The sequence below is a fragment of the Domibacillus robiginosus genome (assembly GCF_000966195.1).
Taxonomy (GTDB): Bacteria; Bacillota; Bacilli; order Bacillales; family Domibacillaceae; genus Domibacillus; species Domibacillus robiginosus.
On record NZ_LAHL01000003.1, the window covers coordinates 57,672 to 115,342 of the forward strand.

The window sequence follows — 57,671 nt, forward strand, 5'->3', positions numbered from 1 at the left end:
TGAGTCTGTTACACTAGCTGACTTTAATACAGAATTCGGCACGTCTTTAACAGAACAGCAGTTTACATACATAGAATCTGATGGAATGGCAAACGGTTCCGAACGAAATGTATCTGTTGCAGACACAGCAGGAAATGTTTTAACGACTGCTGCATACACACCGGATCAAGTAGATGTAAATAAAGGAATTCAGTTTAAGCCGAATGAAGACGGAAAGACGATGGAAGTGCTGACTTTCTCTGAGGCTGCAACACCCGGTACGCTTATAGAAGGACAAAAGCCGGAAGCGCCGTCCACAGTTGATACGGTAAAGCCGGTTATTACCCATACGCCGGTGGAATCGATTGAAGCCGGTCAAGATATCGTAATCCGTGCTTCTGTCACAGATGAAACAAAACTGGACAGTGTAAAAGTGTTATACCAGCCTTTAAAGGGCGGTGACTGGACAGAAGAAGTAATGACAGCGGAGGAAGATGGATCATATAAAGCGGTTATTGACGCATCTAAGCTGTTATCGGGTGAGCTGACATACCGAATCGAAGCGTTTGACGGGCAAAATACGGCTCAAACAGATGACATTTCGTTAAACATCTCAGGACTTGAGTACGATCCGCAGGCGGTTCCGGATTTGCTTGTTACAGAAATCGTTCCTGATTCAGCCAATGTCGGCGGACTCGATGGATATGAATTTATTGAGGTGTATAACAACACCGATAAAACAGTTAACTTGAAAGACTATACGCTTCGCTACCGATACCCTGCCGAAGGATCAGAAGGAGATTTACTCTGGCGGGCGGAAAAAGAAGATTTACTGCTGCCGGCTGGAGAAACCATGACCTATTGGATTAAAAACGCCAAAAACCAGGATAAAACAGTTGCTGATTTTAATGCTCATTACGGAACGAACTTAGAGGAAAATGTAAATATCGTTAATGTTCACTCGGATGGTATGGCAAACAGCAGCGCGCGGGTTATTGCTGTGGCGACCAATACAGGCATTGATATTTCCACCGCTGCTTATTTTGATCAAACAGGGATAGATGACACGGCTGCGGATAAAGGGATTTTTTATTCGTTCCCGCGTGAAGCTGGAAGTAAGGAAATGCACAAATACAGCGCTGGAAAAGAAGCAGCCACGCCGGGAACAGTCGAAGCTGTCCAGGTGCCGGCTGTGAAAAAAACAACAGCAGTAGATGAAGAGGAGCCAGCTGTAACGGATTTAACAGAAACAGCGCCGATTTCGGCCCGTCAAAATGTGACGCTGTCGTTTGATGCGGAAGATAATCAATCGCTCAAAACGCTGCGCTTATTTTATAAGACGCGGGAAGCTGATGAATATCAATCAGTTGATTTAACGGAAAATTTTGATACAGGCTTGTTTTCTCACACGGTTTATTCACCTGATTTACTCGGCAAAGATGGTCTGCAGTATTACGTGAAAGCATCAGACGGAACGAATGAAGTTCAAACAGATGTCAAAACGATTTCCATTGAAAATGATCCGGGCGGAAAAACAGGGTTAAATGTGGAAGATGGCTCGCTGTTAAGCAAAACGGCGGTGATCAAGTCATTTGGAAAAGAATCCATTTTATCTGTAGATGGACAAAATGTAACGGACAAAACCGAGCCTTCTCTGCCTTCCCACGCTTATTTTGCCTTTGATGCGAAAAAAGTGAATTTGTATTTTAAAAACGGTGTAACCATTGGCGATGAAACGTTGCATATTTTTGATGATACGATCAACACGTATGAAACCATTACTGTTCCGGTTGATCCTTCTCAATTCAAACAGGGAGAAGGCACGACACTATCCATCCGGGCGGGCACAAAGGTATCACCATTTGATACAAATTCAGAAGAAAACCGTGATGATTTTTACGTGAAGAACGTGCGGCTCGTGCTTGAAGACGGCACAACTCTTTATGACCCGGGTTATAACGATGCGGCAAAAGAAATAACCGTTGGCGACGGGGCAAGCGCTGATCCAGTCGTTGATTTTACTTTTCATGTGCCGGATGAAGCATTCACCGCTAAAGCTTATCAGTGGGATACAACAGAAGTGGAAGACGGGCAGTATGTGATTGAATCCGGCTCTTCTCGTGCAAATGTTCAAGTGGACAACAGTGCACCAGTCATTATTCCTTCGGTAAAAGAAAACGAGGAATACAAAGGAGAATTTGAGATTAACGCAGAAGTCGAGGATGCTTCAGACGTTGAAACGCTGACGGCTCACCTTGACGGTAAAGAAATTTCTCTTCCGCTTCAGACGTCATCAGCGAAGCTGGAACCAGGAGAGCATACCATCCAATTCAAAGCGGTTGACCGGGCCGGTAATGAAGCGGAAAAATCAGTTGCGTTCCATGTAGTGGAAGAGCAGCCATATGCACCGGAAGCTGTGTCTCCTAAAGAGGGGGAAACAAACGTCAATGCAAACAATGCCAGCCTGCAGGTAAAGGTAAGTGATCCAACAAATGATACGCTCGATGTAGAATTTTACCGAGGGTATGAGTATGCTGCCAATGATCAGGGAGTGCGCGTATTTGAAAACAATGCTGACCAGGAGCCGCCAAAAGAGCTCGCACCCGCGGGAGAATCCGCCGTTTCAGACAGGGATAAAATGGCCGAGGCTGATGGCAGCTATATAGAAACAAAATCTGTTGAAAAATTCCCGTATCACCGTTTTGAAGTAGCGCTGGACCAAAATGTAGATGAAACAGACGATATTGCGCTGCATTGGGAAGGGAAATCACTGATTGGCCGAAAAGTCTCGATGTATGTGTGGAACTATGCGGAATCCAAGTGGGAGCTTGAAGAGTGGAAGGTAGCACAGGATGACCAAAACTTTGAACTGACTGGTCATGTAAAAGGGCTCGACTACGTGAAAGACGGCAAGGTACAGGTGATGGTGCAGGATGAGATTGCTTCTACGCCGGAATTTGACTATTCATTTGTATGGATGTCAGATACCCAATACTATTCGGAAAGCTATCCTCATATTTTTGACCGTATGACCAAGTGGGTCGCAGAGCAAAAAGAAGCGCTGAACTTAAAGTATGTGTTCCATACAGGAGATCTTGTGGATGAAGCAGACCAGCCGTACCAATGGGAGCATGCAGATACCTATATGAAAACGCTCGATGAAGCCAAAGTTCCATATGGCGTTCTGGCGGGCAATCATGATGTGGGCCACAAAACAGGCGACTATAATGAGTACAGCAAGTATTTTGGAGAAGCACGATTTGCGGATGAAAATTATTACGGTGAATCCTATAAAGATAATCGAGGGCATTATGATTTAATCAGCTCAAACGGAAACGATTTTATTATGCTTTATATGGGCTGGGGTGTAAACGCGGAGGATATTGCCTGGATGAACAAGGTATTGGCGGAGCACCCCGATCGAAAAGCGATTTTAAGCTTTCATGAATATTTACTTGTATCCGGCAACAGAAGTCCAATCGGCGACCAGGTTTTTGAAGAGGTCGTAAAGCCGAACGAAAATGTTATCGCTGTCCTGTCTGGCCATTATCATGACAGTGAAACGCTTGTAGATCAAATTGACGACGATGGCGATGGAACCCCGGATCGAAGCGTGTATCAGATGCTGGCTGACTATCAGGGCGGACCAGAAGGCGGACAGGGCTTTCTTCGCCTGATGAAGGTAAACCCGGTTGAAAACAAGATATATTTGCAGACGTATTCTCCTTATCTCAACCAGTACAATTATTACAGCCCTGTCGATTACCCAGGAAAAGATGAATTCGCCATTGATGTAGATTTAACACCAAAAGAAAAAGTCGTCGCAACCGATTCATTTAAAGCAGAAGTGCATACAGATGACAAAATTGGTTCACAGTCTGGCTTAAAGAATGGTGAAACAGCGAAAGCATCCTGGAGAAATCTTGAACGTTCAACTGAGCATGGCTGGTATGTAAAAGTAAAAGATTCATTTGGCGGAGAAGCTCAGTCTGATATCTGGTCGTTTACAACCGGTTCTCAGGGAAGCGGCAACGGGAATGGAAACGGAGGCAGCAGTCCATCTCCAGCTCCAACACCGCCGCCGGTAACACCACCGACTGACAACCTTCCTACTGTAGATGTAACAGATTCGATGATTCAAAAAGGGGAAGACATATGGACACTGGCTGCCGGGCAGGAAAGCATCGAATGGCGGCTGCCTGAATCGCTCGTTGATTCGGCTGTCGAGTCAGCAAAGCCACTTGAAATGAAGACAGCTGACGGAAACAGTGTGCTTCTTCCGGCAGAAGTGCTCGTTCAAATGCAAAAAGCCGGACAGGATTATGTATCGGTTCAGCTGAATGTGTTAGATCAAAAAGAAGCATCACTGCCGCCGGGGCAGGTTCATAGTGCGGTCATGGATGTTACAATCAAAGCTGGAGAGGAAGAAATCACTCAACTGGATGCGCCGCTGGAGCTGCGCTTTGCTTTAGAAAAAAATACGGACCAGGACCGTACAACAGGTGCTTTCTATAATGAAGCGACAAAGAAATGGGAATATGCAGGCGGTTACGAGAAGGATGGCTATTGGATCATGCCAATTTCACACCTGTCGATCTTTACGGTATTGTCCGCGAAAGCGAATTTTATAGATACAAATGGCCACTGGGCGAAAAAAGAAATTGAAGCACTGGCTTCCAGGCTGATTACAAGCGGGAAAACGGACGACACCTTCGCGCCCGAGCAAAAACTTACCCGGGCTGAATTTGCGGTGCTGCTCGTTCGTGCGCTGCAAATTCCTTTGGAAGAGTACAAAGGAACCTTTGCGGATGTTCCATCATCCAAGGAATGGGCAGCAAGACAAATCGAAGCAGCAAACCGCGCTGGTATTGTTTTCGGAAAGGATAACGGAAAGTTTGATCCAGATGCAGACATTACACGCGAGCAAATAGCGGCCATGATGATCCGCTCTCTGCAATCGACAAATCCTGATATACTGGAGGGCTTAAAGGAAACAAAAACATTTAAAGATAACAAACGAATCAACGATTATGCAAAAAAAGCAGTAGCACAGGCGGCAGAACTTGAGCTTATTTACGGGCGGTCAAATGGAACATTCGATCCGAAAAAACAAACGACACGAGCTGAAACAGCTGTTATGCTGTATCGCCTGATGAATAAAATGCAGTGAGTAAAAAAGAAAACGCCGGAGCTTTTGCTCCGGCGTTTTGGGTTAGCGCGGACGGTATACTTTTGCCGCTCTGCGCTTGTCCAGGTATTTTTTGATAATCGGGTAAATGATCGGGCCGTATTTCATGCCCATTTTAATTAATTTTGAAACGCCGCCTGATGAACGAGCCATATTATTTTTCACCTTCCCGTTTCGATTTAGTACTACAAGTGTACCCGAACCCTGGATTATTAAACATTCAGACGGGAAAGCTGATATAATGAGAAGCAATGAGAATTTTGGAAAGGACGTGCGTGAATGGCTCTCGAAGCTGGAACAATCGTAACACTGCGTGTAAAAAACAAACAAGAATATGGCTGGTTTCTTGAAAATGAGGAAGAAGAAGCGGTACTGCTTCATAATAGTGAAATAACAGACGGCTTTGACCCGAACGAACCTATTGAGGTATTTCTGTATCAGGACCATAGCGGCCGGCTTGCTTCGACAATGAAGCGCCCGCTTATTACACTTGGAGAATACGGCTGGGTATCGGTTGTTGGGGAAGAAGTTAGCAGGCTTGGTGTATTCGTTGATATCGGTATTTCAAAGGATGCGCTCGTATCAGAGGATGACCTGCCGTATAAATTTGAAGTGCGCCCGATTGAAGGCGACAAGCTGTATTGCACATTAAAGCTTGATAAAAATGGTCGGATGTTTGCGAAGCCGGCAACAGAAGAGAAAATTTGGGATATCGCCAAGCGGGCAAATAAAACGGATTTAAACAAAGACTTTACCGGCAGAGTGTACCGGACTGGAAAAGCAGGTACGTGGATCATTACAGATGACCTGTACCGGGCATTCCTGCACCCGACTGAACGGGAGGACGAGCCGCGCGTCGGACAGGAGGTTAAAGGCCGGATCATTGCTGTACATGATGACGGCTCAGTAAATGTCTCGCTTCTGGGCCGGCGTGTAGAGCGGCAAAAAGACGACGCAGACAATGTATATGACTATTTAATGAGCCGTGGCGGCAAAATGCCATATTGGGATAAAAGCCTGCCGGAAGAAATTGAAAAACGGTTTGGCATCAGCAAAGGGGCTTTTAAGCGAGCACTCGGCAAGCTGATGAAAGAAGGAAGAGCGTATCAAGAAAGCGGCTGGACATACGCCGGTACAAAACAAAAAAGTGAATAAAAAAGACGCTGCCTGATGTGGCAGCGTCTTTTTGGATTAATCGTTATCGTTTGATAAATTTAATTTTTTAATCAAGGCAAAAAATAAGCTTAAAATAATCGCGACAACTGTTGCTAGCGCCATTCCTTTTAATTGTAGGTAGCCCCATGTGAATGTAGCGCCCGATAAACCGATCACAAGCACAATCGTTGTTAAAATCATGTTCGTTGTTTTCGAGTAATCGACCCGCGAATCAACCAGCATGCGAAGTCCGCTTGCGGCAATAATACCGAATAAAAGCAGGGAAATACCGCCCATAACCGGACCTGGAATGGTTGAGATAAGCGCTGCAAGCTTGCCGAAGAATGACAACACAATGGCCATAACGGCTGCACCGCCGATTACCCAGACGGAATACACTTTTGACAGAGCCAAAACCCCAATGTTTTCACCGTACGTAGTATTAGGAGTAGAGCCGACAAAACCAGAGATCACAGTGGAAATTCCGTTTCCGAATAAAGAAACACCGAGACCTGGTTTTTTCATTAAATCACGATCGACAATATTTTGCGTAACCACGAGGTGTCCGATATGCTCGGCGATGACTACAAGGGCAGCAGGCGCAATGATGGCAATGCTCGACCAATGAAAATCAGGCTGGTAAAATTGCGGGAGCGCGAACATTTTTGCTTCGCGAACCGGCGTGAAATCCACCATTCCAAACATCGCTGCAATCACGTAGCCGGCGATGATCCCGATCAGAATCGGAATAATTTTTAAAAATCCGCGGAACATTACGTTGCCGACGACTGTAATGCCAAGCGTCAGCATCGAAACAATAATCGTATTGCGGTCAGGTGACCAATCGGCTGAGCCATCGGAGATGATTCCGGCCATTTGTGCAGCTGTCGGCACAAGTTCAAGTCCGATAACGGCTACAATGGCACCCATCGCTGCTGGCGGAAAAACAACATCAATCCAGCCGGTGCCGGCCACTTTAATAATTCCTGAAACAAGAATGAAGAGGAGACCGACGATAATAAAACCGCCTAATGCCTGCTCGTAACTGCCGCCTTCCAGGACTAAAAAAACAGGAGATAAAAACGCAAAACTGGAACCGAGATAAGCTGGAATCTGGCCTTTACAAAGAAAAATATACAACAATGTACCGATGCCATTCATTAATAAAATGGTCGCCGGATTAACCCCAAATAAAACAGGAACGAGAACCGTTGATCCAAACATGGCGAATAAATGCTGCAAGCTAAGCGGGATCAAAGCCGGAATCGGCGGCCGCTCATCAACTTGATAAGTACGCAAATAATCTTCCTCCTAAATACACAAATTGTAGTCATTATACTTCAAAAATCGTCATCTGACTACAAAAAAAGAACCTGAACTCAGGTTCTTTTTGCTTAATTCTGAAAAACAAAGAGGTCAAGCGGAAATTCGTTTTTTCAAAAAACCTTATATGGCGTGTTTCTTTTTTAGCTTGCCCGAAAGACTCTCTTTTGAAAAACAGCGTCAGAGGGCTGCGGACTGCCGGCGTAGACTCCTAAGGGACGAGCTCACCGCCTGTCCCTTGGAAAGCGGAGCCCCCCGAATGCCGCCTATTCTATGCTTCGGCCAAGAACGCTCAATAAACATGTAGATTTTTAGAATGATGTAGCCCGACAACATCATATTTTAACAGAATGAAAAAAAGAACATGAAATCAGGTTCTTTTTGGCAAAACCTATTATGAAGCAGCAGGAAGTTATTTCTGGTTCAGCTCATCAATAATGGTATTATAGCCGGCACTTCTTTGCTGTTTTGCATGCTGCACAAAACAAACGAACTAATCCCTAAAGTTCCAGTTGTTTTCTATTATATAATAAATAGGAAGGCGGAAATGAGCTTTCGAAAAGTAAATAGAGAGGGAAAGTCCAACGTTGTAAGAGCGTTTCTTTTTTGTCGAACCGTCTCATTTTATAACATAATTCCCCTTTCTATGGTGAACTGTTTTTCCTGTCAATTCACTATTTCAAAGAGAGCGGTATTTTTATAAGTATTAATAGTCAATAGGTGATCGCTGTTCTAAAAAGTAGTTTCTTGTATAAAAACGAATGAATGTAAGAAAATTTAACAAAATGTTCGTAAATAAAAAGCGTATTGTTGATAGGCTTTGTAAGCGTTAACAAATGAAAATTCGCTCGAAAACAAAAGGAAAGAGCCCTTGATTCATACAGAATGTTATTTTATAATTCGGGTATTGATAAAGCAAAAATTTTCAGACTATCGAAAATAACACGAATGAAGGAGTAGTATGATGACACGAGTTTATAATTTCTCAGCAGGTCCTTCCATGTTGCCTCTTGAGGTACTTCAAAAAGCACAAGCCGAACTGACAAATTTTGCGGGTTCCGGCATGGCAGTGATGGAGCTGAGCCATCGTTCAAAATGGTTTACAGAAATCATTGAAACAGCGGAATCTGTTCTGCGCAAGCTGATGAACATTCCAGACAACTACAAAGTGTTATTCCTTCAAGGGGGCGCTTCCCAGCAGTTCGCCATGGTGCCGATGAACTTGTTTGTCGGCAGTAAAAAAGCGGATTTTGTGAATACTGGCTCCTGGTCAAAAAAAGCAATTAAAGAAGCGAAAAAATACGGGGAAGTACGTGTTATTGCATCTTCTGAAGATAAAAATTTCAGTTATATCCCGGCTGTGACTGCGGATATGATTGATCCAGAAGCGGATTTCGTTCATATTACAACAAACAATACAATAGAAGGAACCGTTTTCGAACAAATTCCAGACACAGGCAATGTGCCGCTTGTGGCCGATATGTCTTCTAATATCTTATCCACGGAAATTGACGTATCCAAATTTGGCCTTATTTACGCGGGCGCACAGAAAAACATTGGCCCGGCTGGCCTGACGCTTGTCATTATCCGTGAAGATTTAATCGGAAAAGCAGATGAGTCTGTTCCAACGATGCTGGACTATAAAACGCACGTAGACAGCGATTCGCTTTACAACACACCGCCAACATTTGCAATCTATATGGCGAAGCTTGTATTTGAATGGTTAGAAGAGCTTGGCGGTATCCAGGCGATGGAGAGCATAAACCGGGAAAAAGCAGCTATTTTATATGACTATCTTGATCAGTCAGCTGTGTTCAGCTCACCTATTTCAAAAGAATCTCGTTCATTGATGAACATTCCGTTTGTATCACCAAGCGAAGAATTAGATGCACTGTTTGTAAAAGAAGCAAAAGCAAAAGGGCTTGAAACCTTAAAAGGACACCGCTCAGTCGGTGGTATGCGTGCAAGTATTTACAATGCGATGCCGGTCGAAGGTGTCAAAGCACTTGTCGCTTTTATGGAAGAATTCGAACAGACTCATTCAGCGGAAGGGAAGTAACGAAACGTGTATACTATTAAATCTATGAACAACATTGCCGACATCGGCTTAAATGTATTTCACACTGCAGACGATTTTCAAGTAAACGACGATACAAACACACCAGACGGCATTATCCTGCGCAGCGCAAACCTGCATGATACAGAGTTTAACAGCAATGTTAAAGCCATTGCCCGTGCCGGTGCCGGCGTAAATAACATTCCGGTTCAAGCATGCACAGAGCGAGGCATCGTTGTGTTTAACACGCCGGGTGCAAACGCAAATGCGGTAAAAGAATTGATTTTAACAACGATTATGGCTGTTTCCCGTAATTTATTTGACGGCGTAAGCTGGACAAATGAATTAAAAGGGCAGGGGGATGCGATTCCAAAGCTGGTTGAAGCAGGCAAAAAGCAGTTTGTCGGCCGTGAAGTGAAAGGGAAAACACTTGGCGTTATCGGTCTGGGCCACATTGGTGCCCTGGTTGCGAACAATGCGCTTGACCTTGATATGGATGTAATCGGCTTTGACCCGTTTATTTCTGTTGATACAGCCTGGAACCTGTCCCGCAATGTACAGCGCGCTTTAACCATCGAGCAGCTTTTTGCAGCGAGCGATTATATTACCGTTCACGTACCATTAACAGACAATACACGCGGTATGTTCAATAAAGAAGCGTTTTCTGTTATGAAAAACGGTGCTGTTGTACTTAACTTCTCGCGTGGTGAGCTTGTGAACGAAGAAGATATGCGGGCGGCGCTTGAAAGCGGCAAAGTTGGCAAGTATGTTACAGACTTCCCGAACGAAAATGTGATCGGCATGAAAAATGTTGTTCCGATTCCTCACCTTGGCGCGTCTACAACGGAATCAGAAGAAAACTGTGCGATTATGGCAGCACGCCAGATGAAAGATTACCTGGAAACAGGAAATATCAAAAACTCTGTGAATTTTGGGAATGTAGAAATTCCGTTTACAGGTAAACGCCGCGTTACAGTGGCTCATAAAAATGTACCAAACATGGTTGGCCAGATTACAGGTGCCCTGTCTGAGTACGATTTGAATATCGCAGACATGGTAAACCGCAGTAAAGGTGACTATGCTTACACGTTGATCGATATCGACAACCAGGTAAACGGGGAAGTCATTCCTGGCTTAACCGAAAAACTATATGGTATTTCAGGCGTGATCATGGCACGTATTATTTAAATAAAACGAAGAGATTTTGGATTTCCATCCAAAATCTCTTTTTTTGTTTTATACAAGCTGAATAAATGATTCTAACTACTACTTTTCGGAAAAAGCGTATGTGAACAGGGCTTAGTACGGGTAATAGAATAGGGGTATTCACAGGGCTGTGTGTTCCATAAGGCAGCCGCCAGCCCATTGTGCTGTTGAATCCTTCCGTTATAATCAACGGCCTTCATTTAACTTATACAGTTAAAAAATAAATTTCACATAATTGAAGAAATTTGAAACTTTTTACTTCTTTTTCCTGTATGATGAAGAGAAGAAAAAGTGAATGGGGGATCTATTTTGAAGAAATGGCAACAAATTATGGCGGCAGCCCTTAGTGCGTCACTTCTTATGCCAGGAGCCGCCTGGGCAGAAGTACCGTCATCTGAAAAGGAAGCAGCATACAAAGCAGCTCAAGCGGACAAGCAGGTTACAGATTCACAAACACTCGTAATCAAGTATTCAAAGGCGCTTCCGCAAAGTGTACATAAAAAAGCAGGTGTGACTCTCCTAAAGCGCCTGTCCGGCTTAAAATATGACGTAGTACGTGTGCCAAAGTCAAAGAAGCTGAGCGACGTGATTCGGGTATACAAAGAACGCTCCGAAGTCGTAGCTGTCACACCGAGTATTCAATACAAGGCATTTGCCGATAAACCGGATCCGAAAGCAGTGAAGATGGATCATTTAGCAATGCTTAATATGGGCAAAGCCCTTTCCTATGCCGGAAAACATAATGTTACGATCGCCGTTGTAGATGGCGGGATTGACTATAAGCATCCCGATTTAAAAGCAAACTTACTGAAGCCGTATAATGTAGCCAACCCGGCACGCAATCCGGTTCGTGACCTGCATGGAACACATGTAGCCGGCATTATTGCATCTGAGAAAAATAACGGTCTCGGCGGTTATGGTGTGTTCCCCAATGCGAAAATTTTGCCGGTCGATGTGTTTAACGGCTCAATGGGAGCCAATGACTTTACGATTGCCGAAGGGATTACCTATTCTGTTGATCAGGGAGCAGACGTCATCAACTTGAGTCTGGGCGGTTTTATGCCTTCTCCTGTTGTAGAAGAAGCGATTCAGTACGCGATCGATTCAGGGGTTGTGGTCGTTGCTGCAGCCGGTAATGAAGCGACAGATCAATATTCTTACCCGGCTGCTTATCCGGGTGTGATCAGCGTCGGTAATATAAACGGATCAAAAACGTTATCGGAGAGCTCTAACTATGGCTCTTCGGTTGATGTGGTAGCACCAGGTGAAAACATTTATAGCACCTCTTATGATTCAGAATCTGGGTCGAAGTTTGAGCGGTTAACAGGTACTTCCATGGCATCACCAATGGTAGCAGCGGCAGCAGGACTGCTTAAGTCCAAGTATCCTAACTTAACTGCGTTTGAGATTGAATATATTTTAGAGCAGACTGCCACGGATCTCGGGGAAAAGGGCTATGATTTAACGTATGGAAATGGGTTAATTAATCCGCTTAACGCGCTTAAATTTGATCCGAAAAAGCTGCCGAAGCGTCCGGACGGATCCGGTGAGGCCATTTTAAAAACGGCGAAAGAAATCAAGTCAGGGAAGCAGTCGTTTACAGGTACTTTCAAATCACCGGAAACGATGCACTGGTTTAAAGCAAGCGTGGCAGAAGGCCAGCATATCCAAATGGTGCTTGATGGCAGTAAAGGGTACGATTATGCAATGGAATTGTACTTTGTGCCGGAAGAAGGGGATCCCGAGTACCTTCGTGATGTAGATCACACAAGAGCCAGCGGACAAGAGGGCTACTTGTATACAGCGGCCCAAGACGGAACACTTGTGATTGGTGTAAAAGATACAAATGGGAATTATAGCGCAGCCGGTAAATCTACTTTTACGCTGCAGGCAGAAAAAAGAGGCGCTCTTACGCCGGATCAAGCGACATACGAAGAGCCTGTTGCAATTGGATCCCTTCCCTATACAAAAAATGATTTTACCCTTTACAGCGGTGAAGAAGATATGCCGGATTCAGACTTTTTTACCCTATCTGTAGAAGAAAAAAAGCTGGTTTCGCTTTCGGTTTCAGCACTTCCGGGAGTTAATTCAGCGATCAACGTTTACGTAGGTGAGGGAGAGGAAGAATACAGCATTGTGGATGGAGATACACAGCCGATGAATAAAGGCGAAACCATCTCATTCCAGGCAATGCCGGATACTGAATATCGTATTGAAGTCACAAACAGTACGTTTGGTGAAGACATTCTTTTAAATTCTATTATAGATTTGCTGGGATTAACTGTAACGACGATGAGTGAGCTGGTTGTTGGAGAATCGGCTGTGCCATACACATTCAAAGTGGAAGAACGGACGATTCCAGCCGATGAAGATGGTCTGCCGGAAGAAGAAACACTCGAAGAAGAATTTTCGGATGGTAATCTGACCATTGAAGAATATGGAGAAATGAAAGAGGACGAGCTGATTGACGGCGAGAAAGAAGCAGACAGCAGCAGCATTCTCCAAAAGGCGCTTTCGTACACACCTGGCAGCAGTAAAAAAGGGTACTTCCAATTTGGATATGATGAAGATTACTACCGTTTTATTCCAACAGAAAATGGCATTTATTCGTTTAAAGCCAGCCAGGAAAATGAAGGAAATGCTTCGGTTGTGCTAATGGAATTGGATCAGGAAACAGGTGAATTAATTCCTATTTCAGAAAGCAGCGGAGAAATGGATATGCTTGCGGCCCTTCTTGGCGGTCCGGTGGGATCAGGCGGAATGAATGTGGCGCTGACGAAAAATAAAACATATGTCGTATCCGTTTATAATAATTTAGAAAACGCATCAGCCGACCCTTATAAGCTGACATCGAAACGTGTTGCCAATATGCCTCCTGAGAAAGACAATGACCAGAATGCAGCTGAGGAAGGCTTGAATATAAAAGCCGGAAAAGCGGTTCAAAACTACTTTGTTCATACAGGGGATACGGATTATTACTACTTTATGAATGAAGGAAAGCCGCGTGTGTATACACTGGATATTGTCGAAAGTGCTTTGACGGCCGCACAAAAAGCGAGCATCCCACGCGAGCTACGGCCGGGCCATATATTTACTGGCGCTATGTATGAAGATACAAATGGCGATAAAGTGCTTGATGAAGAGGAGCTAAACCGGGTGACACCGTTTGGCCCAGATCCATTTACAATGATGATTACAGAAACAAATATACACACATCGTTTGCAGCAAAAGAGGACACAGGTTACTTTATTGAAGTGTCACCGCTTATGTCAACAGGACCGAATCTGCAGCCGTATGAAGTAAAAGCAGGCGCAACGTACAATGAACTGGCAGACGGTGATGCTAAAGTGGTCAACCATGTTCCAACAAGACCGCTGCCGCTCAAAACAGTGGACGGCAAATATGGAGCACGCGGCTATTTTAATGCCGGCGTATCTTTCGGAGATGTGGATCACTTTGTTTTAAATTTGGCCAAGCAGGGAACGGTTTCACTCACATTCTCAGCTGGAAAAAACCTGGATGGTGTAATGGAAGTATACAATGCAAAAGGCGCGCTTGTGGCTTCTTTTGACCGCTATGGCAAAAATGATGAGGAACTAGCTTCATTGAATCTGCCAAAAGGAAAATACTTTATTGAACTGAGCGAAGCAAACGGAACAGCTTCAACAGCGCCATATGAATTAATCGTGAAAAAATAAAAAAAGCAGAGGGCTAGGAGCCCTCTGCTTTATTGTGTTTGATTCGCCAGCATAAGGCCGACGGAGTTGTTTTGCTTCCAAATGCTTGAGAAGTAAATAAGCGGGACGGGACGGTTGCCGACATAAGGAGATATCTCGATTGTCAGGCCTGGCTTTTGTTCATTTTGAATAAACCAGTCGGTATAGCCGCCCCCGCTTGGATTGGACTGTGGTGCTACCAGGCTGTAGCCGGTTTTCTGGCTTACTCGCTTTGCCAGGGCAAGGTCGCGTGATTTACGGGCGCCCGACTGATGAAAATGCCAGTAAATAATTTGTCCAGAGCTATGATAAGCGGCGCTCGCTTTAAAGGAGTGCTTGAGTGTAAAGTCATACATGGCTTTTGCTTCCGGTTCACTGAGCGGGGCTGGGCCTTTATAATTTTGCGAGGAAGGCTTGCCAGGATCACAGCAAATGCTGCGCCAATTCGCTGGATACTGCCGGTTCAAATCTACACCGCGTACATTTGCTTTCCAGGCAGCAAAGTTCGCGCTGCCGCCATTCAACTTTAAAATAGCTGCTTTGTTTTTAGCACTGTCTGCTCCAAGCTGTACGAGGGAGACGCCATCCGGATTAACCATCGGCACAAAGTAAATGGATGTTTTTTGCAAAAGAGACCGTACAGAATAGCCGTTCATAAATCCATTTGTTTGAAACAAGTGAGCGTATTGATCGGCCATTTCCATCACGACATTGGTTGTCATATGCTCACGTGCATGGTGTGATGCATTGATCAGCACTTCCTCCTTGCCAGTACCCAGCTTTAGCGCATATAAATCTCGGCCATCCACCGATTTGCCTATTACTTCAAGAGAAGCAATATCCGGATGCCAAAGGACAAGCTCTTTTAAATCCTGTACCATTTGTTTATAGGTAATGGTTTTAAAAGGATCTACATAATTGCCGCTGTACAAAATCATATCTGTTTTGCGGATATAAGCTGTCCGGCCACCGATATCGACAATGTAATAGTCACGGTAAGCAGCACGCGTGTAAAGAGCAGTGCCTGCTTGAAGGCGGCCGAGTGACGTCAGCTGGCCGTTTTTGGAATAAAGGAGGTCAACCGTTTTCCGAGTTCTTGCCTGGTTTTTAAACGCATAACCGGGCTGTACGCCGCCGGCGAGAGAAGCCTTTGATAAGTATGTGACAGCGGCTTCTGACACGTAAGCAGTAGTACCGCCAAACTCAAACGACACGTACCCGTTTTCAGCCCCGGTTTTTTTGAATATTTCACCTGTTAAAAGGCGCCCCGTTTTCACGTAAGCTCCGTTTTGCTTTTTGAACATCTCTGCATCTGTTTCGATTCGAATATAAGGACTGGCTGAGTCTGTCTGCTCATGATTTTCTATTAATAAGTCATCTTTTGCGATAAACCCATTGATGCCTTGCCAGGAAACCCTTATTCTCGTTTCCTGTTCTTCTATTACCTTCACATTGGTATGGGCGGGAATAGGTGTCAGCACCGCCTGCTGGTCAGGAGAAGAAGGCGGCGTGTAAATGGTTGTATCCACTCGTGTGAGCAAATACGAAGCGGCCTGTGCAGCCACGGGTGGTACAAGAGTGCTTAACAGCAGGCAAATAAGAAAAATAGGCAGCCGTTTTTTCATTGTATCCTCCAATATATAGGTTATTTACCTCTATTTTAACAGGTTTACAGAATGAAAGAATCCTAATTTGCAAATAAAAAAAAGACGCTTTTGCAAGCGTCTCAGGCTGTTGACAAACGCTCACTTTCAGCGTCACTTGCCGGCTGTGAATGCTCATGACCCCAAAAAGGTCACTCCGCTCCCCAGCCGGCAGCGTTCCTTGAAAGCCAAACGTTTTCAATCAGCCTGCTTTCTAACTTTGTCTCCAATCTCAGATGCTTTCAAAAGCGTTCTTTTTAAGATAAAAAGCCCATAAGCGCGTATTTCATTTTTTCTGTACGGGACAGCTCATTCCATGGCTTCTTTTTGATGTGGTCCGTGTCAATAGGTGTAATAAAAGGCCCGCGTTTCATAATCAAGCTGTACGGATCAATTACAATGGCTTCACCGGCTTCTACACCCTTTGTTACCTGGTATACGCCATCTACGTGAAGCCCGGTTTCAATACGTCGGCGTTCAAGAAGACCTTCCCGATTCATGATCACTGCATATGATTTCTTGTTTTTCTTTAAAATGGCTGTGTTCGGAATCGTGACAGCATCCGGCTGTTGCTCCGTGATCACTTTCACATTGGCTTTTAAGCCGGGATACAGGTCACTTGATTCCGCGCCCGTGAGCTGAGCGGAATATGGATACAAGCTTTTTCGCTTTACCGATGGCTCTTCTTCTGGGTAGGTGCTTACAGATCCGAGAGAGCCGTTAAACTGCTCGAGCGTTGTATCGACGGTGACTTCAACTGTCTGACCGGTCTGGGCGAGAGCTACTTGTTTTTCATCAAACACACCCTGCACAGCGGGAACAGATGAATTGATGATCATCACCGGGTTGTTTAAGCTCGTATCAATTTTCTTTACGTAGCCTTCATTCGTGCTTTTAACAGTCAAATCGCTTTTTTTCGATTCCTGGGCCGCAATCAGTGTATCGTACTTTTTCACTTCTTCCTGCAGCTTTTGTTTTTCTGTTTCCTGCTGCAGAATGCTTTCTTCTACACTCGTACTGGCGTCGCCGCTCTGGATAATCGTTGTATTGCTGTCGCTGTTTAAAGAATTGTTTGTATCGGTTGACTCGTTTTCTTCATTTTCCGCCTGGGAAAGCAGAAGACGCAGCTGGCTTAATTGATTATCAATTAAAGAGATTTGCTGCTGAGTCTGGTCTTTTTCTGCTGTTAAGCGGGCGATCTCTTCATCTACTACATCAGAAGAGTACGTAAATAAATCCGTACCGGGCTGAATCGCATCGCCTTCTTTTACAAGCACCTGCTCAAGAGATCCTTTGCTTTCATCGAAGTAAATCGGATATTCATCGGAAGGAACCACAACGCCTTCTGCGGAAAATGCTTCAACGACGTCCCCTGTTTCGGAGCGGTCCCAATCTGTCAGCCATTCGGTCCGGTCTGCTTTGCTGTCTTCTTTGAAAATTAAGTATAAATTACCGGCGATTACAACAGCACTCGCCGCAAGCCATACTTGCTTTTTTATTTTTTTCATTGTAGTCACTCACCTCTTTTCTTTAAAACAGATTTTCCACCTGGATTGATGTAAACAATGTCGCTAAAATCCAAAACGCGATACCCGACAAGAGAACCATAAGAAAAACGAAAAGAGGTTTTCTTGCTTCAGACGCGCGTAAAAAGCGGTATTGAATCACTAGAATCCAAATCTGAAAAATCGTAATAAAGCTGAAAAAACGAATGGCAATGGCACTATCTGTTGCGTACTGAGCGACAACACCAAGTGAGAAAGGTGATGAGTCGCGCGGAATAGAAAAAAACACATTCCAGATAATCAAAAGGGCAAATTCAAGCAGGTAGATTGAAAAAGCCACACATTGCAAGGCAACAAGCTTTTTAAACTCTAATTCTAAAAACGTCCAAAATAAAAGAGCCGGCACAAAGATGTAGAAAAGGGGAAGCAATAAGCCGGCAAGGCCAGCGCCTCCTGTAAATAGTAGTTTCAGCCATTCATATGTATACATATCGGATTCGGCCATATAAGCAGATATGCCTTCGCTTTGTATACCTAGTGCACCGGCAAGCAGAGACAAAAGCACACTGACGAGTACTAAGAGTGAAAACTTTATCCATAAACCGCGAATTTTTTCGGCCTGTGACAGCTGCGCGAGTTCATGGGAGGTGCGAAACAGCCCTTTTAAAAGCTGAAGCCGATAAGCCATTTTAAAATCTCCCATCAAAATAGAATAAATAAAGATCAATTTTCATTATATACAACTATTGATATATGAACCAATAATATTCTAACATTATTGGTCTATTTTTAATTTTTCAGAATTATTAAACGATTGAAATGTGAATGTAATATAACGAACATCCTAGTGTAATAGTCTTGAAATAGAATCATGTTACAATCAATCTCGTGTTACAAAACTAGGGGGTAATGATACGTGAAAAAAATGGCCATGTCTTTTCTTGCTGCAATGATGATTTTCTCAGCTTCTGCGGCACAAGCAGCCGCCGCAACTCACACTGTTCAAAAAGGGGACACGCTTTACAACATTTCAAAACGTTACAGTACGTCAGTGGATCAAGTGAAGAAGTGGAACAACCTTTCCTCTAATACCATTAAAGTTGGACAAAAGCTTTCTATTGGCAGCACGGCAGCCGCAAGCTCAAAACCGGCGCCATCATCAAATACGAGCAATGTGAAAAAAGAAATTACCGTTAAGTCAACGGCTTATACAGCTTACTGCAGTGGATGCTCTGGCGTTACTGCAACAGGCATTAACTTAAAGAAAAACCCAAATGCAAAAGTGATTGCTGTGGATCCGAAAGTGATTCCGCTTGGTACGAAGGTATATGTTGAAGGCTACGGAGAAGCAGTTGCCGGCGATACAGGCGGCGCAATTAAAGGAAATAAAATTGATGTGCATATGTCAACGAAGCAAAAAGCAAAAAACTGGGGCGTGCGCACTGTAAAAGTGAAAATTTTAAAATAGTCGAAAAGGGAGCTGGTGGAAACCAGTTCCCTTTTTTGTTTTTAACTGGGTGCTTTATGTCAGAGTTATTACGAATTCGAAGTAATGGCTTTCTTGTAACATTTACGTCACATTCCAACATAGAAGCGTAACGTCCTTTTAAAAACATTACATTGCTTGGCGTGTTACAATGAATCTCGTTAGGCCGGAGAGTACCGGCTGGTCAAGAGGAACCGAATCCTCAATCAAGCGTTTATGGCGCTTTTATATAAATTAGCTGTTGTCCCTACAGTCACGGAGAAACAAAGCGTTAAAAACTCTTGCGTACGTGTGCTTTGTCACACCGGCAGGAACATTCCAGGAGGTTTTTTTATTATGAAAAAGCATATCATGGCACTAGCAGCAACAACAGTAATTGGCGGAGGCGCATTCGGCACCGCTGCATCAGCTAGCACATATACAATACAACAAGGCGATACATTATGGAGCATTTCCCAAAAAACGGGTACAACTGTTGAACAATTAAAAGCAGCCAACGGTCTTTCATCTAATATGATTTACGCGGGCTCCACTCTTCAAACATCCGGCTCAGCGTCAGGCGGCGGTACAGCACAGGCTTCTTCGAACGGTACATACACGGTTAAAGCGGGCGACACGCTGTTTAAAATCGCTACAGCACATGGGATTTCAGTGAGCTCACTAAAATCAATTAACGGTCTTTCATCAAACATGATTTACCCTGGTGATCGGTTGTCAACAAACGGTTCTGCGGCACCGGCAAAGGCAGCGCCAGCACAGCAGGCAACAACTCAAGCAGCTGCTGAGCCAGCACAAGCAGCACCACAGAGCGGCAAAACGTTAACGGTGACAGCTACAGCATACACTGCACAGTGCGCGGGCTGCTCAGGCGTAACAGCAACGGGTATTGACCTTAACAATAATCCAAACAAAAAAGTAATTGCGGTTGACCCGAACGTGATTCCGCTTGGTTCGCGCGTATACGTTGAAGGCTACGGCGAAGCGATTGCCGGTGACACGGGCGGCGCAATCAAAGGAAATAAAATTGATCTTCACGTACCAAACAACGATGCAGCATACAGCTGGGGCGTGCGTACAGTTAACGTAACCATTCTCGATTAATCATTATATACCCTGTTTGAAAAAAACCGGCCGTAATAAAGGCCGGTTTTTTTCATTTCGTTGAAATAGGATGTTGTCCGACTGCATCATCCTCAAAATTTACATGTGTAGTGACCGTTCTTAGGCGAAGTATAGAAAGAGCAGCATTTGCGGGGCTCCGCTTTCCAGGGAGCAGGCGTTGAGCTAGTCTTTCAGGAGTCTCCGCCTCGCGCCTGCCGCTCTTGTAGGATGAAAGGAATTCAGTGAAGTCTTGTATGATTCCCTTTCTTTTCTGGAAAGAATAGAAAAAACCCTTTTAACCTCTCTGTTTTTGAAAAGGGGAGGCTTTCGGGCAAGCTAAAAAAGAAACACGCCCTATATACTTTTTGAAAAACGAATTTCCTTTTGACCTCTTTGTTTTTCTTTATCAGATTTAAAGCGAGGCGGCAGGGCGCTGCGTTTTTGGGCCTACAGGATGTAGGATACAAAGGCGTTGTGACGGTCTGGACGACCTAGTCGGGCGAATGCCACAGGACGTGGCAGGTTTGAAGCGCGACAGCAGGACGCTGCGCTTTTAGCCTTTAAACCTTTTCTTTTGTGCAAATGAATCGTTTTTGGGGGCCTGCCCGTATATAATAGAAGAAAGAAGAAATGAGGAGTGAGCATGAAACGGTATAAGCATTTGGCAGAGGGTGTCCGGTTTAAGCGGCATGGCGGTCATTGGAGGCCAGTTATTGCCTGTCAAGGGGAGTTAACGTTTGCAGGAGAAGGCAGAAGTGCAGTCGTATTTCGTATCGAAGGAACTGATCGGGCATTAAAGGTGTTTTATCCGGATAAAGTGCATATTGCAAAAGAAGAAGCAGATATTTACCGACTTCTTTCAGGAATTCCCCATTTTCCTCATTTGCATGAAGCCGGCGGCACGTATATCGTGATTGACTGGGTAGAAGGGAAAACCTTTTTCCAGTGTCTCGAGGGAGGAGTAGAAATTTCCGCCCGCCACATTCATGAAGCGGATCAGGCGCTCGAGGCAGCACGAAAACGAGGGTTAAACCCATCTGATGTTCATCTGCGCAACATCATGATTACAACAGAAGGCAGCACCATGATTATTGATGTAGCCCGTTTCCGCCAGACAAAGGATTGTATGAACTGGGAAGACATTAAAACGGCTCATTCTGCTTTTTACATGAAGCCCTTTTTCCCGAAGCGCTGGCCGAAACCGCTGCTTAATGTGATTGGTATTTTGTATAAAATGAGACTGATTCCCGTTTCGCGAACAGCACACGCAAAAAATCCGCAGTGACCTCTGTCTACTGCGGATTTTGCTTATTCTTTGCTTTTTAGCGCATGCCTTACGCTTGCAGCCAGTGCTTCAGCGCCAATTTTAATAATGCGCCTGTCAAATGTCATATTTGGATGGTGAAGGCCGGGTGTAAGACCTGCACCAAGCCCCATCATACACGCTTTAATATGGGGTCGTTTAATTGTGTAAAAGTGGAAGTCGTCACTGCCGGATGTGATGAGCGGCTCTGCTAATGCTTGTTCGCCGCATACCTCAATAATGCCTTTTCGCAAAAATGCTTCTGCTTCGTCGGACACTTCAGCGGCAGGAGTAAAATCCATCCATTCATAATCAATTTGGACTTCGTACAGCAAGCTGATTTGTTCAATTTTATGCTCGACCGCTTTTTGAAGCTCTAAGAGTACTTTGTTGCGCTGGGCCCGGACATCAAGTCCGAATTTGCCTGAGCCAGGAATAATATTTAAGCTCTGGCCGCCGGCTTCAATATGTGTCATTTTAGCGGAATACGGTTCAAATGGTGAAAAGTTAATGGTATTGAGCTGCCGGCTCAAAGAAGACATCACTTCAATCGCATTAATTCCTTGATGAGGCCGTGCCCCGTGTGCATCATCGCCAATGACTTTTCCGTGTAAAAAAGCAACAGCTCCGTGGTGAACGGATGGTGTAATTTTGCCGAACGGCACTTCCTCAATCGGCCGAAGATGAATGCCGAACAAGTAGTCAACATCATCAACAACGCCTTTTTTTACCATCTTTAGTGCGCCGGTCCCCGTTTCTTCAGCAGGCTGAAAAATAAATCGAACAGTGCCGCTGTCCTCTGTCAACTGGTCCTTTAAGGTTAAAATGGTACCGATGACAATCGACATATGCGCATCATGCCCGCAGGAATGGTTTGCGCGAAATTCCCCGTCTACCTGCTGCCACAGTGCGTCAATATCGGCACGAACGGCCACAACTGGTGATCCGCTGCCAATTTCTGCGATTAATCCTGTACAATCGTCAAATGTATAAGAACGAATGCCTTCTTTTGTTAAAAGCTGTGAGATATAAGCAGTTGTTTCAGTTTCTTTCCAGCTGATTTCTGGATGTGCATGCAAATGTTCGAAGATCTCAAGAAGCCTATTTTCAAATGTTAATTCCGTATGAGCCATCGCAAGCCCTCCCCCAGTCATTCTTTCTATTAGTATAAGCGAAAATAAACCTTTTGGCTTGGCAAATAACTGAAAATTCTTATCTTTTTCCTCTTTTCATCAAAAAGCTGACTAAAACAGCAGGAACTGCCACCAGCGCCATGCTTAAAAAAGCAAACCTCGGCTCGATATCATATAAAAAGCCGGCACCAAACGTTAAAACAGCTGTACTTAACCCCATTCCTAATGAAGAATAAACACCCTGGGCAGCTGGTATTTCTGATGAATCAAATTCTTCATGCAGTAGACGAATAAAGGCATAATGCGCAAGGCCGAATGTAAAAGCGTGAAATACCTGAGCAAAAACATAAATGGCCACTGAAGGAAAAATAAACATGATACCCCAGCGCAAAACGGCTGCAAGCGCCGCCCACATAAACATAGACGGAACAGAGACGTGGCGAAGAAACCGGTCAGCTACACTGAAAAAAAGAATCTCAGCGGCAACCGCAATATTTAAAATAACCCCCGTCCAAATATTGTTTACCCCCAGATAGTCTAAATACAGCACGCCATAGTTGTAATACGCTGCGTGGGCACCTTGGATTAATACGCATGTAATAAGTGCCGTCACAAAACGGCGTGAGCCAAACAGCTGGCGCAGTGGCACACGCCGCAGGTCGCCGCTTTGCCCAAGAACAGGCGGTGTACGAAAAGAAGCCGCAGCTGCTGTGAAAACAAGGCTGCCGATTAAGATGTACAAAATCGCTGTATCGGTAAACATGGCTGTTGCAATTCCAACGAGAAAAACAGATACCGTATAGCCGATTGAGCCCCATGAACGGCTTTTTCCATAATGAATCCGCTCTGATTTCATTAAAAGGGCTCCCGCACTGTCTGCCATAGGCATAATGATTGGATAAATCAAGCTGAACACAATCATTACAACAAGCAGTAGACTGTAGCCGGAGGCTGGAATAAACAAAAAAGAAAGAAGCGCGGCGAGGATGGAAAACCATTTCAGCAGCGTGCCGGCCGGAAATCTGGCACTCAGGGCTGGATATAAGAAAAATGTAGAAGCTGCACGGACCAACAGTCCAATCGCAATGAGAGAGGAGGCTGTTTCAACAGGCAGCTGCTTTTCTGAAACAAGCCAGGCATTCCAGTAGGGCATGAAAATTCCCCAGGAAAAATAAAAAGCAAAAAACATAATTGAAAGCCAAATTTGTGAGTTGAAAATCATCGAATCTTCCTTTATTTTGTCAGTATTTATCCATTATAACGAAAATATAATTTTTTTTGCTTAAAGAAGTAAAATAAATGAAGAATCTTTTTGAAAGGCTTTTCTTTTTTAGGAATTGGAATTTTGTGTGGGTTTTTGAAGGACATTGAAAAATGTTGTCGAAATAGGAAAAAGGAACGAATAAGATAAAGAGAAGGAGAATCGGATGGAGAAACCAAATGAAGCAATGGAGAGTTCGCTTATTTTTGTCAATGGACGGAAAGAAGACTGTATGATTCGCTTTATGACGGTTTACCAGGAAGGACTCATACTCGATGCTGAATTTACACCCTTTGCCGAGCCGGCTGAGAAAGAATGGAATCTTGGTGAGAGAGGAGCAGTTAAACTGATTGTCGCTCAAAAAGGCTCATGGCAGGAAATTATGATTGACTACAATTTATCAGAAGGTTATCTGCACATTACCGCCGTAACCGCATCCTTTTTATCAAAATCGGTCATGATATCGATTGCAAGACGATTTTTTATTCGAAGGGGAGAAGCAGTTCAATACTTGTCTGCCCGCGCGCTTCTCAGCCATACAGAAGGGCAGCCCGAGCGTTTTCTTCTCATTGATATTCCCGCTTTATAAATAACAGCTCTTGTCAAAGGAGCTGTTCAGACTGTAGACAAATTATTATTAAGAACCCGCGCACATGAACAGACTGGAGCAGCGGCGTCCGGGCAGCTCCGCTTTCCATGGGGCAGGCGCTGAGCCCGACTGCGCCTGTCGGCTCCATCGGTCTCAGCTGCCCGCTAGTCCCACAGGAGTCTGCGCCGCCAGTACGCCGCCAAGTGGCTTGCGAAAAGATTGGACCAGGTTAATTTGGTTGTATTTTTCTTTTGAAAAGGAGAAAATGCCTATTCTGACCTTGCTTATTGATCTTCAATACTACTTATCGGCTCTTTTTAAAAGCGAAAGACTTTGTCTACACACTGAACGGCTCTTGTCAAAAGAGCTGTTTTTTTCTGCTATACTAGTAGAAAAATGGAGGGAGCGGAACAATGAAACGTTTTGCAATGTGCTGGGTAATAGGTTCTGCTGCGCTCATCAGCGGCTGCGGCGGTCCCGATGCTCCGGAAACGGGACTGGAAGCGTATGTGAATGAGTGGAAGGACAATGATTATGGCGGGATGTATGAACACTTTACGAAAGAAACAAAATCATCTATAACGAAAAAAGAATTTACAGAGCAATACGAGAACATTATGTCTGATATTGAAATGGACAAGCTTAAAGTAGAGCTTCCAACTGAAGAAGATGTGACACTCGACAATGAACAAACGGCACGGCTCCCTCTTCATATAGAAATGGATACAATCGCCGGGCCGCTTTCTTTTGAAAAAGAAGCAGTCATGAAGCTTGAAGAAACGGATGAGGGCGAGGAATGGCTGATTGACTGGGATCCTTCGTTTTTGCTGCCCGAGTATGACTGGGGAGACAAAGTCCGTATTCAAACACTCCAAGCTGAGCGCGGTCGTATTTTTGACCGCAACGGCAGCTCGCTTGCGGTCAATGGAGAAGCGGTTTCTATTGGCGTGAATGCAGGTGCGATCGATGAAGCAGGCAAAGCACAGCTGGCCAAAATTCTCGGTTTAACGACAGAAGATATCAATAAGCAGCTGAGCCAGAGCTGGGTCCAGGACGGTTACTTCGTTCCACTTCAAACTGTTGCTTCATCGAATAAAGAATTGATCCAAAAAGCCTCCGCTGTAAAAGGAGCAGCCACTTCTTCCAAAGCAGTCCGTTCGTATCCGTATGGTGCTGCCGCTGGACATTTGACCGGTTACACAGGAGAAATTAATGCGGAAGAGCTGAAGGAAAATGAAGGATACGTACAGGGCGATCAAATTGGCAAGCGAGGTCTGGAGCAGCTGTTTGAAAAGCAGTTAAAAGAAACGGATGGCATCCAAATTTTTATCGACAAAGAAAAAGAAGAGCCGGTTGTCATCGCCAGAAAAGAACCGAAAAACGGCCAGGACATCAAGGTGACCATCAATGCCGACATGCAAAAAACCTTATATGAAAAAATGGGCGGGGCAGCAGGAACGGCTTCAGCGGTAGAGCCCGTATCAGGAGATGTGTTAGCCCTTGTTTCCTCTCCATCCTTTGATCCAAATGAATTTGCACGCGGCATACCTGCCAAGCGGTACACGACGCTTCAAGATGATCCGAAGCAGCCGCTTCTCAATCGTTTTGCGGCCGCTTATTCACCGGGATCTACGATGAAGCCTATTACAGCGTCGGTTGCGATGAAAGCAGGCAGGCTTGATCCAACGGCTGGTAAAACAATCAGTGGTCTTCAGTGGCAAAAGGATGCGTCATGGGGAAACTACCGGGTAACGCGGGTCAGTGAGTCAACGGCACCTGTTACGTTGGAGTCTGCTCTGGTAGCGTCCGATAATATTTATTTTGCTATGGCTGCGCTTGATACCGGAGCAGATGGAATGAAAGCAGGACTCGAATCATTCGGGTTTGGCGTAAAATACCCATTTGATTATCCAGTACGTGAGTCGCAAATTTCTAATAATGGTGAATTTGATTCGGATATTTTGCTCGCCGACACAGGCTACGGGCAGGGAGAAGTGTTAACCTCGATGACCCATCTTGCCAATGCCTACGGTGCTTTTTTAAACAAAGGAACGATTATGACGCCCCGTCTGCTGCTTGACGATGAGCCGTCAGCCTGGCAGAAGGAACTTATTACAGAGGAGCAGGCAGCTATTATTAAGCAGGGGCTGCGGGGAGTAGTAGAGCGCGGAACGGCTCGTGCCGCCAATATTGAGGGCATGGCGGTCTCTGGTAAAACCGGCACAGCGGAAATTAAACAGGCGCAAGGAACGACCGGAAAAGAAAATGGCCTGTTCGTTTCCTATGATGCAAACAATCCGTCTTTTGTTCTCGCGCTGCTTGTAGAAGATGTAGCAGAAGCGGGCGGAAGCAAGGTAGCTGTCGACAAAGCACGTGATTTTTATGTACAATGGAAAACGTATAGAAAATAAGAAAATATAGGATTTTACTAGATCAATAGACTCTAAAAATAAAAAATATAAAAAGAGATGAAATATTTTAGGCACGTGTCGATAGAACTAGAGAGTAGAAATGGAGAATAGAGGAGCGAGCGAATGAATAAAACGGTTATTTCTTTAACAGCTGCAGCGTTTATTGCAACCGGTGCCGCGTCGGTTGCGCATGCTTCAGAAGTATACACAGTGAAAAAGGGTGACACGCTGTTCAGCATCGCCAATCATTATAAGCTATCGGTCGTTCAGTTAATGGAACTGAATAATCTTACTTCAGATGCCTTATCCGTTCATGATCAGCTTATCGTGTCGCAGGCGGGAGAAAACGAGCAAATAGAATCAGGCCAGGTCGAAGCAGAATTGGCAGAGAAAGAGTCGGCTTCTGCAGAACCAGCTGTTTACACAGCGGCTGCTTCTTCTTACACAGTAAGAAGTGGTGATTCTCTTGGCCTGATCGCTTCCCGACATAAAACAAGTGTAGCAGCTCTAAAGCAGCTGAATGGTTTAACATCGGATCTTATTTACGTGGGACAAAAGTTGAAAGTAAACGGAAAAGCGGCGACTTTGACAAAGCCATCCTCTTTGTCAAAGCCGGCTATCTCAACCGGTACATACACTGTCCAAAGCCGTGATTCTCTTGGTCTGATTGCTTCCCGCTATAAAACAAGCGTTTCGTCGCTGAAGCAATTAAACGGTCTTTCAAGCGATGTGATTTACGTTGGGCAGAAGCTGAAGGTAAGCGGGAGTTCTTCTTCAGCAAAGCCGGTCAGCACATCCAAGCCATCGACTTCCACTTCAACGAGCACATACACCGTGAAAAGCGGTGATTCTCTTGGTGTAATTGCTTCCCGTTATAAAACAACAGTCTCGGCGCTGAAGCAATTAAATGGTTTAACGTCTGATGTGATTTATGTAGGGCAAAAGCTGAAGGTAAGCGGCAGTGCAGCGGGCACCGGGAAGCCGACTTCTACTGTTAAGCCTTCTCCTCCCGTATCGACTGGTGTTTACACGGTTAAAAGTGGAGATTCGTTAAGCTTGATCGCTTCCCGTCATGGAATGAGCACAGCGGCTTTGAAACAAATGAACGGTTTAAAGTCTGATGTTATTTTTGTTGGGCAGAAATTAAAGGTAGCCGGCGGCAATACAGGCAAGGCACCAACGCAGGTGAGTAACCCGCCTGCTTCTGGAGACTACAGTGTCTCAAAGCTCATTAGTACAGCTAAGTCTTTAATGGGCATTCCTTATGTGTGGGGCGGCGCTTCCACTTCTGGTTTTGATTGCAGCGGCTTTATTTATTATGTGTACAAGCAGGCAGGCAAAAGTATTTCCCGGACCAACACGGAAGGATATTACAGCCGTTCCTATGAAGTGTCATCTCCGGCTGTAGGGGATCTTGTGTTTTTTAGTAATACGTATAAAAAAGGGATTTCGCACATGGGGATTTATGTAGGCGGCGGACAGTTTATTCACGCAAGTTCCTCTGCCGGCATTACCATATCGAGCTTGAGCAATTCGTACTTTCAGCCGAGGTTTACAGCATTTAAACGATTCTATTAAAAAAACGGTCCTTTAGAAGGACCGTTTCAGTGTGTAGATAAAGTCTTTCGCTTTTAAAAAAGAGCCGATAAGTGAAGCCTGCCGGACTTCGCGTTCCACGGGCAGTGCGGCAGCTTCCTCGGCTTGCGCCTGCGGGATCTGCCGATTCACTGTACTTCCCGCAGGAGTCTTCGTCCGGCAGGCTTCAATAGGTGTTGTTGAAGATCAATGAGTAAGGATAGAATAGACATTTTCTCTTTTTTACAAAGAAAAAATACGATCCTATTAGCTCTGTATAGTCTTGTCGCTAGTCTATCCCGTTCATATGCACGGTCATCAATTATTTGTCGACATTAAAAAACGGTCCTTTATAGAGACCGTTTTTTAACTTAGTGTTGAAAAACAAAAAGGTTGAAAGGTTTTTTCTGTTTCTTCCAGCAAAGAAAGGGAAACAGACTAGGGTTTACTGGCTTTTTTTCCTCCCCACCAAGGCGGCAGGCGCGGGGCGGAGACTCCTAAGGGACTAGCGGGACAGGTGAGACCGGCTTTGCCGCGAAGCGGTGAAGACGAGCTCAGCGCCTGCCCCTTGGAAAGCGCAGCCCCGCGAATGCCGCCCTTTCTATGCTTCGGCTAAGAACGGTCACTATATGTGTAGAGTTTGAGGGTGATGTAGCTGGACAACATCCTATTTCAACAGAGTGAAAAAAAAACGGCCCCTTTATAGGGACCGTTTTTTAATGCCGTTTTTCCAGCGCATTTCGTATATCCTGAAGGTGCTGGTCGATGTTGTTTTTTGTGATATAAACGCCAAACGGGCTTTTTGCATCGGGGCCGGCTTCAATCCGTTTTGCGATTTTTGTACCGGTTTCCGGATAAAAGTGATGGCCGTCAAAATAATTGGTTAGGTCATTCGTCACTTCATTTGGATACATAAAGTTATAAACACCGCCGTAAAGCTCAACTAAATCACGCAGCCACTGTTCATAGTCATCAAGGTGACCGGTATCAACAAGCGCATCAAACAGCTCCATCGAAATGGGAGTCGTGTACACGATCTTTTCTACATCTGGGTGCCGCTTGTTGAAAATCGACAAAAATTCTTTGTACCTGGGATTGTATACGTAATGACTGCCGTAAAATTCCTGTTTGAAGCGTTCAATTTTTTCGGCCGTGTTTTGTTCAAGCTCTTCCCGGGAAATTTTCTTTGCATCGGCTGTATTGTCCCGGTTATACACGCGGTTAAGCGACACATCGTTAGCAATAGACAGGCGCGCGTTCTCTAGAGAGTATCGCAGGGTATCAAAAGATAATAGATTTTTAAAACGGTACAGCGGATCTGCTACTTTCTTTTCATAATTGGTCAGCGACCGAGGCTGGCTGCTTTCCTGAACGGAAGATTTAAAGAAATCAACCCCTAATATTACACGCTGGACCGGCTGTTTACTATGTGCTTCTGCAAATGCAAGAAATGTATCATATTCTCGTATAGATAGATCATTAACGGAATAGTTATAAACTTTCATACTTTTAAACTCGTGCTGGTCAATATAAGTTGACCGGCTTGATCCAAGCAAAATGGTATCGTACGAAAACGGCTGAAACAAAATGCGGTTTGTTTTTTGCTGCCGCTCATCAATCACAGCTTGATGATCATTCCACGCATGCTTTTGGCCAAAGGTCCAAAGCGGATCAATAAAGTAATTGATGATAGAAATAGGAACGAGTGTTAAAAGTAAAAGAGAAAAAAAGATTGCCAGAAAGCGTCTGGACTGTTTCATGCAAATCACACCTTAAACGTTAAAATAAAGAATGGTGACGTATGATTAGTAGAGCTGTCAAGTTTACGATTTTTTGCCTGATAAAGGATAACAACAGGATTAATCATACTACAGCTCTCATTTTTCGACAATAAGGGAAGAGAATACCTCATTTTTTAAATTAACGGTTGTAAGTGTAAAAAGATGTGATAGAATGGACATATAGTTTCCGTTTTGTATGTAAAATAACTCGTTTTGCTAGAACGTGGTTGGTACAAGCTGTGAGCATCTGTCCGGTATGACAGGTGCTTTTTTACTTTGTTCCAATAAAAAAGGTGCCCGTGCAGTCAGCTCGCTGACGCTTGAGGGCACCTTTTTTTATTTGCTTACGCGGACACTCCATTTAGAGAAATCGGCGTTTTCTTTTTGAACGAGCGAGGCCGGGAAAACAAATGACCATGGCTTTGTTGTGTTGGCTTTTACTTCAAAATCGCCAACGTTAAACTGGCCGTGGGCGACAAGATCGCCTGCTGCATCAAAAAGCTGCAGCGGCAGTTTTTCAATATTTACATTCCGGTCGTAGCCGTTTCGGATCAGCACGGAAATGGTTAAATCTCCGTTATCAAGCGTTGCAGCGCTGAGCCCTGTGAAATTCAATTCATTTTTAGCCGGATCACCGAGCTTTTCCACAATCCGCTGCAGGTTTTCTTTTTGCTCCTGTGGCAATGTTTTGTCCCATTTTTCATCAAGGTCAAGCTTATGCTTGCGTGATGTTAAATCAAACGCGATCGACCAGTTTTCTTTGCCTAGTTCAACACGGGGATCAAGAGACGCAGCCGGGAAAAGAAATGTCCACGGACGGCTTGAATCAGCCGGAAGGGCTCCGACATCTTTTAAAGGAAATGTATCCCGCGCCTTCAGTTCATTTTTTTCATTAAGCAGAAGAAGAGGTACATCTCCCAGTGTAATCTCACGTTCAACCGTATTGCGGATAAATGCAGAAACCGCAATGCCGTTCGGCTGCTCACTCCATTCAATGCCGGACAGGGAAAGCTGGTTGCGCTTAAGCGGCGGCAGCTCATTGTTTAAAAAACGCAGCACATACATTTGCTCTTGAGAAACCGTCTGCGCCGGGTGAAGGGACAGGGCTGTTGTTACTTCTTCTGTGCCCGCTTCTGATTCTCCGCCGGTTACCTCTGCGGCAGAAACGGAGGTCTCGCGTCCATCATTTTTAAGTGCTTCATCATTTTTACCTTTTCGTTTAAAGAAAGAAAACATCGGTTAATTCTCCTTTTTCGTGAATTCCGTCATGAAAGCGGCCGTTTTGGCAGAAATAGAACGAAGCAGGTCGCGGTAAGACGTTTGGAAAAGCTGTAAGCCTTCACGTGCATAAATGCGCATTGGATCTTCCTGCTGATAATGCCGCAGTCCAATGCCTTCTTTTAAGCGCGTCATTTGTTCAAGGTGATGAACCCAGGCAGCATCAAGATCAGCTGTCATAATTCGTTTGATCCCATCATCCCATGACGGGTCGTATTCTTCATTTACCCAGTCCAGATAATCGGCTAAAACCGGTTCAACCGTGCGTTCCACTTCTTTTTTGCTGGATACTTCCTCTGGAAGCGGAATGGCGCGGCCGCCGAACATGGCCTGAAGATGCCCGGAAAGGATATCGAGCGTCCATTCCTCTGGCTCCGCTTCCTCATGGCAGTAGTAGTCGATTTCTTCGCGAACAGAGCGTTTTACCATATCCAGGAGCCGCTCTTTCTGGGATGCATTATCAATAATGGCGTTGCGCAGACCGAAAATCACACCACGCTGCTCATTAATCACATCATCCAGCTTTAAATTGTATTCGCGGATCGAATAGTTCGAGCCTTCCACAATCCGCTGTACGCGGTCTACAAATTCATGTATTTTTTTGTAGGTAACCAGACCATCACTGTTTGTCTGCACTTTTTTCGCAAGCTTGGCCAGGTCATCTTTGGCAAAGCGGCGGAACATTGCATCCTCAAGTGAAATGATAAATTCACTGGAGCCGGGATCTCCCTGACGTCCGGAACGGCCCTTGAGCTGGTTGTCAACCCGGCGGCTTTCGTGGCGTTCCGTCCCGATGACATGCAGTCCGCCGAGCTCGGGAACGCCCTCGCCAAGCAGAATATCCGTACCGCGTCCAGCCATGTTTGTTGCAATGGTGATATGGCCGCGCTGGCCCGAGCGTGAAATAAGCTCCACTTCCTGCTCCACGCTTTTCGCATTTAACAGCTCAAAAGACAGTCCGGCTTCTTTAAAATGCTCGGCGATTTTTTCAGACTGTAAAATAGAAGTGGTTCCGACCAGCACGGGCTGACCCTTCGCATGGCGCGCGATGGTTTCGGCTGTAACAGCGGCATATTTTTGCTCGATTGTCTGGTAAATGCGGTCAGGCATGTCCACGCGCTGTACCGGCCGGTTGGTCGGTACAGGAATCACCTGCATGTTATACACTTGAAGCAGCTCTTTTTCTTCTGTTTTGGCCGTACCGGTCATGCCGGACAGGAATGGGTACATGCGGAAGTAGTTTTGAATCGTAATCGAAGCCTGCGTTTTATTTTCGTCCGTGACTTCGAGTCCTTCTTTTGCTTCAATGGCCTGGTGAAGACCGTCTGACAGGGTTCGTCCTTCCATCGTGCGGCCTGTAAACATATCGACAAGCAGAATCGATCCGTCCTTCACGATATAGTCTACATCCTTTTCGAACATTACATGAGCCCGTACTGCCTGAATCATGTAATGGTAAAGCGTCTGGTGCTCAAGCTCGTATAAATTGTCAACGCCGAATGCTTTTTCTACTTTTTCAATTCCGCCATCGGTCAAGCTGACGGCTTTTGTTTCATCATCAAGGTGATAGTCCTCATCACGCACAAACCGTTTGGCCACGCGTGAACCGATATAGTGAAGGTCAGCAGCAGGCGGCATTTTACCGGCAATGATTAGCGGTGTTTTTGCTTCATCAATTAAAACGCTATCGACTTCATCAATGATCGCGAAATGGTAGGGCCGCTGAACGCGCTGCGAAGGGTGCCAGACCATATTGTCACGCAGGTAATCGAAGCCAAATTCCGTTCCGACACCGTAGGTAATGTCCGCATTGTACGCTTCCTGTTTTTCTTTACTATCCATAAGCGGCACATTTAAGCCGACTGTCAGGCCAAGAAATTCATGAAGCGGTCCGATGGTGTCACGGTCGCGCTTCGCTAAATATTCATTCACAGTAATTACGTGAACGCCTTTGCCTTCAAGCGCACGCAGGTAGCTTGGCAGGGAAGCAACAAGTGTTTTTCCTTCCCCTGTTGCCATTTCTGCAATGTTGGCGCCGGACAAAATCAGGCCGCCGATCAGCTGAACATCATAATGGCGCATGCCAAGAACGCGTTTGGCTGCTTCACGCACCACGGCAAACGCCTCTGTTTTAATATCATCAATCGCTGCGCCGCCGGCAAGGCGTTCCTTGAATTCTGCTGTTTTGCCACGCAGCTGTTCGTCTGTTAACGCTTCAATGGCTGCTTCTTGTTCATTAATCTCTGTAACTAGCTTTCGGTATGTTTTTAACTGCCGCTCGGCAGCATCTTTTTTTCGAAATAAGGAAACCATTTATTTCACTCCCCAGAATACGTTCCGTGGGCCCGTCTAATGCGGTTCACAAAGGCATGATAGCTGAATGCTGCGCACGCAGCCGCCCATCCTTTATCTTAACAGAAGACAGCATGAAAGAAAATATCAGGTCTTTTTCATGTTTATGGTGGATATAATGGTTGTTTGCGATTATAATGTTGAAATTGAGGACAAATAAAAATAATCATGTTCGGGCCTGCTCGGCAGGTCACAAAAGCATTGCGGCAGGACGCCGCGCATGTAGCTTTTGATCATTTCACATATATTTCTGGCCAACAGAGGGAGGATCTTATGGTTTTTGCCTTTATTATCTGTGTACTGGCTTCTTTAGCCATTACGCCACTTGTGAAAAAATTCGCTATCGCCATCGGAGCTGTTGACAAACCAAATTACCGAAAAGTACATCAGCGGATTATGCCGCGCATGGGCGGGCTGGCCATTTTTATCAGCTTCCTGATTGGCATGCTTGTGCTGCAGCCTGCTGCACCCTATGATTTGCCGCTGATGAACCCTGCGATTATCATTGGAAGTTTTATTATCATTTTAACAGGCGTATTTGATGACCGTTTTGAGCTTTCTGCAAAGGTAAAGCTTGCCGGCCAAATCGCGGCGGCCCTTGTGGTAGTCGTATATGGGGATGTTCGGCTCGATTTCTTTAACCTGCCGTTTGGCGGAACTATTGAATTTAACAGCTTTTTAAGCATTCCACTGACGATTATCTGGATTGTGGCGATTACAAACGCGATTAATTTAATTGACGGCCTTGATGGTCTTGCGGCCGGTGTTTCGACGATTGCCCTATTTACAATCAGCTTTATGGCCTTTTTAAAAGGTGATGTATACGTTATGAGCGTAGCATTGATTGTAGCGGCCAGCACGATTGGATTTTTGAAATACAATTTCCACCCTGCCAAAATCTTTATGGGGGATACTGGGGCACTGTTTCTTGGTTTTATTATTTCCGTGGTGTCACTACTCGGCTTTAAAAATATTACGGTCGTGTCACTCATTATTCCGATTATTATCCTGGGGGTACCGATCTCGGATACGATTTTTGCGATTATCCGCCGGAAGCTGAACAAGCAGCCGATCTCCGCGCCGGACAAATCTCACCTTCATCATTGCCTTCTTCGGACAGGCTATACGCATAAACAAACGGTTTTAATTATTTATATGATTGCCATGCTGTTTGGTCTGGCAGCGATTATTTTCTCTATGGCCACTCTGTGGGGTGCTATTATTATGATGGCGGTCATTACTATCGCCATTGAAATTTTCGTTGAAAGCATTGGCTTGATCGGCAATGACTACAAGCCGCTTTTAAACTTTGTAAAAGGCGGAACGAAAAAAAATATGTAACAAAAAACCCGCTATCCGATTCGTTCGGATAGCGGGTTTTTTTTATTCTGTGCTGTATGATTCTTCTTCAGATTCGCTGTCTTCATCTGCGGACGAATCATCAGACGGCTCAATGCCAAGGTGGCGCTGCAATTTGCCTTTAATGACTTCAAGCTCTGTTTCATCAGCCCGGTAAATGTAAGCACCGGAGGCCAGGAAATCATCTGTCCCTTTGAGTGAAAGAGACTCATAATTCATGCCTTTATCACTTTCAGCATAGGTGATCAGTGATTTCATTTCACTGAACGTCAGGTTTGTGCGCATATTGGAGCCAACTGCTTCTAGCAATTCGTCATATTTTGTAAGAGAATTGAATGAAGTTGCTTTTTTGGTGATGGCCTGCAGCATCTGCTGCTGGCGTTTACCGCGCTCAATATCGCTGTCAGCGTGACGTGTACGTGCAACGGCAAGCGCTTCTTCACCATTGAGTGTCTGCATGCCTTCTTTTACATAGGTGTAATGAACATCGCTGGAATCTTTTTCTCTAATATCATATGGTACATTAAACTTCACGCCGTCAAGCGCATTAACGACATCTACAAAAGCATAAAAATTTAAGCGGACATAGTAGTCAACCGGCACATCAAGAAGTTCCTCAACGGCTTCAATTGTGGCTTTCGGGCCGCCGACAACATGGGCGTGGTTAATTTTATTGTAATCTTCCTCTTCAGGAATATAAGCGTACGTATCACGAGGAATACTGATCATTTTAATCGTTTTATCTTTTACATTTAACGTTGCTAAAACAAGTGCATCCGTACGGGTGTTGTCCCCATAGTTGCGTCTCTTGTTATCATCAATTCCCATAAATAAAATTGAAACGTTATCCTCAAGCGGATGAACCTCCGCATCACGCAGGGCCGACTTTTCACGGCCATCATTCATATAAGAATCCGAGACGATCGTTTCGGCTTTCTTATAAAGAAAGGCGCCGTAGCCTGCACCAGTAGAAACAACAAGCAGCAGTGGAAGGAAAAGCGTGAAAAATAAAATTCGGCGCTTTTGTGTTTTCTTCCGGCGCCGGCCCATACGTTGATTGGGTGAACTCATGTATTTGTCTCCTTTTAGGTATAATGATCAAATTTTGAACTATCTTTTATTTTACTATGAAAGGATAAGTTCGTTCAAATTTTTTTAAAATTCGACGGTTTTTTCCATGTATAAAACGTCTCCTTCTGAAAAAACAGCTTGTCCGTTTGTCAGCTCTGTTATCCAGCTGCAAAAAGCGTCCACCTGCTCTTCCTCTACAAACACGTCGACATCGACTCCTTCGGCATAGCGGATTTCTTTTAATTCATATACCGAGGCGCGCAATTCGTTTTCAATTTTGCCGAGCCATGTATAATCGATCGAAGCGGTCACAATTTTCATTAGACGGCGTTCGACAATACCAGCTGCGTTCAAGCCCTCTGATGCCGCTTTGCCGTATGCACGGATCAGACCGCCTGCCCCAAGCTTAATACCGCCAAAATAGCGCGTTACGACGATTGCTGTATCTTTTAATTCTCTTTTTTTAATAACTTCTAAAATAGGCACACCGGCTGTTCCTGACGGTTCTCCGTCATCATTTGCTTTTTGGATATGATCGTGCTCGCCGATCATATAAGCCGAGCAGTTATGGGTCGCGTTCCAATGCTGTTTTTTGATTTGGTCAATAAAGGCGATGGCTTCATCGGCGGATTCGACTCTTGCTGTATGAGCAATAAAGCGTGATTTTTGAATAACGATTTCATGGGCGCTGGAAGATTTTACAGTTTTATAATAAGGTAACAAAAAAATTCCTCCTATTAGGTTTAAAAATCGAAAATAAGGGTAGTCGGTATTGATAGTTTATCGTAAAGGAAAAAAGTCCGGATGAAAAGAGTCATGCTTCGAAATACTTTTAAACGAATCGTAAATAAACTTTAATGTTCGTTCCCAGATGTAATGATATAATGAAATTGGCCTTCCCGTGTGAGGTTTTCACCGGGTCTTTTTTGAGGGATTTAAGGTAAACTATGCATTATTTCCACCATCGAAAGATACAGCTGTATGAAATATGTTCTGCATCTTTCGGGCAGGTCCCATTTATCTCATTTGGAAGGAAACCGATTATGTCCATACGAAATTCGGATACCAAACTTCTTGATACAATTTTGGATAAAATGGTGGAAACAGTCGATCAAAGCAAAGACCAGATTTTTTCCATCGCAGAACAAAGCAGAATCGACTATGAAGCATTAATGGCAGAATTGAAAACGATCAAAAGCCAAATTCACTCCTCTATTGTAGAACAGGAAGATCTGGAACGAAAAGTGAAAATGGCACGCAAGCGGCTTTCAGAAGTAAGCCGTGACTTTTCTGTACATTCAGAAGAGGTTGTGCGCCAGGCCTATGAAAAGGCCCATGATTTACAAGTGAAGCTGCTCGTTTTGCGGCAAAACGAAAAACAGCTCATAGACCGCCGCAACGAGCTGGACCGCCGGCTTTTATCGGTTCACACGACGATCGAGCGGGCGGAGCATCTCGTTTCGCAAACGGCTGTTGTCCTGAACTACTTAACCCAGGACATGAAAGCGTTTGGCCGGGCACTGGAAGATGCCCAATCCAAGCAGGCGTTTGGTCTGCAGGTAATGGAAGCGCAGGAAGAAGAGCGTAAGCGTTTGTCTCGTGAAATTCACGATGGGCCGGCCCAGATGATGGCAAATGTGCTGATGCGCTCGGATTTAATTGAAAAGCTGTACCGGGAACGGGGTGTAGAAGCCGCCTTTAATGAAATTCGCGACCTGAAAAAAATGGTCCGCTCTGCACTGGTTGAAGTGCGCCGGATTATTTATGATCTGCGTCCAATGGCGCTTGACGACCTTGGTCTGGTTCCAACGCTGAAAAAGTATTTAGATACTGTGAGCGAATACAGCCGCTCCCGAAAAGCCACGCCGACTATCACTTTTTCAAACATCGGCCTTGAAAAAAGGCTGCCATCCAATATGGAAGTAGCTCTGTTTCGGCTGATTCAGGAGTCGGTTCAAAATGCATTAAAACATGCAGGGGCATCCAGTATTCAAGTAAAACTAGAAATAAAGAAAGAACAGGTATTAGCCGTTGTAAAAGATAACGGCAAAGGGTTTGACCCAAACAAGAAAAAATCAGGCTCTTTTGGCATAATGGGAATGAAAGAGCGAATTGATCTCCTTGATGGAGATATTACCATTCATTCGAAGCCGGGTGAAGGGGCAGTCGTTTTAATCAGTGTCCCAATAATTGAGCAGCCATTGACTTAGAGGAGGAAAGACGATGACAACGAAAATTATTATTATTGATGACCACCAGTTATTTCGCGAAGGGGTAAAACGGATTCTTGATTTTGAAGAAACGTTTGAAGTGCTTGCAGAAGGGGACGATGGAACCGAAGCACTTTCGCTCGTTGAAGAGCATAACCCGGATGTTGTCATCATGGATATTAACATGCCGGAAGTGAATGGTGTCGAAGCAACACGCAAGCTGGTTGATAAACACCCGGACACAAAAGTCATTATTTTATCGATTCACGATGATGAAAACTATGTAACCCATGCCCTGCAATCAGGTGCGCTTGGTTATCTGCTGAAAGAAATGGATGCAGAAGAGCTTGTTGAAGCAGTGAAGGTGGTTGCAGACGGAGGATCTTATCTGCATCCGCGTGTAACCCATAATTTAATTGCGGATTACCGCCGCCTTTCATCCGATGACGGAAAAGGAAAAGGATTCCAGCAAACAGAAGTGGTGCGTCCGCTTCACCTGCTGACACGCCGCGAGTGTGAAGTGCTTCAGCTTTTAGCGGATGGAAAAAGCAACCGCGGCATTGGAGAAGCACTGTATATCAGTGAAAAAACGGTTAAAAACCATGTAAGTAATATCCTGCAAAAAATGAATGTAAACGACCGTACACAAGCTGTTGTAACAGCCATCAAAAAAGGCTGGGTGGAAGTGCGCTAAAAGAGTCCCTTTTATGGGGCTTTTTTTTGTAGAAAAGAGCTGTTAAAAGGAGGAAGACTTTTATTTCTTTGGGCAGCAGGCCACTCACCACCGCTTCTTTTGTTGCATACACTACAAGCGAAAGGAGCGATGAAGATGAGTCCGTTCAACGTGCGCCCGCCCTACTATCCTTATCCGCCGTATCCGCCGTATTATCAGCCTCCTTATTATGGCTATGGCTACGGCTATGGCGGCTACCAGAATCCATTTTTAGGAGGATTTTTCGGTGGTTTAACAGGAAGCCTGCTGACGCCGATTTTCTACGGTCGTCCGCCCTTTAGACGCTATTAATGAAAAAACGGTCTGCGCTGGTTGAGTGCGGGCCTTTTTTCTTTTACAATAAGAATAAAAAGCGGTATGTGCGGCGTCCTGCCGCACCATTTTTGGACAAGCCCTGGAAGGACGTGCAGAAACGGTGAACAATAAATGGACAGCGGCTCTTGTTTTAGCCGGTGCATTGCTGGCTGGCTGCGGTGAGGAAAAAGAGCAAGCCGCCCATTCAACAGCGGATGGTGAAGCGGGCCGCGCGGAGCAGGAGACGCACAGTGCCGGGACAAGCGATGAAAGTGCAGCAGTAAGAGCACCTATTGAAGAAGCAGAAGGTATACCCGGCGAAGAAAAAAAGGCGATTCTTGCTGTGCTGAATGAGCAAATTCAGTCGTTTAACAATAAGGATCTTGCCCGATATATGGCCACTATTTCGGAAACCCCGAAGTCATTTGATTACGACGAAGAAAAAGCGTACGTGGAAAAAGTGTTTCAAACATTTGACGCCGTCATGGAGCCTGAGAATATAACCATTATTCAGTACGATAAATCAGCACAAACTGCCAATGTATTTATGAATATGAAATCAACGTCGAAGGATATTGCTACAGGCAAACAAGTTCAGCAGACCACACGCCAGATCATGGTGTTTCAAAAAGAGGAGAGCGGCTGGAAGCAAGTTTCCCTTTTTGCCATGGAATGATATAGTAAAAAGAAAAGAGGTTTTTAAACATGACAAAAGAAATGAACGTAGAAAGCTTTAATTTGGACCACACAAAAGTAAAAGCGCCTTATGTCCGTCTTGCCGGTATCAAGGAAGGGCAAAACGGAGATAAAATTTTAAAATATGATGTTCGCTTCTGCCAGCCGAACAAAGAGCATATGGACATGCCGGCTCTTCATTCACTAGAGCATATGATGGCAGAATTCAGCCGTAACCATTCGGATAAAATTGTAGATATTAGCCCAATGGGATGCCAGACGGGCTACTATATTGCGGTTATTAATCACGAAGATTACGAAGATATTTTAAACATCCTTGAAAAAACGTTACAGGACGTATTAGAAGCAACTGAAGTACCGGCCTGCAATGAAGTACAATGCGGATGGGCAGCAAGCCACAGCTTAGAAGGCGCGAAAGAAATCGCCCGCGACATGCTTGCCAAGCGCCAGGAATGGACAGAAGTATTTGCCGGGTAAGCCGTGTGCTGACAAGCGGATAAAAGGAATGGCCTTTTATCCGCTTTTTATTTTGGATTGATTCTCTCAAAACGAGCCGATATCTGTGTCCATCAAGAGGATAATCAATGACATCAAGAAAAAGAACCCCATTTTTTATGAGGAGGTTTTTGAATGGTGAATGAAACAGTCAAGCGACATGTATGGCAGCGGTTTGTAAGAGAAGGTGTGCTCGATGCGGCACGCCTGCAAAAGCGGATTGAAGAATCGTGGTATATGTGCCAGAAAAATGGCGTAAATCCATACGACGGTAAAGGAAAAGAGATTTTAACACCGGACCAGCTTCGCATCCGCCTTGAAAAAAATGACCGGCTGGCCTCGATTGCAGCGCCACTGATGAACAGGGTCATCGCCTCTATCCATCAAGCCAATACGATGATCCTATTGACCGACAATGAAGGATATATTTTAGCTACAAGGGGACCGGATCCGGCTTTAAAGCAGGCTTCCAAAATTAATTTTGTAGAAGGATCGAGGTGGACAGAAGATGTGGTCGGCACAAATGCAGTTGGAACCGCTCTCAGAACAGGAGAGGCGATCACCGTGGTTGGCACCGAGCACTATTCAGTCGCTTCCCAGCTCTTTTCCTGTTCAGCGGCGCCTATTCACGCATCAGACGGCACGCTGTTAGGCGTACTCGATATAACAAGTTCAGTAGAAGATTCCCGCCATGAACATATGCTGGCTGCTGTTTGTGCCGCTGCTTTTGCCATTGAGCAGCAGTGGGCGGCAATGGAGAAAATGGATGAGCAGGCGCTCGTGATGACGGCTTCTTTTTATCGCCAGCATTCCGCGGCCATAGCGGCGGTTTCTGCATCCGGTCTTGTCGTCTGGATGAATGACAGGATGAAGGAAAAGTGCCAGACGGCTGTTCCTTTTCCATTGTATGAACTGCCAGAAACGGTCTGGGTACAGGATGTGATGCGGGATGTATTTAACGAATCGCGTTCTTATCAAATCGGCCGTTTAGTTCAGTTTTCCTCGTCCAAAAAATCGCCGGCTGTTTCAGGCTGGACGGACACCTTTCATTATAGAGGAGTCATTGGCACATCAGCGTCCTTTCAGCATGTTTTGTGGCAGGCAGAACGGGTGGCCCAAACCGATGCGGCTGTACATATTCACGGGGAAACAGGGACTGGAAAAGAAATTTTAGCCCGGGCTATTCATGAAAACAGCGGCCGTCAAAACGGGCCGTTTATCGCGGTTAACTGCGGGGCCATTCCAGCGTCATTGATGGAAAGCGAGCTGTTCGGCTATGAAGGCGGTGCTTTTACAGGGGCGAGCCGGAGCGGCTATCAGGGGAAAATCCGTGATGCAGATGGAGGCACGCTTTTTTTAGATGAAATTGGCGATATTTCAGAGCAGATGCAAATTTCACTGCTGCGTGTGCTGCAGGAGCAGGAAGTGATGCCTGTCGGCGCATCCAAGCCAGTTCCGGTCAATGTTCGGATCGTTACAGCCACCCATCGTAATTTAATTGAGCTGGTGAACAAGGGAGGGCTGCGAGAAGATCTTTTTTACCGGATTTATGTGTTTCCGATCGCGTTGCCGCCGCTGCGCCAGCGGCTTTGTGACATGAAGCTGTTTATCCAGGATTATCAAAAAAGGATGCATTGGAACGGCACAGTTCCGGAGTCTCTTATTGATGTTTTTAAGCAGCACTCATTTCCAGGTAATTTCCGTGAATTGTTTAATATATTAGACCGCATCCGTATTTTGTATGGTGATCATGTACCAGCAGAGTTATCGCCGGCAGACGTAATGATCTCACTTGAGACAACGGATGGAACAGAATGGTCGAGCCGCCAGGAAATCGAGCGGGAAGAATTGTTGCAGGCATTAAAGAGGGCAAAAGGTCATGCTCCAACCGCGGCGAACGAGCTCGGTATACCACGCAGCACTTTTTACCGGAAGCTGAAACAATATGGGATCAATTGAGACGAGCCGGGACAACAGTGGGAAAAATGGTCTCGTTATCGAGAAAGAGCGCGCTGCTTCGGTATCCCCAGGCTGGCATGGTGCTTGCATAAAGAAATTTGAAAGCGTTTTCTATTTCATTTATCAATGAAAGGGAGAGGGTACCATGTCACAAACGCAAACGAACCAAACAACCATTTCTAAAGAGGAAGCTACCTGGATGTTTCAAAAAATGCTTGAAATACGGCACTTTGAGGACCGGGTTCACGACATTTTCGGAACCGGCATCCTGCCTGGCTTTGTTCATTTGTATGCAGGAGAAGAAGCAATTGCGGTCGGTCTCTGCGCTCATCTCGATGATAAAGACTACATTACAAGCACACACCGCGGGCACGGGCACTGTATTGCCAAAGGCTGTGACTTGAACGGTATGATGGCTGAGATTTATGGAAGGGCAACCGGGCTTTGTAAAGGCAAGGGTGGTTCTATGCATATTGCTGACGTGGAAAAAGGAATGCTCGGGGCCAATGGAATCGTTGGAGGCGGCTTTCCGCTGGCCGTTGGAGCGGGCTTAACACATAAATTGAAAAAAACAGGCGGCGTCGCTGTATGCTTTTTCGGAGATGGAGCCAATAACCATGGCACATTCCATGAAGGCATCAACATGGCGGCGATCTGGAATTTACCGGTTATTTTTGTGGCGGAAAACAATGGGTTTGGTGAAGCAACGCCGTTCCATTACGCATCCAGCTGTAAATCCATTGCCGACCGGGCAGCGGGCTACAGTATTCCAGGCGAGACGGTCGATGGAAAAGATGTGATGGCAGTGCATGAAGCTGCAAAACGCGCTGTTGAACGGGCCCGCAATGGTGAAGGACCGACATTGATTGAATGTGTGACATATCGAAACTACGGCCATTTTGAAGGTGATGCACAAACGTATAAAGGAGAAGAAAAAGTAAAGCATCTGGATGACCTCGATGCGATCAAACAATTTTACACGTACTTAACTGAGCAGGACATTATGACCGAAGCGGAGCTTGACCAAATGGATGCTGATGTGCGGAGCGCGGTGGACCGTGCAGTCGAGTTTGCGGAAACGAGCCCGTATCCACTGCCGGAACAGCTCATGGAGGATGTGTACGTGTCATATAAAACGGATGGAGGTGCCACGCAATGACGCGTCAATTAACTTTTTCCCAGGCAGTCAACGAAGCAATGGCTATTTCGATGAGAGAAGATGCGGACGTTATTTTGCTCGGTGAGGACGTAGCCGGAGGGGCGGCGGTTGACCACCTGCAGGATGAAGAAGCATGGGGCGGCGTAATGGGCGTAACGAAAGGACTTGTGCAGGAATTTGGCCGGGACCGGATTATTGACACACCCATTGCGGAAGCAGGCTACGTCGGTGCAGCGGTAACCGCAGCCGCTACAGGAATGCGTCCGATTGCGGAGCTGATGTTCAATGATTTTATCGGCAGCTGCTTAGATGAAGTCATGAACCAGGGAGCCAAGCTGCGCTACATGTTTGGCGGAAAAGCAAAAGTGCCGCTCACGATCCGGACGATGCACGGGGCCGGCTTCCGTGCCGCGGCCCAGCATTCTCAAAGCCTGTACTCGTTCTTTACACACATTCCAGGCATCAAAGTCGTCATTCCATCCACTCCATATGACGCGAAAGGGCTCCTGCTCGAGTCGATTTTTGATGATGATCTGGTTGTTTTCTTTGAAGACAAAACGCTTTACACAATGAAGGGTGAGGTGCCGGAAGGATCATATCGTATTCCGTTCGGAAAAGCGGATATCAAACGGAGCGGTGAAGACGTGACCATTGTGGCGATCGGAAAAATGGTACACACGGCCTTAAAAGCAGCGGGTGAGCTGTCCAAGAACGGGCTGGAGGCTGAAATTATCGATCCGCGTACACTGTCGCCGCTTGATGAGGATACGATCTTATCGTCAGTGGAAAAAACAGGACGTCTCATTGTAGTCGATGAAGCAAATCCACGCTGCAGTGCTGCAACAGACATCGCTGCTCTTGTCGCTGACAAAGGCTTCGACTATTTAGATGCGCCGATCAAAATGGTGACGGCACCGCACACACCGGTTCCGTTTGCTCCGTCACTCGAAGATCTGTATTTGCCAACACCGGATAAAATCATTAAAGCTGTTGAGGAAATGACCGGCAGCGAATTGGTGATATAAAGGGGGAATAGCCGATGGCTGTAAAGTTGATTATGCCAAAGCTTGGTATGGGGATGGAGGAAGGAACGGTCGTTGAGTGGCTGAAGCAGGAGGGAGAAGAAGTAAAAAAAGGGGATTCGGTCGCCGTAATCAGCTCGGATAAAATTGAAAAAGATGTGGAAGCGCCGGCAGATGGAGTACTGCTGAAAATCCAGGCGGCTTCAGATGAAATCGTTAAAGTCGGAGAAGCGATTGGATTTGTCGGGGAAGCCGGAGAAGAAACGGAGGCCATACATGCACCCCAGCCCGAACTTCACCAGGAAGCACCAGAGATACCGATGGAAATACCGGCTTCGATTGAGCAAACAACGGAGCCGTTTACCGCGAAGGCAGAGAAAAATGGCGGTAGAATACGTGTTTCACCGGCTGCGCGCAAGCTCGCTAAAGAACATGATCTGGATATAACCGGCATCCCGGGAACAGGGCCAAATGGAAGGATTACCCGGTCCGATGTGGAGCGCCATTTGCACCATCCAGCGCAGCCAGCCGCAGCTTCCCAGCCGGTTTCGGTCCCGGCTCCGGAAGCGGACGTGGAACCGATGGCTTCCCGTTCTTCTGCAGCAGGCAAGCCCATTGCCGGTATGCGCAAAGTGATCGCCGAGCGCATGTTTAACAGCCTGCAGACAACCGCCCAGCTGACGATTACGATGCGGGCAGACGTAACGGATTTGATGACGATTCGAAAGCAAATGAATGAGTCACTGGCAGAGGAAGGTATTCAATTCACGCTGACCGACTTTGTTGCCAGAGCAGTTATTGCATCGCTGAAAAAACATCCGGAGATGAATGCTACGCTTGAGAATAACCGGCTTGCCCTGCATGACCGTGTTCATCTCGGTGTGGCGGTCGCACTGGATGGCGGCTTGATGGTGCCGGTGATCAATGATGCATGCCGCCTGTCGATGAGAGGCTTATCCGAGCGGATTCGGTCCAATGCAGAGGATGTGAGAAGCGGCCGCGTCCAGGCAGAAAAGCTGAAAGGCTCAACGTTTACGATTACCAATCTTGGAAACTACGATGTAGAATATTTTACACCGGTGCTAAATCCGCCGGAAATCGGGATTCTCGGCCTTGGTCGTGCTATGGCAGAAGCCGTCTTTATAGGGGATGATTTGCAAAAGCGAACCATTCAGCCGCTCAGCTTAACCTTTGATCACCGTGCTATTGACGGTTCCCCAGCGGCCGCTTTCCTGCAGACATTAAAAGGAATGCTTGAACAGCCTTACAGGATGCTTGCGGAATAACCGGGAACAATCAAGGCCTGTTTGACGGCTCACTAGTCCAATAAAAGAGATGATAAAACGTAAAATCCCTGCTTCGGGAAGAAGCAGGGGTTTTCATTCTGTTGAAATAGAATGTTGTCCAACTACCTCATCCTCAAAATCTATATTTGTAGTGATCGTTCTTAGTCGAAGCATAGAAGAAGCGGCATTCGCGGGACTCCGCTTTCCAAGGGGCAGGCGGTGAGCTCGTCTTCACCGCTTCGCGGCAAAGCCGATCTCACCTGTCCCGCTAGTCCCTTAGGAGTCTCCGCCCCGCGCCTGCCGCTTTTGTGGGGAGGAAAGGAAGCCAGTGAAACTTAGGGTGTTTTCCTTTCTTTGCTGGAAAGAACAGAAAAATTCCTTCAGCCTCTCTGTTTTTCAGAAGCACAACGGGCGGAGGGCTGCCGGCGCAGACTTCCGCGGGACGAGCGGACAGGATGAAACAAGCAGCGCGTAGCGATGACTGGTTCATCGTTCGCCCCGCAGAAAAGCGAAGCCGTCAGTCCGCAGCCCACTGACGCTTTTTTCCAAAAGAAGAGGCTTTCTGGCAAGCTAAGAAAGAAACACGTCATATACACTTTTTGAAAAAACGAATGTCTTCTTAACCTCTTTGTTTTTCAAAACTAAGAAAATCCCTCCTTCAAGAAGAAGCAGGGATTTTTGCAGGGCGCCGTTCAATGGTAAACAGAACGGCGGCCAGGATACAAAGAATGCCAGCTGCCTGCCAGCCTGTTAACCGGTCTCCAAAAATCAGCAGGCCGATGAAGATAGCTACAACCGGTTCAGCTGTGGCCAGGATAGCTGCCCGGCCTGACTCCATTTTGGCTAAACCGGCTGTGTAGAATATGTAAGCAAAAACTGTTGATAGGACAACTAATCCGAACACATTCCAGAGTGCACTGAGCTTCATTAGTTGTTCTGTTTTTTGGAACAGGCTCGACATCGGCACGATAAAAACAGCAGCCATCAGCATCGCATAGGCTGTAATCGTTACCGAATGGTAGCGGTGAACAACAAACTTGCCGAAAATCGAATACAAAGCATAAAAAAATCCTGACAGCAGTCCAATGAAAATCGTTGACGTCTTCATATCGGCTTCACCGGATGGCACGAGCCCAACTGCAAGCGAACAGCCGATGACCGTAAAGAGGAGAGCCGTGATTTTTCCTCCGGTAAGTGGCTCTTTAAAAAACAAACGCGACAGCAGTACAACAAAAACCGGTCCCGTATACAGCAGGACAACGGCCAGTGAATTGGACGAGCGCTCGATAACCGTAAAAAAACATAAATTAAACAGAGCCAGGCTGATGATGCCGCAGCCTGCAAAAACGAAGCCGTCCCGCAGACGGATTCGGAGCAGGTGCCGTTTGAAAACGAGTAAAAAAACAAACAGGACAAGAGCAGAGCCAAGCGTCCGCAAGGCCACTACATCGATAGGTGAAAAGCCTGTCCCATAAAGACCCTGCACAAACAACCCAATCATTCCCCACAGGGAAGCGCCTGTTAAAACAAACCATACAGCTTTCACAATTATCCCTCCTGCCACTTATCTTACCGGAAAAAGGGTGCAAAACAACCTTTATTGGTCTAAAATGTAAGAGATATGAAAAAACAAAGAAGGCAGGTACAAGCAGATGAAGACGGCCATTTTGACCGACAGCACCGCTTACCTTCCAAAAGCGCTGCGCGATGAATTAAATATTTTTATGATTCCGCTCAGTGTTATTTTTGGTGAGGATGCATATCGTGAAGAGCTGGATATCACGATGAAGGAGTTTTATGAAAAAGTGAATGAAGGGGGCAAGCTGCCTACCACATCTCAGCCGGTTATTGGCCACTTTGTTGAACTATATGAGCAGATTGCTCAAGAATATGACGCTGTCATTGGCATTTATTTATCGAGTGAGCTGAGCGGCACGTATCAGTCATCCAAAACGGCCGCTGATATGGTAGAGGAACTGGATGTGTATTCATTTGATTCCGAAATCAGCTGCGCACCGCAGGCTTTTTACGTTCTCCGCGCAGCAGAGATGGTCAAAGAAGGAAAAATGCCGGATGAGATTTTAGCTGAACTGACCGAAATGAAAAGATGGACAAAAGCGTACTTTATGGTGGACGATTTAAATCATTTAAAAAGGGGCGGGCGTTTAAGCGGCGCACAGGCGCTGATTGGCGGCCTGCTGCAGGTAAAGCCGATTTTGCATGTGGAAGACAAGCGGCTTGCACCTTTTGAAAAAATCCGGACAAGCAAAAAAGCACTTAAGCGTATAGGTGATTTGTTTGAAGAAGATTATAAGGATGGCGACAAACTTATCGCATCTGTTATTCATGCCAACCGGGAAGACGAAGCCCGCAGCTGGATGGCTGAATTGAAAAAGCGGTTCCCGAATGCAGAAATCGGCATTTCGAGCTTTGGCCCAGTTATTGCCACGCATTTAGGTGAAGGCGCTCTTGCTATGGGCTGGACGAAAAAAAACCCTCCAGGTAATGGTGATCGGTTAATAGATTGAATCACAAAACGAAAAAAAGCGTTCCAGCCCGAAGCTGGAGCGCCTTTTTTATTTTGGAACAGAGTTCAGCACATCATTGATCATTTGCAGTTCTACTGGATCAATTTGGTCTGTGCTTGCTGCCTTCGTACCGCTGATTAAGTTACCGAAGCCTTGTTCATTCAGCTTCTTGAGTATCTCATTGTTAAATGGACGGTTGTTTTCGACTAGATACGTTGTTTTCGAACGGATCATCTGATCAAAAACAGAGCTTCGCTGCATGCCAATCCTCTCTAGCGCTTCTTGATTCAACAGAAGATCTAAAAGAGTCAGCAGCTCATAATCATTGCCGGCAAATGTTAAGTCCGGGTTGACCTGATACCAGAAGTCACCTTTACGGCCACTGTCTGTTCGAATCCATTTTGGATAAAGGTTTTCAATACCCGCTTTGAATTCACGCATCGGTTTCAAGTACTTTTCATCACCTGTCTGCTCATACGCAACGATCAAGAAACGCATGCCGCCGAGCGCGTGATTAAGTGACGAATGGGTTTGCCTGGAACCGGATTTGTAGTAATCCGAAATCATATAGCTTGATGAAGTGATTGGAATGATATTGCCGAGTGATTTTTGATTCACAAGGAAGTTGGCATACGTTAAGTTGTCATCTTTTAACGATTCAATGCCAAGCGCTTCCCCCGTGTTTTTCAAAAACATGGCGGCATTTTCATTTAAGCGCGTATCCACATACGGCGCTGTTGTACCCCATGCATTTTTCAGCCAGGTGCTTGTATACTCGGTATAAAAAAGCGGCTGGGTTCCTTTCGTTACTTCACCGCCCGTGAATACGTCGAGATCCGCTACTCCATTCAGTACAAGGTCATACAAGTAACGATCGCTATGTTCTTGATAAGCCGTTAAATAAATACCTGCCTGCATACGGTTAATACTGCGACCGTAGCCCATTTGGTAGCCTGGTTCAATCGACCAGGGCAGCTTTGTGTAGGCACCGTCGGCTGTCAGCCAGTTATTGATAGAGATATAATCTGTAATTGTACGTTTAAACCATTCGTCTCGTGTAGACGAGCTCTGGAACAAAGGCTTGTCCGATACAAGCGCCCAGGAATCCGAAATGGCGTTGCCTTTTACCGTCATATTCATATTAGCTGTTACAGTGTTCTCCGACTGCTGAATATCGTAGTCGCCATATTCCTTATCAAGCACGCGAAGACGGGAAACGGTGCCATCTGAATAATTCTGCTGTTTTGAAACGGCAACATAATTTTTTCCCATCATGACTTCACCTGTTACAGCAGAGCCTTTTTTGGCAGATAGCACGCCAATTGGGTGGCTTGTTTCATCAATACCGAATACATCATGATGTTCACGGACGACTGTTCCTTGATCACTGTATTTAGCCAGTGAGTAGTTATCAGCCTGTGAAAAAGGAAGAGAAACGGTAGCGGAATATGTATTGTCCGCGTTATGGGTAAATTTTGTGAACACGAATGTGTCACCGTTTGTCAGCTTGCGCAGCGTAACCCGCAAAGAACCAAGTGGTTTATTTGCGTTACCCATATGATAGTAGTAATGATAGTCTGTTGATTCAATATGCTTGTCTGTTTCCTGGCGATCATATTCCAGCGGTACGCCGCGTGAATTCATACGCACCTTTACATATTGAGAATCGTTGACCGGGATGATGACTTCCTGGTTGTCAGCCGGCTCTGGAATGTCTATTGGCTCTTTGTCGCCGCCAGCGTCATCAAGCTTTGCAAGCATCCGTGAAATGAACACAGCTGATTCGCCGCGCGTCGCCGTTTTTTTCGGCAGGAATAAGTTGTCCTTTGTTCCCTGAATCACACCGTAATAGGTCATTCGTTCCACTGCCGCATAAGCGTAGGAACCGATATCCTTTGCATCCTTAAATGTCAGCGGTGAACGGTCCATATAGTCCCCTTCATACTGCATAGCCCGATCAAGCATTGCCGCTACATCGGCACGGGTAACAGATTGATTGGGAAGCAGCTTTCCATCCGTCGTTCCTAAAACGATACCGGCTTTTTTCGCAGCAGCAATTTCAGGATACAGAGTACTTCCAGAAGGCACATCTGTAAAAACAGAATCACCGGCAGGCAGGTCGAGCGCACGGGCCAGATAAGCAACAAATTGACCTCTCGTCACGCTTGCATTCGGCCGGAAGCTTCCATCCGGGTAGCCCTGGATTACTCCTTTTTCGACAAGCTCTTCGATTTGCGGCTTTGCCCAGTGGCTTGAAATATCGTTGAAGCTCTGTGCGGACACATTTAGCGCAAAAGCGAGTATGAGTAAAAGTGCCGTCAGGCTTCCTCCAATTTTTCGCATAAAATCCCCTTTCTTTTTTGTTTCAATGTTACAAAGAAAAGTATAACATACCCCTAAAATACGCCAATGTTAAATTACAGTGACAGTATGATGACGTTTGTAATATTTATCCAACACATGTATACTAAAAGCGAAAGGACGTGACAAATGAATCCCTCCTCTTTTTTTGCAGGACGTGAATTAATTGATGAAGAAATTCCCGTTCTCTCCGATGTAAACCTTCTCGCCACACGCCCCGGCCTTTCCTATCCATTGCTATGCCATCGCTGTGGAAATACCACCAACTTTGCTTCTCATCCCTGTACCCGCTGCGGCACCAGCTGTCCGTACTGTCGGAACTGTATTCAAATGGGAAAAGTCTCATCGTGTACAACGCTTTACCGCTGGCTTGGTCCCCATCCAGCGCATCCAGAAGGAGCCGGAACGCTGCATTGGTCCGGCACACTGTCAGACGGGCAGCAGGCGGCTTCCGAAAACGTCCGGAGGGCTATCCATAACGGGCAGGAGCATACCGTCTGGGCAGTGGCAGGCGCTGGTAAAACAGAAGTACTGTTCCGGGGAATCTCAGAAGCGCTGCAGCAGGGAAAACGTGTCTGCATTGCGGCTCCGAGAGCAGATGTAGTGCGGGAGCTGGCCCCGCGCCTTCAAAGCGTTTTTCCCGATACACCGCCCGTCGCCCTGTACGGCGGCAGCCCGGACCGAAACACCTACAGCCCGCTCGTCATTTCCACTACCCACCAGCTCCTGCGCTTTTACGAAGCATTTGACGTCATGATCGTAGATGAAGTTGATGCTTTCCCGTACACCTTTGATGCCTCTCTTCAATTTGCTGTTCAAAAAGCGCGTAAAAAAGAATCCTCCCTCATTTATTTAACCGCAACGCCCGAGCCTGCCTGGCAGGAGGATATTCAGTATGGAAAGCGGGAAGCCACCCTAATTCCAGCCCGCTATCACCGCCATCCGCTGCCTGTGCCGGAGACAAAGTGGTGTGGAAACTGGAAAAAGTCTCTTGTGCCAGCAGCGATTTTGGATTGGCTGAAGGACAAAAACAAAGCGCTCGTGTTTTATCCGCATATCGAAACGATGGACAAAGCTCTTCCTCTTTTTCAAAAAATCGATTCACGCGTAGAAAGTGTTCATGCACAGGACCCGCTTCGAAAAGAAAAAGTGGAAGCCATGCGCAGAGGGGAAGTACGGATTTTACTGACAACGACCATTTTAGAACGGGGTGTCACATTCCCTGGCGTGGATGTAGCGGTAGTCGGGTCAGAGGATCGAATTTTTACCGAAAGTGCCCTTGTGCAAATAGCCGGACGCGCCGGACGAAGCGCGGACTGTCCAACCGGAAAAGTAACCTTTTTTCACTATGGAAAAACAAATGCCATGGTGCGGGCGGTCAAGCAAATTCAACAAATGAACAGGCTTGGAGAAGAAAGGGGGCTGCTTGATTGAGGCGGAGGTGCCTGCTGTGCGACGGTGAAACAGAGATTCAGTCATGGGCCGCTTTTTTCGGTGTGAAGCCGCCGCTGCTTTGCGAAAACTGCTCCAAAGGATTGCAAAAACTAACCGGCCCTTCCTGTGAAATCTGCTCGAGAAGCATGAAAGAAACCGGAATATGCACTGATTGTGCGGCATGGGATAAAAGTATTTTTCATTCGAATCACTCTTTTTATCACTACAATGATGTTATGCAGGACTTGATCGCTAGGTTTAAATATCGAGGGGATTATGTGCTGGCAGACTTGTTTGCACAGGATATCCGGCGCGCAGCCAGAGAAATGAAATGTGATCTGGTCTGTCCGGTGCCGCTTTCTGTTTCACGACTTGCTGAGCGGCGATTTAATCAATCCGAGGCGCTTATTGAGCCGGCCGGGCTGCAAAAAACGCTCCTTCTGGCACGGCGTGAGTCGAACAAGCAGTCGAAAAAATCACGCGCTGAGCGGGTAACGGCGAGGCAGACCTTTTATCCGGTCGGAGATGCCTCGGGTAAATCGGTTCTTGTGATTGACGATATTTACACAACCGGTGCGACGATGCGGTTAGTTTCCAGGGCGCTCGAACAAGCGGGTGCTGTATCGGTCAAAAGTATTACAATTGCCCGAAGCGGTTCTTGACATTTGACCTATCTGCGCTGAAAATAAAAGCAAATGAATGACAACATATGAGGTGACTGGGATGAATGACGTAGTTGACTGCCCGCGCTGCGGTGCATTGTATGCAAAAAATGCCTTTCGTGATGTATGTCCAAAATGTTTCCGCTCAGAAGAAGAGCTTTATCAAGCTGCCTATACATTTTTAAGAAAAAGAGAAAACCGCGCCGCTACAATGGAGCGCATTGTTGAAGTAACCGGTGCAACAGAAGAAATGGTTTATAAATGGGTGAAAAAAGGACGCCTCCAGGCAGCCCAGTTTCCAAACCTCGGCTACCCATGCGACCGCTGCGGCGCGATTATTCAGCGGGGAAAGCTGTGCAGCAGGTGTATAACGGAAATTGAATCTGACTTAAAGCAGCATGACCGCGAGCAGCAATTCGCAGGCGATCGCCAGGAAAACAATCAGAAAACGTATTTGGGCAAGCGCTTCGACTAAACCCGTCTTTTGATGGGTTTTTTTCTTATGAAAATTACGTCAAATTCCTTACTAAACATTTCTACCGTCCTGACGATATAATAAGCACAAGAACAAAAAAGAAAGCGAGGATACGGAGATGAAAATTAACCATACACCTGGAGTAAATGGAATCAATCCGTATCAGAAGCAGCTGAAAAAAGCAGACGCGGCCAAAGCGGCCAGCCCGGCAGCCGGCGATAAGCTTGAGATTTCAAGCGCCGCCAAAGAGATGCAAGACTCATCCAGAATATTAGCTGAACGCCGCGAAAAGATCGCGCTTCTGAAGGAAAAGATCGCGGATGGCACGTACAAGCCGGATGCTGATGCAACCGCCAAAGCCATGCTCGACTTTTACGGAAAACTGTAACTGTCACCGGATCGCCCACAAGATATTGTTGGGCGGTCTTTCTTTATGTCAAGAACACGGAAAGGAGACCGACTGATGAAAATTCAGCCACAACTGGCACCCGCACCAGGTCAAACAGCGCCCGCTGCCGTTCAAGGGGAAACGAAAGCGCCGCTCGCATCAAATAACGTTACTACTGCTTCTGCACCGGGTGCTGAAAAGCAGCCTGCAGAACTGGCGGTGTTCTCCGAAAAAGGAGTTACGCTCACAAGGGAAGCCGCGCAGGCGGTGAAAACATTTATGGAAACAGCACCGGGCACTGAAGCGGACAAGCTTACGACGGTAAAAGCGTTAGCGGACAAAGGAATCATGCCGTCTGAAGCATCGCTTAAAGCGGTTCATGCCGCACTGACGGGTACGCCGTTTGGCAAGCAGGCAGCCGAATGGCTGACACAGTCGGGCATTGAATTTCCGGAAAATATACGCGCGGCAATTGATAAAGCGCTGCAGCTTGGACGTACGCAGGAAGCCGTTGCGGCGATCAAGTCATCACCGCTTCCTGATCAGGTCGTCAAGCAAATCGACGCTCTGATCAAGCAATCTGGCTCACCTGCCGAGCTGGCGCAGGCATTAAAAAAGTTAGCGGCGGAGCAAAACATCCCGGCGGTGAAGCTGATCGAACGCGCAGGCGCCATACAGGCGGAAATGATCCATCACGCAGCGAAGCAAAAGCTGGGAGAAGCCATTACTCTTTTGTTAAAGCAGCAGCCGTCCGATCCAATGCTGCAGTCGCTTGCCCAAAAGCTTGCTCAAAATGGCTCTCTGCAGGAAATCGTTCAGGCGCTGCGTACATCATTTACTGGTGATCGTACCGCTGTCTTGAAACCAGTCGCAGAAGCCCTGCAGCTCGCAGACATGGCAAAGGAGCGGACAGCGGGTGCACTTCAGCCATCGGGGATTATTCTCCCGGAAACAGAAGACACAGAGCCGTCACTGCCGCAAAGGGCAGCCATCATGATTCAAAAAGAACCATCTTTTGAGCGGGTTGCTTCTTTTGTAAGGGACACCCTGCCGGAATTAACCGATACAGTCCAGCGGGCAGAAGCATTGGCTGCATCAGGAAAAGAGCTTGCTGCCCGCAGTGAGCTGATGAAGGGCATCGAACCGCACATCGCATCAGCTTCTATGGAAGAAGCAGCCAGTCTGCCAGCTGATTTATTCGCCCATGTACCGCCAGCTTCGAAAACCGTAGTCATGACAACCATTACCGAAAAAATGTCGCAGTCGGCGATTGATTTCAAGCAATTTAAGCGAGACATTATGCGCAACCTCCAAACGGCTGAACTGCTGGCGAAAACACCGCAGCAGGCGAAGCCGGTCGTGGAAACAGCGATTAAAACGCTGGATAACGCTATTTTAAAGGGTAATTTTATGCTTTATACCGATATGAAAACCGAAAAAGATTTAATGCAGGCCTCGCAGCAGCTGGCGGATGCACGCAAGCTGCTGGCAAAAGGCGACACACAGGCCGCTGCCCGGATCGTGTCGGATGTAAAGATGCTGATCGATAAAGTCACCTTTAAGCCATCAGACGCCCGGGTGATTCATATGGCTGCGCAGGAGGCGGCCGAAACGCCGCAGCGTCAATTAGCCGGTGCAATGGCCGGTTTGAATGACACACCGGGTGCCCGTAACGCTTTTGAGCTTGTGCGGGCTGCAGGCTATAACTATGAGCATGAGCAATCCACTGCGCTTTTAAAAGGAAAAGCAGAGGTGCCAAATGCGGTGAAACAGGCACTGCTTGCTACGATGAACAGTGATCAAGCGGCCACAAACTTAACCGGCCAGCAGCTGTTAAGCAAGCCGGAGAACGGGCTGCAGTCGATGATGATGTCACTGCCGTTTCTACTTGGCGGCCAGGCAGATAACGTAAATGTCTTTATCCGTTCAAAAAACGGCGGCCAGCAGGTAGACTGGGAAAACTGTTCCCTGCATTTCTTATTTGAAACGAAAAAGCTTGGCGCGGTCGGGATGACGATTACAGCCGCCGACCGAAATCTTTCCCTGAAAGTACAGAACGACCAGGAGGGCTTTGAGCAAAGGATGGCACCGCTCGCTGCGGTGCTGAAAAACCGTCTTTCTGATATCGGCTACCGCGTCGGAGCGGTTCAATTCGGCGCATTTGCCCAGAAAGCAGAAGGCGGGCCAGCGGTGCAAACAGCTGCCGCAGCTTCTTCTTCGAAAGGATTTGATTTTACAATATGAGTTATTACAACCAGATCAAACGACGGAAAGTGAACGGACCGTCTGCTGCCGTTATTCGTTACGAGGAGGGCAGTGCACCAACGGTCGTAGCGCAGGGAAAAGGTGCTCTTGCCGCAAAAATTTTAGAGCTGGCCGGCCAGCACGGCATTCCGATGGAGCAGGACTCCTCGCTTCTATCAGAGCTGATCGATATTGACCTTGGAGATTCGATTCCGCCTCAGCTGTACTCGGTTATTGCCGAAATGCTGATTTTAATCGAAGAAATGGAATCTGCGTATTAAAATCCGGCAAATATTGCCGATACACACAAGTGAGGTGACAAATGTGATCACAAAAGAAATGATTTATCAAAAAACCCCACAGCAAATTACATCCCTTTTATATGAAGCAGGACTGACACACTTTGACCAGGCGATCGCTTTTTTGAAAGAAAAAAAGTATGCAGAAGCCAACAGAGCCATGCAGAAAATTAACGATATTACCGAGCGGCTCGGCGCCGGCCTTAACTATGAAGCCGGCATTATCGCTGACCAGCTTGATCACGTATATAACTTTATTGCTGATGCCGTTGTGCAGGCGAACATTTATAAAGATGCAAAACGGCTTCAACAGGCACGCCAGCTTTTCGAAACGATTGCCGATGCATGGAATGAAGCGCTGAAAACGGCACCGGCAAAGCCAGCGGCACGTAAAAGAAACGCCTATGAACAAAACATTTTTGTCGAAGCCAGACCGGCAAATACGATTGAAACGGGGAACTAATCGATGAGAATTAACCATAACATTCAAGCATTAAATGCCTACCGCAACCTGGGAAATACAAACAACGCTACATCTAAAAGCCTTGAAAAATTGTCATCCGGCCTTCGCATTAACCGGGCAGCGGACGATGCAGCCGGCCTTGCGATTTCGGAAAAAATGCGCTCGCAGGTGCGTGGCCTGGATATGGCGGAGCGTAATTCACTCGATGCGATCTCGCTAATTCAAACGGCGGAAGGAGCGCTTGCTTCTACGCATGATATCCTGCAGCGGATGCGTGAATTATCGGTTCAGTCTGCGAATGAAACACTTGAGACTACAGATAAGCAGGCGATCCAGGACGAGATCGATGCGCTAACAGAAGAAATTGACCGTATTGCAAACGAAACGGAATTCAATGAAAAAAAATTACTGGATGGAAGCATTCCAGCTGGCGGTCTTGCTTTTCAAATTGGCGCCAACACAGAACAAATGTTAAAAATTGAGATTGCTGG

General features: G+C 46.1%; 45 protein-coding genes (2 of these 45 cut by a window edge). 30 read left to right on the forward strand and 15 right to left on the reverse strand.

Annotated features, from left to right (window positions below; genetic code table 11):
- Positions 1 to 5,149: the 3' portion of an S-layer homology domain-containing protein gene (locus VP97_RS01105; RefSeq protein WP_050179772.1), read on the forward strand. 353 nt of this gene lie to the left of the window's left edge; 5,149 of the gene's 5,502 nt are visible here — the last part of the coding sequence; its start codon lies off the left edge, out of view; the stop codon is at positions 5,147 to 5,149.
- A gap of 42 nt (positions 5,150 to 5,191) precedes the next feature.
- On the opposite strand, the gene VP97_RS24665 is transcribed toward VP97_RS01105, so the two are convergent.
- Positions 5,192 to 5,320, reverse strand: a complete 129-nt coding sequence (locus tag VP97_RS24665) for a hypothetical protein (RefSeq protein WP_281175065.1) — start codon at positions 5,318 to 5,320, stop codon at positions 5,192 to 5,194.
- Positions 5,321 to 5,446: 126 nt separating this feature from the next.
- Here VP97_RS24665 and VP97_RS01110 point away from each other — a divergent pair, with 126 nt between their 5' ends.
- Entirely contained in the window at positions 5,447 to 6,322 is an 876-nt protein-coding gene (locus VP97_RS01110) for a CvfB family protein (RefSeq protein ID WP_050179773.1), read from the forward strand.
- A gap of 36 nt (positions 6,323 to 6,358) precedes the next feature.
- Here the strand turns inward: VP97_RS01110 and uraA are convergent, their stop codons facing one another.
- Complete coding sequence (uraA, locus tag VP97_RS01115) at positions 6,359 to 7,621, reverse strand: uracil permease (protein WP_050179774.1); 1,263 nt, start codon at positions 7,619 to 7,621, stop codon at positions 6,359 to 6,361.
- Positions 7,622 to 8,609: 988 nt separating this feature from the next.
- On the opposite strand from uraA, the gene serC reads away from it, so the two are divergent.
- From serC to VP97_RS01130, 3 genes are all read left to right on the forward strand, one after another.
- Positions 8,610 to 9,704 carry a 3-phosphoserine/phosphohydroxythreonine transaminase gene (gene serC, locus VP97_RS01120; RefSeq protein ID WP_050179775.1) on the forward strand — a complete coding sequence of 365 codons (1,095 nt, stop codon included), beginning with the start codon at positions 8,610 to 8,612 and terminating at the stop codon, positions 9,702 to 9,704.
- Between the two features lie 24 nt (positions 9,705 to 9,728).
- Positions 9,729 to 10,889: a phosphoglycerate dehydrogenase gene (locus tag VP97_RS01125; RefSeq protein ID WP_050180184.1), complete on the forward strand. Its 1,161-nt coding sequence runs from the start codon at positions 9,729 to 9,731 to the stop codon at positions 10,887 to 10,889.
- A gap of 327 nt (positions 10,890 to 11,216) precedes the next feature.
- Entirely contained in the window at positions 11,217 to 14,606 is a 3,390-nt protein-coding gene (locus VP97_RS01130; RefSeq protein ID WP_050179776.1) for a S8 family peptidase, read from the forward strand.
- 29 nt (positions 14,607 to 14,635) lie between these two features.
- Here the strand turns inward: VP97_RS01130 and VP97_RS01135 are convergent, their stop codons facing one another.
- The 3 genes from VP97_RS01135 to VP97_RS01145 form a co-directional block, all read right to left on the reverse strand.
- Positions 14,636 to 16,249: a M14 family metallopeptidase gene (locus tag VP97_RS01135; protein WP_050179777.1), complete on the reverse strand. Its 1,614-nt coding sequence runs from the start codon at positions 16,247 to 16,249 to the stop codon at positions 14,636 to 14,638.
- Between the two features lie 275 nt (positions 16,250 to 16,524).
- Positions 16,525 to 17,775, reverse strand: a complete 1,251-nt coding sequence (locus VP97_RS01140) for an efflux RND transporter periplasmic adaptor subunit (RefSeq protein ID WP_050179778.1) — start codon at positions 17,773 to 17,775, stop codon at positions 16,525 to 16,527.
- Between the two features lie 22 nt (positions 17,776 to 17,797).
- A complete protein-coding gene (locus VP97_RS01145) occupies positions 17,798 to 18,460 on the reverse strand; it encodes a hypothetical protein (protein ID WP_050179779.1) in 663 nt (220 codons plus the stop codon).
- Between the two features lie 228 nt (positions 18,461 to 18,688).
- Here VP97_RS01145 and VP97_RS01150 point away from each other — a divergent pair, with 228 nt between their 5' ends.
- The 3 genes from VP97_RS01150 (at position 18,689) to VP97_RS01160 (ending at position 21,644) form a co-directional block, all read left to right on the forward strand.
- Positions 18,689 to 19,240, forward strand: a complete 552-nt coding sequence (locus VP97_RS01150) for a 3D domain-containing protein (RefSeq protein ID WP_050179780.1) — start codon at positions 18,689 to 18,691, stop codon at positions 19,238 to 19,240.
- Between the two features lie 354 nt (positions 19,241 to 19,594).
- The gene (locus VP97_RS01155; protein ID WP_050179781.1) at positions 19,595 to 20,359 is read left to right on the forward strand and encodes a LysM peptidoglycan-binding domain-containing protein; all 765 of its coding nucleotides are present in this window, start codon (positions 19,595 to 19,597) and stop codon (positions 20,357 to 20,359) included.
- A gap of 643 nt (positions 20,360 to 21,002) precedes the next feature.
- Positions 21,003 to 21,644 (forward strand): protein kinase family protein, encoded by a 642-nt coding sequence (locus VP97_RS01160; protein ID WP_245629805.1) that lies wholly within the window; start codon positions 21,003 to 21,005, stop codon positions 21,642 to 21,644.
- A gap of 23 nt (positions 21,645 to 21,667) precedes the next feature.
- On the opposite strand, the gene VP97_RS01165 is transcribed toward VP97_RS01160, so the two are convergent.
- Together VP97_RS01165 and VP97_RS01170 are read right to left on the reverse strand one after the other, a co-directional pair.
- Entirely contained in the window at positions 21,668 to 22,795 is a 1,128-nt protein-coding gene (locus tag VP97_RS01165) for a M20 peptidase aminoacylase family protein (RefSeq protein ID WP_050179783.1), read from the reverse strand.
- 79 nt (positions 22,796 to 22,874) lie between these two features.
- Positions 22,875 to 24,017 (reverse strand): MFS transporter, encoded by a 1,143-nt coding sequence (locus VP97_RS01170; protein WP_050179784.1) that lies wholly within the window; start codon positions 24,015 to 24,017, stop codon positions 22,875 to 22,877.
- A 205-nt stretch (positions 24,018 to 24,222) separates the two neighbouring features.
- Here VP97_RS01170 and VP97_RS01175 point away from each other — a divergent pair, with 205 nt between their 5' ends.
- The 3 genes from VP97_RS01175 to VP97_RS01185 all read left to right on the forward strand — a co-directional run bounded on the left by VP97_RS01175 (position 24,223) and on the right by VP97_RS01185 (position 28,634).
- Positions 24,223 to 24,645: a hypothetical protein gene (locus VP97_RS01175; protein WP_050179785.1), complete on the forward strand. Its 423-nt coding sequence runs from the start codon at positions 24,223 to 24,225 to the stop codon at positions 24,643 to 24,645.
- A gap of 413 nt (positions 24,646 to 25,058) precedes the next feature.
- Complete coding sequence (locus tag VP97_RS01180; RefSeq protein WP_050179786.1) at positions 25,059 to 27,056, forward strand: penicillin-binding transpeptidase domain-containing protein; 1,998 nt, start codon at positions 25,059 to 25,061, stop codon at positions 27,054 to 27,056.
- A 123-nt stretch (positions 27,057 to 27,179) separates the two neighbouring features.
- Entirely contained in the window at positions 27,180 to 28,634 is a 1,455-nt protein-coding gene (locus VP97_RS01185) for a C40 family peptidase (RefSeq protein ID WP_050179787.1), read from the forward strand.
- 12 nt (positions 28,635 to 28,646) lie between these two features.
- Here the strand turns inward: VP97_RS01185 and VP97_RS23625 are convergent, their stop codons facing one another.
- The 4 genes from VP97_RS23625 to secA2 all read right to left on the reverse strand — a co-directional run bounded on the left by VP97_RS23625 (position 28,647) and on the right by secA2 (position 34,003).
- Complete coding sequence (locus tag VP97_RS23625) at positions 28,647 to 28,784, reverse strand: hypothetical protein (protein ID WP_156153376.1); 138 nt, start codon at positions 28,782 to 28,784, stop codon at positions 28,647 to 28,649.
- 563 nt (positions 28,785 to 29,347) lie between these two features.
- Positions 29,348 to 30,391, reverse strand: coding sequence for a hypothetical protein (locus VP97_RS01190; protein WP_050179788.1), 1,044 nt, complete (start codon positions 30,389 to 30,391; stop codon positions 29,348 to 29,350).
- Positions 30,392 to 30,748: 357 nt separating this feature from the next.
- Positions 30,749 to 31,648, reverse strand: a complete 900-nt coding sequence (locus tag VP97_RS01195; RefSeq protein ID WP_050179789.1) for an accessory Sec system S-layer assembly protein — start codon at positions 31,646 to 31,648, stop codon at positions 30,749 to 30,751.
- A gap of 3 nt (positions 31,649 to 31,651) precedes the next feature.
- Positions 31,652 to 34,003: an accessory Sec system translocase SecA2 gene (gene secA2 / locus VP97_RS01200; RefSeq protein ID WP_050179790.1), complete on the reverse strand. Its 2,352-nt coding sequence runs from the start codon at positions 34,001 to 34,003 to the stop codon at positions 31,652 to 31,654.
- Positions 34,004 to 34,315: 312 nt separating this feature from the next.
- On the opposite strand from secA2, the gene VP97_RS01205 reads away from it, so the two are divergent.
- Complete coding sequence (locus tag VP97_RS01205; protein WP_050180185.1) at positions 34,316 to 35,383, forward strand: glycosyltransferase family 4 protein; 1,068 nt, start codon at positions 34,316 to 34,318, stop codon at positions 35,381 to 35,383.
- A 42-nt stretch (positions 35,384 to 35,425) separates the two neighbouring features.
- Here the strand turns inward: VP97_RS01205 and VP97_RS01210 are convergent, their stop codons facing one another.
- Together VP97_RS01210 and VP97_RS01215 are read right to left on the reverse strand one after the other, a co-directional pair.
- Positions 35,426 to 36,472, reverse strand: coding sequence for an LCP family protein (locus VP97_RS01210; protein WP_245629807.1), 1,047 nt, complete (start codon positions 36,470 to 36,472; stop codon positions 35,426 to 35,428).
- Between the two features lie 84 nt (positions 36,473 to 36,556).
- The gene (locus tag VP97_RS01215; protein ID WP_050179791.1) at positions 36,557 to 37,195 is read right to left on the reverse strand and encodes a YigZ family protein; all 639 of its coding nucleotides are present in this window, start codon (positions 37,193 to 37,195) and stop codon (positions 36,557 to 36,559) included.
- A 320-nt stretch (positions 37,196 to 37,515) separates the two neighbouring features.
- Between VP97_RS01215 and VP97_RS01220 the strand changes: the two genes are divergently transcribed.
- The 9 genes from VP97_RS01220 (at position 37,516) to VP97_RS01260 (ending at position 46,326) form a co-directional block, all read left to right on the forward strand.
- On the forward strand, positions 37,516 to 38,682 hold the full coding sequence (locus VP97_RS01220; protein WP_050179792.1) for a sensor histidine kinase: 1,167 nt from the start codon (positions 37,516 to 37,518) through the stop codon (positions 38,680 to 38,682).
- A 13-nt stretch (positions 38,683 to 38,695) separates the two neighbouring features.
- Positions 38,696 to 39,376 carry a response regulator gene (locus VP97_RS01225; RefSeq protein ID WP_050179793.1) on the forward strand — a complete coding sequence of 227 codons (681 nt, stop codon included), beginning with the start codon at positions 38,696 to 38,698 and terminating at the stop codon, positions 39,374 to 39,376.
- Between the two features lie 135 nt (positions 39,377 to 39,511).
- Positions 39,512 to 39,706, forward strand: a complete 195-nt coding sequence (locus VP97_RS01230; protein WP_050179794.1) for a hypothetical protein — start codon at positions 39,512 to 39,514, stop codon at positions 39,704 to 39,706.
- A 124-nt stretch (positions 39,707 to 39,830) separates the two neighbouring features.
- Positions 39,831 to 40,385, forward strand: a complete 555-nt coding sequence (locus VP97_RS01235; protein WP_050179795.1) for a Cif family virulence factor — start codon at positions 39,831 to 39,833, stop codon at positions 40,383 to 40,385.
- 29 nt (positions 40,386 to 40,414) lie between these two features.
- The gene (locus tag VP97_RS01240) at positions 40,415 to 40,882 is read left to right on the forward strand and encodes an S-ribosylhomocysteine lyase (protein WP_050179796.1); all 468 of its coding nucleotides are present in this window, start codon (positions 40,415 to 40,417) and stop codon (positions 40,880 to 40,882) included.
- 153 nt (positions 40,883 to 41,035) lie between these two features.
- Positions 41,036 to 42,859, forward strand: coding sequence for a sigma-54-dependent Fis family transcriptional regulator (locus VP97_RS01245; protein WP_050179797.1), 1,824 nt, complete (start codon positions 41,036 to 41,038; stop codon positions 42,857 to 42,859).
- A 145-nt stretch (positions 42,860 to 43,004) separates the two neighbouring features.
- On the forward strand, positions 43,005 to 44,018 hold the full coding sequence (locus VP97_RS01250) for a thiamine pyrophosphate-dependent dehydrogenase E1 component subunit alpha (RefSeq protein ID WP_050179798.1): 1,014 nt from the start codon (positions 43,005 to 43,007) through the stop codon (positions 44,016 to 44,018).
- Positions 44,015 to 45,043 carry an alpha-ketoacid dehydrogenase subunit beta gene (locus VP97_RS01255; RefSeq protein WP_050179799.1) on the forward strand — a complete coding sequence of 343 codons (1,029 nt, stop codon included), beginning with the start codon at positions 44,015 to 44,017 and terminating at the stop codon, positions 45,041 to 45,043. Before VP97_RS01250 ends, VP97_RS01255 begins: the two co-directional genes overlap by 4 nt.
- 14 nt (positions 45,044 to 45,057) lie before the next feature.
- On the forward strand, positions 45,058 to 46,326 hold the full coding sequence (locus tag VP97_RS01260) for a dihydrolipoamide acetyltransferase family protein (protein WP_050179800.1): 1,269 nt from the start codon (positions 45,058 to 45,060) through the stop codon (positions 46,324 to 46,326).
- 658 nt (positions 46,327 to 46,984) lie between these two features.
- Here the strand turns inward: VP97_RS01260 and VP97_RS01270 are convergent.
- The gene (locus VP97_RS01270) at positions 46,985 to 47,872 is read right to left on the reverse strand and encodes a DMT family transporter (RefSeq protein WP_245629808.1); all 888 of its coding nucleotides are present in this window, start codon (positions 47,870 to 47,872) and stop codon (positions 46,985 to 46,987) included.
- 106 nt (positions 47,873 to 47,978) lie between these two features.
- Here VP97_RS01270 and VP97_RS01275 point away from each other — a divergent pair, with 106 nt between their 5' ends.
- Positions 47,979 to 48,854 (forward strand): DegV family protein, encoded by an 876-nt coding sequence (locus VP97_RS01275; protein ID WP_050179802.1) that lies wholly within the window; start codon positions 47,979 to 47,981, stop codon positions 48,852 to 48,854.
- Positions 48,855 to 48,902: 48 nt separating this feature from the next.
- On the opposite strand, the gene VP97_RS01280 is transcribed toward VP97_RS01275, so the two are convergent.
- On the reverse strand, positions 48,903 to 51,197 hold the full coding sequence (locus VP97_RS01280) for an S-layer homology domain-containing protein (protein WP_050179803.1): 2,295 nt from the start codon (positions 51,195 to 51,197) through the stop codon (positions 48,903 to 48,905).
- Between the two features lie 147 nt (positions 51,198 to 51,344).
- Here VP97_RS01280 and VP97_RS01285 point away from each other — a divergent pair, with 147 nt between their 5' ends.
- The 8 genes from VP97_RS01285 to VP97_RS01320 form a co-directional block, all read left to right on the forward strand.
- Positions 51,345 to 52,649 carry an ATP-dependent helicase ComFA gene (locus VP97_RS01285; RefSeq protein WP_050179805.1) on the forward strand — a complete coding sequence of 435 codons (1,305 nt, stop codon included), beginning with the start codon at positions 51,345 to 51,347 and terminating at the stop codon, positions 52,647 to 52,649.
- The gene (locus VP97_RS01290; RefSeq protein ID WP_050179807.1) at positions 52,646 to 53,311 is read left to right on the forward strand and encodes a ComFC family protein; all 666 of its coding nucleotides are present in this window, start codon (positions 52,646 to 52,648) and stop codon (positions 53,309 to 53,311) included. Before VP97_RS01285 ends, VP97_RS01290 begins: the two co-directional genes overlap by 4 nt.
- 61 nt (positions 53,312 to 53,372) lie before the next feature.
- Entirely contained in the window at positions 53,373 to 53,786 is a 414-nt protein-coding gene (locus VP97_RS01295; RefSeq protein ID WP_050179808.1) for a TIGR03826 family flagellar region protein, read from the forward strand.
- Positions 53,787 to 53,904: 118 nt separating this feature from the next.
- Entirely contained in the window at positions 53,905 to 54,174 is a 270-nt protein-coding gene (gene flgM / locus VP97_RS01300; RefSeq protein WP_050179809.1) for a flagellar biosynthesis anti-sigma factor FlgM, read from the forward strand.
- Positions 54,175 to 54,249: 75 nt separating this feature from the next.
- Positions 54,250 to 56,418 (forward strand): hypothetical protein, encoded by a 2,169-nt coding sequence (locus tag VP97_RS01305; protein ID WP_050179810.1) that lies wholly within the window; start codon positions 54,250 to 54,252, stop codon positions 56,416 to 56,418.
- Positions 56,415 to 56,699 carry an EscU/YscU/HrcU family type III secretion system export apparatus switch protein gene (locus tag VP97_RS01310; protein ID WP_050179811.1) on the forward strand — a complete coding sequence of 95 codons (285 nt, stop codon included), beginning with the start codon at positions 56,415 to 56,417 and terminating at the stop codon, positions 56,697 to 56,699. Before VP97_RS01305 ends, VP97_RS01310 begins: the two co-directional genes overlap by 4 nt.
- A 43-nt stretch (positions 56,700 to 56,742) precedes the next feature.
- Positions 56,743 to 57,180, forward strand: coding sequence for a flagellar export chaperone FliS (gene fliS / locus VP97_RS01315; protein WP_245629809.1), 438 nt, complete (start codon positions 56,743 to 56,745; stop codon positions 57,178 to 57,180).
- 3 nt (positions 57,181 to 57,183) lie between these two features.
- A protein-coding gene (locus VP97_RS01320) for a flagellin N-terminal helical domain-containing protein (protein WP_050179813.1) crosses the window boundary here: on the forward strand, positions 57,184 to 57,671 show its 5' portion. Its footprint extends 325 nt past the window's final position; 488 of the gene's 813 nt are visible here — the first part of the coding sequence; the start codon lies at positions 57,184 to 57,186; its stop codon lies off the right edge, out of view.

What these genes read in the sequence shown, in the direction of transcription:
- VP97_RS24665 (WP_281175065.1), bottom strand. Translation starts at nt 5,320, where the DNA reads ATGGCTCGTTCATCAGGCGGCGTTTCAAAATTAATTAAAATGGGCATG.
- VP97_RS01110 (WP_050179773.1), top strand. Translation starts at nt 5,447, where the DNA reads ATGGCTCTCGAAGCTGGAACAATCGTAACACTGCGTGTAAAAAACAAA.
- serC (WP_050179775.1), top strand. Translation starts at nt 8,610, where the DNA reads ATGACACGAGTTTATAATTTCTCAGCAGGTCCTTCCATGTTGCCTCTT.
- VP97_RS01125 (WP_050180184.1), top strand. Translation starts at nt 9,729, where the DNA reads ATGAACAACATTGCCGACATCGGCTTAAATGTATTTCACACTGCAGAC.
- VP97_RS01135 (WP_050179777.1), bottom strand. Translation starts at nt 16,249, where the DNA reads ATGAAAAAACGGCTGCCTATTTTTCTTATTTGCCTGCTGTTAAGCACT.
- VP97_RS01140 (WP_050179778.1), bottom strand. Translation starts at nt 17,775, where the DNA reads ATGAAAAAAATAAAAAAGCAAGTATGGCTTGCGGCGAGTGCTGTTGTA.
- VP97_RS01145 (WP_050179779.1), bottom strand. Translation starts at nt 18,460, where the DNA reads ATGGCTTATCGGCTTCAGCTTTTAAAAGGGCTGTTTCGCACCTCCCAT.
- VP97_RS01155 (WP_050179781.1), top strand. Translation starts at nt 19,595, where the DNA reads ATGAAAAAGCATATCATGGCACTAGCAGCAACAACAGTAATTGGCGGA.
- VP97_RS01160 (WP_245629805.1), top strand. Translation starts at nt 21,003, where the DNA reads ATGAAACGGTATAAGCATTTGGCAGAGGGTGTCCGGTTTAAGCGGCAT.
- VP97_RS01165 (WP_050179783.1), bottom strand. Translation starts at nt 22,795, where the DNA reads ATGGCTCATACGGAATTAACATTTGAAAATAGGCTTCTTGAGATCTTC.
- VP97_RS01170 (WP_050179784.1), bottom strand. Translation starts at nt 24,017, where the DNA reads ATGATTTTCAACTCACAAATTTGGCTTTCAATTATGTTTTTTGCTTTT.
- VP97_RS01175 (WP_050179785.1), top strand. Translation starts at nt 24,223, where the DNA reads ATGGAGAAACCAAATGAAGCAATGGAGAGTTCGCTTATTTTTGTCAAT.
- VP97_RS01180 (WP_050179786.1), top strand. Translation starts at nt 25,059, where the DNA reads ATGAAACGTTTTGCAATGTGCTGGGTAATAGGTTCTGCTGCGCTCATC.
- VP97_RS01185 (WP_050179787.1), top strand. Translation starts at nt 27,180, where the DNA reads ATGAATAAAACGGTTATTTCTTTAACAGCTGCAGCGTTTATTGCAACC.
- VP97_RS01190 (WP_050179788.1), bottom strand. Translation starts at nt 30,391, where the DNA reads ATGAAACAGTCCAGACGCTTTCTGGCAATCTTTTTTTCTCTTTTACTT.
- VP97_RS01195 (WP_050179789.1), bottom strand. Translation starts at nt 31,648, where the DNA reads ATGTTTTCTTTCTTTAAACGAAAAGGTAAAAATGATGAAGCACTTAAA.
- secA2 (WP_050179790.1), bottom strand. Translation starts at nt 34,003, where the DNA reads ATGGTTTCCTTATTTCGAAAAAAAGATGCTGCCGAGCGGCAGTTAAAA.
- VP97_RS01205 (WP_050180185.1), top strand. Translation starts at nt 34,316, where the DNA reads ATGGTTTTTGCCTTTATTATCTGTGTACTGGCTTCTTTAGCCATTACG.
- VP97_RS01210 (WP_245629807.1), bottom strand. Translation starts at nt 36,472, where the DNA reads ATGAGTTCACCCAATCAACGTATGGGCCGGCGCCGGAAGAAAACACAA.
- VP97_RS01220 (WP_050179792.1), top strand. Translation starts at nt 37,516, where the DNA reads ATGTCCATACGAAATTCGGATACCAAACTTCTTGATACAATTTTGGAT.
- VP97_RS01225 (WP_050179793.1), top strand. Translation starts at nt 38,696, where the DNA reads ATGACAACGAAAATTATTATTATTGATGACCACCAGTTATTTCGCGAA.
- VP97_RS01230 (WP_050179794.1), top strand. Translation starts at nt 39,512, where the DNA reads ATGAGTCCGTTCAACGTGCGCCCGCCCTACTATCCTTATCCGCCGTAT.
- VP97_RS01240 (WP_050179796.1), top strand. Translation starts at nt 40,415, where the DNA reads ATGACAAAAGAAATGAACGTAGAAAGCTTTAATTTGGACCACACAAAA.
- VP97_RS01245 (WP_050179797.1), top strand. Translation starts at nt 41,036, where the DNA reads ATGGTGAATGAAACAGTCAAGCGACATGTATGGCAGCGGTTTGTAAGA.
- VP97_RS01250 (WP_050179798.1), top strand. Translation starts at nt 43,005, where the DNA reads ATGTCACAAACGCAAACGAACCAAACAACCATTTCTAAAGAGGAAGCT.
- VP97_RS01255 (WP_050179799.1), top strand. Translation starts at nt 44,015, where the DNA reads ATGACGCGTCAATTAACTTTTTCCCAGGCAGTCAACGAAGCAATGGCT.
- VP97_RS01260 (WP_050179800.1), top strand. Translation starts at nt 45,058, where the DNA reads ATGGCTGTAAAGTTGATTATGCCAAAGCTTGGTATGGGGATGGAGGAA.
- VP97_RS01275 (WP_050179802.1), top strand. Translation starts at nt 47,979, where the DNA reads ATGAAGACGGCCATTTTGACCGACAGCACCGCTTACCTTCCAAAAGCG.
- VP97_RS01280 (WP_050179803.1), bottom strand. Translation starts at nt 51,197, where the DNA reads ATGCGAAAAATTGGAGGAAGCCTGACGGCACTTTTACTCATACTCGCT.
- VP97_RS01285 (WP_050179805.1), top strand. Translation starts at nt 51,345, where the DNA reads ATGAATCCCTCCTCTTTTTTTGCAGGACGTGAATTAATTGATGAAGAA.
- VP97_RS01295 (WP_050179808.1), top strand. Translation starts at nt 53,373, where the DNA reads ATGAATGACGTAGTTGACTGCCCGCGCTGCGGTGCATTGTATGCAAAA.
- flgM (WP_050179809.1), top strand. Translation starts at nt 53,905, where the DNA reads ATGAAAATTAACCATACACCTGGAGTAAATGGAATCAATCCGTATCAG.
- VP97_RS01305 (WP_050179810.1), top strand. Translation starts at nt 54,250, where the DNA reads ATGAAAATTCAGCCACAACTGGCACCCGCACCAGGTCAAACAGCGCCC.
- VP97_RS01310 (WP_050179811.1), top strand. Translation starts at nt 56,415, where the DNA reads ATGAGTTATTACAACCAGATCAAACGACGGAAAGTGAACGGACCGTCT.